Origin of the sequence: Blastopirellula sediminis (assembly GCF_020966755.1) — a bacterium.
Classification (GTDB): Bacteria; Planctomycetota; Planctomycetia; order Pirellulales; family Pirellulaceae; genus Blastopirellula; species Blastopirellula sediminis.
In genome coordinates, this window is the sequence record NZ_JAJKFT010000010.1 from 2995063 (window position 1) to 3051556 (window position 56494).

Sequence of the window (56494 nt, forward strand, 5' to 3'; positions counted from 1 at the left end):
TTGCGCGACAAGTGCGTTGCTGATCTCGCGAGCGCTGGGACGATCTTCGCCGGCCAGCGACGAAATTCCGTCGCCATAATCGGCCGGGGCGACGCGGAGGAAATCGACGCCGACGCTCCCGTACTCGGGGTTGTCGACATTGTTGCCGGTGCCGTCGATCGAGCGGACTTCGTCGGTGAGCGAAGTCGGAATCGGCGCCGGGGGAGGGAGCATGGAGTCCTCAATCGGCGCCAGCGAAAATGCATCGACAGCAAATAGTTCGCGCTGTTCCAAAGCTTCTACGTTCGATTGGCGCGTACCGCTAGACAGTTTGCTTCTCATGGGGTTTTCTCACTCTGTTCCGGTGTGACGCCTTGCCCTACGGTTTTGATAGTAGATGGCGAGTGCAAATCTGTCGCGGAATTTGCGCGGATAAATTCGATGAACTTTCGAATTTTTTCGGCGGGCAAGTTTTTTCGTAGGGTGGGTGGAGCAAGCGTGGAAACGCGCCGTTTGGTGGAGAGCGTGAGTCGCTTGCGCAACCCACGACTTTGTGGCGAACGCATTTCGTGGGTTGCGCAAGCAATCATGCGAGTGAGCGTTGGTAGACGCAATGCGCTTGCTGCACCCACGCTACGATTATCTTGCGATCGCATTCCCTCGGCTTGCGCCTCGGGTTAGTGTGGTGAGCCCTTAGATATCGAGCTCATCGACGGCGTCGATCAGATCGTCGAGTTCGTCGCGATCTTCCGCCGGCTTGTCGGCTTGGCGTTTGGGGACGCCGACGGTGGAGCCTACGGCGTCGCGGCCGGCCAGCAGAAGTTGTTCGTCGCGTTCGCGGATCGCGGTATCGACGGCGTTTGGATCTTCGGCCGGTTTGCCGAAGAGTTGCGAGAGATCGATCTTCAGGCCCCCTTCGGCGACCAGGTCGCTGCCGGCGATCGTCGGCGTTTTGTGCTGCGGGAAGATGATCGCGTTTTCGGGACAGACGCGACTGCACGCGGGGCAACCTTTGCGGCAGTTGTCAGGCTGTTCAACCAGGATCGTATCGACTCCGTCGACGCCGTAAACGCCGAACAAGCAGAAGTCGATGCACTCCATGCAATTGGTGCAGCGGCTGTAGTCGATTACCGGATACCAGCGGCGGCCGCTCGTCTCTTGAATGCGGATCGGCTCGCTCGGTTCGGTCGCCGGAGCGCCGACGTAGGTGTCGTTGGTCGGTTGATCGTGGCGCTGTTGTTGCTCGGGCGTCACACCGTTCGGTTTCGGCGGATCGAGCGTCAGCCCGCCGAGCTGAACCACTTGCGGCGTTTGTTCGGCGGCGATCCGCTCGATCTCGGCGACGTAGTCGTCGACCTTGTCGGAGACGCGGAGGTCCAAGCAATAGATGTAGCGATTGGAAGCGGGGCGGGAGTCGGCGACCCGCTGCTTTTCGTCGGCGGCGTCCTCCTCTTCCAACTCGTCGAGTTCATCCTCGTCCGCTTCGTAGGTCAGCAGCGACGTGCCGATCTTGCCATGGATCCCATTGCGATCGAGGGTCCAACGAGCCGCGCGTTCGAACATCCACGACAGGATCACCATGTTGCCGGTGATCCCTTCCAGACAAAGCATGCCGGGACCGTCCGACTTCAAGTCGTACAGGTGCGGAATGATGGTCACTTCAACGCCAGGCTGAAACAGCAAACGGGCGACGATATCCTCTTCGAGGCTCCGTTTGGCCGGATTCTGGCTTTGTCCTTGGCTGAGGACGACGGTCAGTTTTTTCGCCATGGGGTTACTCGTTGAGTTGGCCTTTGATCGTGCGCTGGGTCACTTCCCACACCGATTCAAGGTGGGTCAGGTATTGGTCCGGCGACATTAACTCGTCGCCGGGGCCGTCGATTTCGTACAGCCACCCGGCGCCATACATATCCAGGTTAATCTGCGACGGGTCGCTTAACAGCGCCGGATTGAACGTGGTCAGTTGTCCGGCCAGCGGAGCGTACAGGTCGCTTTCCGCTTTGCTGCTTTCGATGAAGCCGATTTCCTGGCTTTGTTTCACCGCAACCGGAGCGTCGACGTTCCACTCTAAGAAGTATACGTCTTGCAGCAGCCGGACCGCATAGGCGGTAAAGCCGAAGCGGTATCCTTGGGCGGTGGGCAGGGCCCACGTGTGGTTTTTGGCGTACTGGCGATCGGTCGGAAACTTGGCCTCGAACTTCCCCATCATGAAGACAAGAGAGTCGTCGCTCATGTATAGCGAACTCCCTGGTGCTTCTCTTCAAAGAACGGGGGCAACAGCCCGTCAGCGCGAAGCAGACCGTCGCGGGTCAGTTCGATCCGACCGCCGTCGACGGTCGCCAGTCCGGTTTCGACATACTCGTCCCAGATCGGCTGCCACTTATCGAGGATGTTGACGCCGAACTTGTTCTGGAAGTAGTCGACGTCCAAATAGCCGCGCTTCAGCAGCAGGATCGTTTCACGAATCAGCAGCTGTTCCGGCGTCGGACGATAGGCCCGCTTCAGCGGCAGCTGCTTCTTTTCGAGCAAGTCGCCGGTGTAGTCGGCCCATTCGGTTTTGTTCTGGTAATGAACGCCTGAGATGTGACCGAAGCTGGCGACCCCAGTCGCGAGCAAGTCGGCGCCGCCGAACAAGTTGTCGCGGTAGCTGAAGCTGACCTTGGTCGGGTCTTTGATCATCGTGTAGGCGCTCGACTGCGAGTAGCCGGCTTTCGCCAACTCGTCGAAGGCGTAGCTGACCCAGGCTCGCTTTTGCGGCCAGTCGGCGACCGGCGTTTCGATCTTGTTCCCCAGGATGTCTTGCGAGTAGACGGTGTTGAACGGCAGTTCCATCTGGTAGATGGTGACGCTTTCGGGCGACAGTTCGAGCGTCTTGGCGACGCTATTGCGCCACGTGTCCCACGTCTCGCCGACCATCCCCGCGATCAGGTCGATGTTGACGTTGGGGAACTTGGCGGCCTCGATCCATTCCCACGCGGTGTAAACCTCTTTCGAGAGATGCGCGCGGCCGTTTTCTTCCAGGATCTTGTCCGAAAAGTTCTCGATGCCGAGGCTGAGCCGGGTGACCCCCATCTCGCGGAGCGCTTTAACCTTCGTCTCGCTCAGCGTGCCAGGTTCGCACTCGAAGGTGACTTCTTCGGCCTGATCCCAGCTGATGCTTTGGCGCAGTCGGTCTTCGAGTCGTTTCAGTTGTTTCGGGCTGAGGAACGAAGGCGTGCCGCCGCCGAAGTAGACGAAGCGGAAGGGACGTCCCCCCATCGCCGGCAATTGGCTGACCAGCTGAATCTCTTCGACCAGGGCCGAAACGTAGGTTTCGACTTCCGAGGCGTTCTTATCGGTGTAGACGCGGAAATAGCAGAACTTGCACCGCTTGCGACAGAACGGAACGTGCAGATACAAACCGAGCGGCACCCCAGGACGAGGCTCGCTGGCCATCGCCTGTTGCAGATCGGGAATCGCATCCTCGCTCCACTGCGAAAAGGGAGGATAGTTCGAGATGAAGTAGCTGCCGACTTCGGTTTTGACTGAATCGGTGGCCATGAAACTCCTGCAGGTTAGTCGTGCAAATTTGCCGCGCTATTCTTTTGTTTTCGTGCCGAAGCAGTAAACGACTCCGTCGTCGCTGGCGATCAGCAACTTGTCGTCGCTGATGGCCGGGCCGCCGGTAAAGCCGCCGCCTGCCTCGTAGCTCCACGCTTCGGAGCCGTCGCTGATTTTCAATCCGTAGACTTTGCCGTCGGCCGAGCCGAAGTAAACCTTGTCGCCGGCGATGACCGGAGAGCTGTCGATCCGTCCCCGCGAAGGAAACGTCCAGAGCTGCTTGCCGTTGGTCATGTCGACCGCCGCGATTCGCTTGTTGCGACCGCCGATGATCACTTGCTTGTCAGTGACGGCGGCGCTGGCGCGAAACGCCTGGCGGCCACGTTCGTCTTCATAGGTCCAGCGAACCTGGGCTTGTTTCCAGTCGATCCCGTAAAGGGTTCCCCCTTCGGTCCCGAAGACGACCAGGTCGCCGTGAACCGCGGGAGTGCTGCCGGTTGGGGCGTCGATCGGAACGTCGGTCGCGCTGGTCCCTTTGTCGAGATCAACGATGTGCAGCTTGGCGTCGCAGCCGGCGACGAAGCCGCGGTTCTCGACGATGGTCGGCATGCAGCGAATCTGATCAGCGATCTCGTACTTCCAGACGAGTTGGCCGTCGGCCGCGGTCAGACAATAGAGCGATGCGTCTTGCGAACCGATCAGCAGTTTGTCTTGATAAAAGTTGACGCTGCCGTTGATCTCGGCGCCGGTTTCAAACTTCCAGAGGATGTCGCCGGTCTTGGCGTCAAGGCAATAGACCAGGCCATCCATGTCGCCGAGATAGACCTTGCCGTCGCGATAGGCGGGGCTGCCATAGAAGCCGGTGTCGATCGACTTCTTCCAGAGCTCTTTGCCATCGGCCAGCGAAAGGGCGTAAACCGCTCCGTCCAGGTCGCCGATGTAGACGACGCCGTCGACCACGGCCGGGGTCCCCTCGAAGGCCCCCTTTTCGACTTTGTACTTCCAGAGGAGCTCGAGCTTGTCCGGCAAAGCGTGGGCCGCGACTCCGCTGGCGACCGGATCTCCCCGAAAAAGGGGCCAATCGGCCTGGAGCGGCGCACAGCAAAACGCGATGATCAGCGCAGAGAGTATGCGAGGCATGGCGTTAGCGGCTCCAGCGGCGGGAAGTGGGACTAGCGGCGACTCCTTATTCTACCAGAAGCATGTCGTATTGGCACACGCTTGCTAGTTGGAGGCCTTTTGTAAGGATTAGGCTATCAACCGATCTTGCCGATTTTTGGTGAATTTCCCAACATTCAGGCAAATATGCCCTAATCGCGACGAACTACCCGACGGTGTGGCGTAAATTGACGTAATTCCGGCCGTTCCCCACCTGCCGCCTTTGATGCGGCGTGTCGAATGAAGCGTTTTCCCCTTCCCAACTCGTTCTGGATCATCGTCACCGTGGTGATAATCGGCGGCGGTCTGATCTATTTGCCGTCGGTCATCGCGTCGTACTATCGCGAAGCGGCCGAATTGGGGGGCGTGGCGAAGATCGCGTACCTGGTCAGCGTGATCGGGGGAGCGACCCTGATTGTCGGCGCCGGCAGCTGGGTTCTCTACCGGCTGGTCCGGGCCAAGCGGCTGAAGTCGCAGCGGAAAGAACGCCGCGCGAAAAATCCGAGCCAACTTTCGGCCGAACAGCGCCGCACCGAACTGAGCGAGAACCTGGCGTCTCTTGAAGATTTTCAAGCCGAATCGGGGGACGACGAACTGGCCGATCAGCTTGCTCCCCTGCGCGAGAAGATTGAGCTGAAGCTCGACAATCAGCGGCTCGAGATCGTCGCCTTCGGCACGATCAGCAGCGGCAAGTCGTCGTTGCTCAACGCACTGGCGGGGCGCAATGCGTTCGCCAGCGAAATTGCCGGCGGCACGACGGTCACCCGCAATGAGATTCCCTGGGTTGGCGACAACCGCGTGATTCTGGTCGACACGCCGGGGCTGGGGGAAGTCGACGGCGAAACACGTCAGTTGATCGCGGCCGATGCGGCCAAGACGGCCGACATCGTGCTGTTGGTGGTCGACGGTCCCTTGCGTGACTCCGAGTTTCGTCTGCTGGAGTTGCTCGGGCAGATGGAGAAGCGGGTGATCATCTGCTTCAACAAAGAAGATCTCTACAACGACGGCGATCGGGCGAAGCTCTTGCAGCAGATCTCGAAGCAAGCGGAAGAGTTCGTCCGCCGCGAAGATATTGTCTCGGTCCGGGCCCGCGCCACGCAGCGCAATCGCGTGCGGATCGCCGTCGACGGCAGCGAGATCACCGAAGAAGTGACAGTGCCGGTTTCGATCGAACCGCTCGCCAACCGCATGATGCAGGTGGTCAAAAAGGATGGGAGCGATTTGCTGCTCGCCAACTTGCTGCTGCAATCGCGCGGGCTGGTCGATCAGGCGCGGTTGAAAGTAGAGCAGGCGCTCGATCGTCGGGCGAACCAGATCGTCACCAAGTACATGTGGGGCGTCGGCGGAGCTTCAGCCGCTTTGAGCCCGCTGCCGTTTGTCGACATCGCGGCCGGAATTGCGATTTCCACCAAAATGGTGGTCGACCTGGCGAAGGTTTATAAACAAGACGTCGATATCGACGTGGCGGTGCAACTGCTCGGACAGTTGGGAAAGAACCTGCTCGGCATTTTGGGGGTGAATATCGCCGTGCCGGCGGTCGCGTCGCTGCTGAAGACGGTTCCTGGCGCTGGATATTTGGCCGGCGCCGCGCTCCATTTAGTGGTGATGGCTTTGATCACCCGCTGGATTGGCAACGTCTTTATGGAATACTTCAAGAACGAGATGCGCGAGCCGGAGGGAGGACTTGCCGGCTTGGCCCAACGCGAATGGAGCCGCGTGACGCAACTCAATTACCTGCGCCAATTGGTGCAACAGGCCCGCAATCAATATGTCGACTGACAGTTCCCCCGAAACGACCGAACCGCCGCAGCACGTCGATGACGAGCGCTATCTTGATGCGCTCACCTCGGTGCGGAAAACGCTCGATCGCTTTCGCGGCTGCAGCGATCAAGAGAAAGACTTGCTCCGTCGCGATTTGCGGCAGATGCAAGAGATGGAGTCGAAGCTGACGACCGGCCGAGTCGAGATCGTCGTCTTCGGCGAAATCAGCACCGGCAAGTCGGCGTTGATCAATGCGCTAGTCGGTCAGGCGGTGACCGAAGTCGACGTGCAGGGTGGTTGGACCCGCGAGATCTGGCATGTCGCGTGGGATGGGTGCGGCTATCGCATTCCGGGGCTTGGCAGCAGCGAAGTGGTGCTGATCGACACGCCGGGGATCAACGAAGTCGGTGGCGCCCATCGGGGCGAAATGGCGCAAGACGCCGCCCGGCGGAGCGACATGATCCTCTTCGTGACCGACTCGGACTTGAACGAAACCGAGTTCTCGGCGCTGGTCAGTCTCGCCGCGGTCAACAAACCGATCATCCTGGTGCTGAACAAAATCGATCTCTTTTCGCCGGACCAGCGAAAGCGTTTGCACGAAGTTCTCTCGCAACGTTTGGATGGAATCGTGCAATCGGAGAACATCGTCGAAACGTCGGCCGATCCGCGCGAAGTCGAATACATCGTCGAAAAGGCGGATGGCTCCAGCTCGAGCCAATGGCGGAAGCCGAACCCGAACATCGAAGCGCTGCAGCTGAAGATGCTGGAAGTGCTGGAGAAGGATGGGCTCGCCCTGCTCGCGCTCAACGCGGCGATGTACTCGGCCGACAAGTCGGACCGCATCGCGTCCCTCAAATTGAAGATTCGCAACGATCGGGCCAATCAACACATCTGGGGTTACGCCGTCGTTAAAGCGACGACCGTCGCGTTCAATCCGGCGCCCATCGCCGACGTGATCGGCGGCGGCGCCGTCGATGTGGCGATGGTGTGGCATCTGGCCCATATCTACGGCATCGAGATGACCTGGGCCAACGCCGAAAAGCTGGTCAAGTCGGTCGTGCAAGCGGCCGGCTGGGTGACGCTTGGCGAACTGACGACCCATGCGATCATGTGGAGTCTGAAAGCGGTAACCCTCGGCTGGGGTTCGGTGCTGACCGTCTTGCCGCAAGGCGCCGCGGCCGGTTATGGCTCGTACGTCGTCGGTCAGGCGGCGAAGTACTACTTCGAGCATGGCGCGTCGTGGGGAAGCGAAGGACCGAAGTCGGTCGTTCAAAAGATCCTCAACAAGACCGATCGCAACTCGGTGATTCAAGACTTGAAAGACGAGATTCTGAAAAAGCTGCGAATCAATCAGCACGCCGGCGTCAACGAATAGGCCGCCGTCTCGCAGCCCGATAATCTGATCAAGGGAGACTCGCGCAAGATGAAAGCGTCGTTTCGCCAACCGCTCCGTTTCGTCAACGCGATCAGTCTCGCGTTGCTATTTCTGCCCGCAGTCGCGTTCTCTCAGTCAGACGCTATGCTTTCGGGACCTTGGGTTCCGGCGAATCCGCATGACATCGATTTCGACAATCTTCCTCACGTTCCTTCGCAGCATGTGGTGATCAGCGACGTGCGGAAGGAAAAGGGAGTTCACCAACACAACTATCTGATCTGGCATGGCGATCGTTATTGGGCGATGTGGAGCGACGGGCCAGGCGTCGAAGATCAGGCCGGCCAGCGCGTCTCGTATGCGACCAGCGCCGATGGACTGAAGTGGTCGCAGCCGAAGTTTATGACGCCGGTTCCCCGCGACTCCGATCCCGATTCGCCCTATTACGGCACGCGCAGTCCGAAAGGTTTCCGTTGGATCGCCCGCGGATTCTGGGAGCGCGATGGAGAGCTGTTGGCCCTCGCTTCGCTGGATGAGTCGGCGCAGTTTTTCGGTCCGAGTCTGGAGCTACGCGCGTTTCGCTGGAACGAAGCGACCGATGCGTGGGATGACATTGGCGTCGTGCAAAAGAATGCGATCAACAATTTCCCGCCGAAGAAGATTGCGACCGGCCAGTGGATGATGTCGCGACGGACGCACGACTATAAGAAGACGGGCGTGCAGTTCATGTTCGGCGGAGTTGAAGGCTTGGATGATTGGGAATCGACGCCGGTGCTGGGATCGGCGGATGAACTGTCGGCGGAAGAGCCTTGCTGGTGGACGTTGCCCGATGGGCGGATCGCCGCCGTGTTTCGCGACAACCGCAAGAGCGGCTATCTCTATCGATCGCTTTCGGAGGATGACGGCCGTACTTGGAGTCGACCAACGCGAACCAACTTTCCGGACGCGCGCTCGAAGTTCAACTGCATTCAGCTGAAAGATGGGCGATACGTGCTCGTCTCCAATCCGCATCCGCAACGGCGCGATCCGCTGGCGATTTCGGTCAGTGACGATGGAGTCGTCTTTACGAAGATGGGGTACCTGATCGGCGGCCGCCATGTCGACTATCCGCACCTGATCGAACATGACGGAGCGATCTTGGTCGCCTTCGCCGGCGGAAAGCAGACGGTCGAAGTGTTGAAGATCAAGTTGGACGATCTGAACGCCTTGCAGATGCCGGATCAGCCGCTCGTCAAATAGGTAGGGACATAAAAAAAGCCGCCCGGGCGTCGCTGCTCGGGCGGCTTTCGTTTTTTCTATGGCCAGCGGTTACGCGCTGAGCGTCGGGTTCGACTTGCCATGCTGTTGTTCCAGTTGGAACTTGCTCAACGTCGAGCGGAGGCCGTCGGCACGCTGATGGAGCGATTGGCCGGCTTCCTTCGTCTTGTGAGCGTGGGTCGTCGACTCTTTGGCCGAGTTGTTGACGCTGGTGATGTTCCGCGAGATTTCCTGGCTGGCCTGGGCCGATTCCTGGATCCCGGTCGAAACGGTGCGAGCGGCGGTGGCGGCTTGGGAGATGTTCTTCGCCACTTCCTTGGTGGCGATCCCTTGCTCTTCGACGCTCGAAGCGATCGTTCGCGAAACTTCGTTCACGTCGTTGATTTCGGCGGTGATCTTACCGATCGACTCGACCGCTTCGTACGACGTCTGCTGAATCGCTTCGATGCGTTTGCGGATGTCGTCGGTGGCGCTCGCGGTTTGACGCGCGAGGTCCTTCACTTCGGTCGCGACCACCGCGAATCCCTTGCCAGCATCGCCGGCGCGGGCCGCTTCGATCGTCGCGTTGAGGGCGAGCAGGTTGGTCTGTTCGGCGATTTCCTGAATCACTTGCATCACGCTGCCGATTTCGGCCGCCGCGGCGCCCAGGGCTTCGATTCGCTCGTTGCTCGACGCCGATAGGTTGGCGACCGAGGAGACGGACGACGAGGCTTTTTCGGCGTTGCGGGCGATCTCGTTGATCGTGCTGGCCATTTCTTCCATGGCGGTCGCGACGCTGTTGATGTTGCCTGACATCTGCTCGGTCGCGGCAGCCATGCTGGTCATGTTGGTCGACATTTCGTCGGCGGCTGCGGCGACCGTAGCGGCTCGCTCAGTCGTCTCTTGGGCGCCGTGCGTGAGATGATCGGCGGCGCCGGTCAATTCGGTCGACGAACCTTGCAGCACGTCGGAGGTTGAGACGACTTCGCCCAGCAGCACGGCCAGGTTGTCGCGCATCTCATTCATCGCGTTGATCAAGTCGCCCACTTCGGCGGTCGCCCTGGTTTCGCAGCGATTGCGGAGGTCGCCGCTGGCGATGTTCTGGGCGAACTTCGCGGCGTCTTGAATCGGGACGGCGATCTTGCGCGACAGGAGGATGGCGACGACGGTCAGCACGCCGGCGGCCAACACGCCCAGACCGATCGCCCAGCCGACGACCGAGCCTTTGACGCCGCCGATGGTCGCGGCCATTTTGTCGCTCGCAGCGAGGACTTCGGCTTTGTCCATCTTGGCGTTCAGGCAGTAGGTCACGCCGTTCAGGTCGACCGGGCCGTAAGCGATGAAGGTTTCTTGGCCGCGATAGTCTGTGGTCGCGACCGTGCCCGATTCTCCCTTTTCAAACGCGGCGCGGGTGGCGGCGGTGTCGACCTTTCCCTTTTCGGGATTCTTCCACGAAGTGAGGAGGGCGTGGTTATCCGGGTCGAGATACGAATCGGAACGCATCAGGTAGTCGGGGCCGACGAGAATCGTTTCGCCGGTTTCGCCCAAGCCGTCGCGAACCGCCATGATTTCGAGCATCCGATCCACCGGCATCTGGAAGATCGCGACGCCGATCTTCTCGTCGCCGTCAAAGATCGGCGAAGCGATGAAGCTGGCCGGATCTTCGTACGACGGAGCGTAGCGAGCGAAGTCGACTAGCGCCACGGCGTCCTTGTTGGACGAGGCGTTCGCTTTGCGGAACGCTTCGCCGATGTTGCTGTCGGCGTAGGGGCCGCTTACGAGCGAGGTCGAATAGTCGAGCTCTTTAAAGACGGTGTAGACGATGTCGCCGGTTTTGGCGTCGACCAGAAAGATGTCGTAGTAGCCGAACTTGTCGAGATAGTCGCGAATGATCGGGTGAACCTTTTCATGCGTCTGCGTGTAGTCGGACTTGTCGGGGGAGGCGTCGAGCAGTTGCTTCGAGCCGAGCGGGTTCGGATTCTTCGCAATGTAAGCGTGTTGCAGGGCGATCGAATCGTCGTCCAACTGTTGGAAGTAGGCGTCGGCGGTCGCCGCTTTGCCCGGATTCTTCTTGGCGTACTGGTCGGCGAAGGGACCGGTGTAGTAGCTCTTCAGCTCTTTGCGCATCGTTTCGAGCTGGTCCGACGAGAGCTCGGCGCTGTTGCGGTAATCGTGAAACTCTTCGCGCAGGTCGCGCATCGCTTCGACGATCATGCCGTTGTTGGAGAACGTCTGAATCTGGCTGTTGATCGTGCCGAAGTAGTTCGACAGTTGCTTCTTCTTCAATTCGCGCTGCGCGACTAACGCGTCGAGCGAACTGTTCTTTAGCGCTTCGGACGACTGGTCTTGAACGACGCCGAATCCGGAGCTGACGGACATGTAACATACCGCCGCGATTGCGGTCAGGGGCAACAGGCCGCAGGCCAAAAAGGCCAGCGTCAGCTGCGAGCGAAGGTTCAGGGGGCTTTTCTGCATGATTGGGGTCCAGGGTGAAAAATCGAAAACGGGCAGCGCCAATCGTCTCGCCTCCGAGGTGGGGGCTGCGGAGAGAGTTCCGTTTGCGAGAAACGAGATCTTGCGAGGTGGGGCCGATTGGTGGACTGGAAATGTGCAGAAACATAGATCACCCCATTGGAGTGTCGGGGAAATTACGCAATTGTTTTTGCGAAAAATCTTTGAGTGCGCAAATACCTGACAAGCGAACGCAATTTCAGCGTCAAAGGTTGTCGAGGCGCCCCCATGGAAGATGGATCGCAGCGCGCGGAGAAGGGGGGCGTAGGCGCCCGTGGGGTGTATGTTTCCCCACGGGGGTGGTTAGAGAATGTTCGCTTAAACGAGGGTAATCGTCTCGCCGGGCTTGATCACATGCGGCGTGGCGCTCGTTTCGCTCTTCACCTTTTCGGCCCAAGCGGCGGCGTCTTGTGCGATCGGGGGCCAGGTGTTGTAGTGGGCCGGCGCGACTTGCTGGGGGGCGATCAGCTTAACCGCTTCGACCGCGTCGTCGATTCCCATCGTGTAGAGGTCGCCGATCGGGATGATCGCCAGCAAGATTCCCTTGTCGCCGATCCGCTTCATGTCGCTGAACAGATCGGTATCGCACGCGAAGTAGATCAACCCTTCGGGGACTTCGAGGACGAATCCAACCGGCGAACCGCCGTACGATCCGTCGGGGAGGGACGAGCTATGAATCGCCGGGGTCATGCGAACCAGTCCGGCAGCCGACTGAAACGTGCCGCCGACGTTCATCCCGACGACGTTTTCGACTCCTTGGCCGCCGAGCCAGACCGCCATTTCATAAATCGCGACGACCTGCGCGCCGGTTCGTGCGGCGATCTCGACGACGTCGAACTTGCCGTCGCTGCGGAGACCGACATGGTCGAAGTGACCATGCGAAAGGAGGATCAGGTCGGCGTCGACGTCGGCCGATTTGACGACGGCCGCGGGATTCTCGTCAAAGAAAGGATCGAGCAGGATCTTGCGGCTGCCGGTATCGATCAGCCAAGTGCCATGTCCGTGCCAAGTGAGTTGCGTCGCCATGGGTCGTTCCTCTCGTGCGAAATATCCGTTTCGCACGAGTTTACCACGCAGCCGCCGGGATCAAAACTCGGGCGGCTGGGGATTTGACTGACCGCGTGCCATGCTCTTATCGCGTCTTCGCGAGAAGAGCGTGTTCAAAGCGTTAGGCCGCCAAACACTAACCCGAGGCGCGAGCCGAGGGAAAGCATTCGCAAGTCACATAGGGAGTATGGAACAATCGCAAAAGGGTTCCATTATGAAGACGGCGTCATTCGCAAGCGCAACCCATCGGTTGCGCTTGCTGACGCATTCCCTCGGCTCGCGCCTCGGGTTAGTGTCGCTTCGTTCTCCAAGCGTTGCGACTATCGCAGCCAGGTCGGCAGTTCGCCGGCGGCCGGCAACTCGACGACGCGCGCCGACGTGATGGCCGGGCTTTGCAACACTTCGTCAACGGCCGCTTGCGGCGGAACGCCGTCCAGGTTCAAGACGCCGACCGCGTTGCCGCCGGCGCTGGAACGTCCGACCGCCATCTGGGCGATGTTGACGCTGTGGTTGCCGAAGATCGTACCGACGCGACCGATGATGCCCGGGACGTCGTTATGAGCGAACAGGAACAAAGTGCCGTCGAGGTAAGCTTCGAGACGCTGACCGTCGAGCAGAATCAAGCGGGGCATATCGTTGCCGAAGAGCGTACCGCCAACTTGCGACGTACGGCCATCTTCTTCCAGGGTCGCGGTGATCGAGCTGGAGAAGCTCCCCATTTCGGTGCTGCTTTCGCTCGAGATGGTGACGCCTCGTTCGGCGAGCAGCATCTGGGCGTTAACGATGTTGGCGCCCCCTTCATCCATCGCTTGTTCCAGCAGGCCGGCGCAGAACGACGCGGTCAGCAGCTTGGCGTCTTTGCCGGCGACTTCGCCGCGATAGTTCAGCTTGCACGACTTCAGCTTGCCGCCGTGCAGTTGCCCGGCGAGCAGACCGATGCGGTAGGCGACGTCGAGATAACCGCGCATCGATTCGAGCGTCTTCGGGTCGATCGGAGCGACGTTGACCGCGTGACGGATCTCGCCCGACTTCAGGAAGTTGGTGACCAACTGGACCGCTTCGACGGCGACCTGGGTTTGGGCTTCTTCGGTGCTCGCGCCAAGGTGGGGCGTGCAGACGACGTTTTCCATGCCGAACAGCGCGCTGTCGGTGCAGGGCTCTTCGGCGTAGACGTCCAGCGCGACGCCGCCGAGCTTGCCGCTCTTCATCCCTTCGACCAGGGCCGCTTCTTCATAGATGCCGCCGCGAGCGCAGTTGATCAACCGGGCGCCCGGCTTGATGATCTCGAGCGCTTCGAGGTTGATCAAACCTTTGGTTTCGGGCGTGAGCGGCGTGTGGACGGTCAGGTAGTCGACCAGCGGCAACATTTCTTTGACCGACGAGTAGAGCTCGATGCCAAGTTCGGCGGCTCGTTCCGAGCTGATGAACGGATCGAAGCCGATCACCCGCATTTCAAAGGCGAGCGCCCGCTTGGCGAACTCTTGACCGATGCGGCCGAGGCCGACGATGCCGACCGTTTTGTCGGCCAACTGGGTCCCCATGTACTTTTTGCGATCCCAGCGACCTTCGACCAGGCTTTGATTGGCCGACGCGACGTTGCGCGACAGAGCCATCATCAAGCAGAAGGCGTGCTCGGCGGTGCTGACCGTGTTGCCGGTCGGCGTGTTCATGACGACGATGCCCAGACGCGTCGCGGCGTCTTTGTCGATGTTGTCAGTGCCGACGCCGGCGCGGGCGATGCAGCGCAGGCGCGTGTTGCCTTCCAGCGACTCCGCCGTGATTTTCACCCCGCTGCGACAGATGGCGCCGTCAAATTCGGCCAGCGACTTGCGGAGTTCTTCTCCGGCCAGCTTAAGGCGAATTTCGTATTCGAAGCCTTCCGCTGCGTCGAGCAGCGCCAAGCCTTCGGGCGACAATTCATCGAGAACCAGGATTTTGGGCATGAGCGAAGCCTTCGGTAGCTGAGGGGTGCAAAATCTTTGGGTAGGTGGGGCCGAATCGATTACTTGTTGTCTGCGGCGAACTGCTGCATGAAGTCGGCCAAGGCGCGAACGCCGGCGATCGGCATCGCGTTGTAGACCGAGGCGCGAACGCCGCCGACGCTACGGTGACCCTTCAAGTTGGTCAGGTTCAGTTCTTCGGCGGACTTGAAGAATTTCTTCTCGACGTCCGCGTTCGGCAGGCGGAAGGTGACGTTCATGATCGAACGGCTATCCGTTTCGGCGTGGCCGACGTAGAAGTCGGCGTTGCTGTCGATCACGTCGTACAGCAGAGACGACTTTTCGCGGTTCAGCTTTTCCATCGCCGCCAGGCCGCCGATTTCTTCTTGCAGCCATTTGGCGACCAGACCCATCACGTAGATTGCGAAGGTCGGCGGAGTGTTCCACATCGAGTCGGCTTCGGCATGGTTGCGATAAAGCAAGTAGCCGGGAAGCTCGGCGTCGCCGCGAGCCAACAGGTCTTTGCGAATGATGACCATCGTCACGCCGGCCGGGCCAGCGTTCTTCTGGGCGCACGCGTAGATGACGCCGTATTGGTCAACCGGCAGCGGGCGGCAGAAGATGTCCGACGAGCAGTCGACGACGACCGGAACGTCGCCGCTTTCGATCTCGTGCAGGAACTGAACCCCTTCGATCGTTTCGTTCGAGGTGAGGTGAACGTACGAGGCGCTCGGGTCGAGCTTCAGTTCGCTCTGCTTCGGCAAGCGATTGTATTTGCAGTCGGCGCCATCCCAGGCGATTTGAACGTTGCCTTCTTTGACCGCTTCGGCCTTGGCGCTCTTGCCCCACGAGCCGGTCAGGATGTAGTCGGCCGACTTTTCTTCTTCCAGCAGATTCATCGGGATCATCGAGAACTGCAGACGCGAGCCCCCCTGAAGAAACAGGACGTCGTGCGTGTCTGGGATGCTCAGCAGGTTGACGATCCGCGCCTTGGCGTCATTGGCGATATCAATGAACTCGGGGCTGCGATGGCTGATTTCCAGGATCGAACTGCCGACGCCGGGAAGGGCGATCAGGTCGCGTTGGACTTGTTCCAGAACCGGCAGCGGCAACACGGCGGGACCGGCCGAGAAGTTGTAAACGCGTTGGACAGCGTCGGAGACCGAGGCGTTCATGCGAGCAATTCCCCTAGGGGCGAGCGGAAAGGAAAAAACAAACCCCGATTTTAAGCAGTTCAGCGCGAGTTGGGTACAGGGCGTCCACCGCCGCCGGTGGGGGCAAATGGGGCGAACTTGGAAAAAAACTTTATGCACCCGCCGTAAACCAACTTTTACCGCCGCAAATCAGACGTTCTCTAGAGCCAGTCGGGCGGTAAGATGTTCGCCTAGTTGGTAAGCTATCGAGTCTGCCGCATGGGGACGAAACCGAGAATTCAAGCAACTTTTCGATTGAACTACCGAAGGAGAAATGATGAGTCTGGCGGAAAAATCGGCGCTAGTGGTAGGCGGAGGGACCGGAATCGGCCTGGCGATCGCCCAGGCATTGGCCGAAGCTGGGGCGAAGGTCGCCATCGCCGGACGTCGATTTGACGTGCTTGAGCTCGCCTCGGAGACGACCAAGGCCGAGATTCATTGCCATAGCGTCGACGTTTCGGACCGGAAGAACGTGTTGGACCTGGTCGAGTGGGCCAATCAGACCCTCGGCAAGGTCGACATCCTGGTCAATGCCGCCGGTGTGAACATTAAGAACCGCTCGATGGAAGCGATGACGCCGGAAGATTGGGATCGGATGATTCAGATCAACACAACCGGCGCCTACAACTTGATGTATGCCGTTTTGCCGCAAATGCGCGAGCGGCAGGATGGCCTGATCATTAATATTTCTTCCATCGCCGGCAAGCGAGCGATTGCGCTCGGCGGGATCGCCTACGCCGCGTCGAAGTTTGCGATGACCGCACTCGGCACCGCCGCCGGCAACGAAGAGAACAAAAACGGCGTCCGCATCACCAACATCTATCCGGGCGAAGTCGATACGCCGCTACTGCTGCAACGCCCGAAACCGGTCACCGAAGAACATCGCGGCCGCATGCTGCAGCCCGAAGATTTTAAAGAGGTGGTGATGGCGATCTGCAACTTACCGCCGCGAGCCCATGTGCCGGAGTTGATTCTGAAGCCGACGCTACAAGAGTACGTGTAGCGACCGATTGCAGAAAAGACGATCGCAAACATCGACGGGGCGAGCGGACAAGCTTGCCCCGTTTTCTTTATCGCACGTTAGTGTTGGAACCGGGCAAAGATGCCAAGTAGAGAAATGACGCTAAAAAATGCCAGCCAGAGGGTCAGTCCGATCACGGCGTGAATCCGAGCGGAAGTGTAAATGGGCGCCGTTTTCAACGCATGGGCGCCGCAGATCAAGCTGACGACCATGAGGAAACCGCCGGGTAGCCAATGGGAACCTAGTCCAAGCAGAAAGACGATGAACCCGACCCAGGAAATGATTCCTTCGCCCAATAGGCTGTAGTTCACATCGCGAGGCGCTTTGATCGCTTCTTCCGGCGACTCCATGATGACTTCCTCTTCGTCCATCTACGTCGTCACTCCTAACTTCCGTTCCATCTCTTCCAGCGGCACGCCCTTGGTCTCGGGGACCATCGTGATCACCCAGATCAGTTGCAGAACCATCATTCCCGCGAAGAACAGGAAGATCGTAGCCATTCCCAGGGTGTCCGCGAAGTAGGGAAAGAAGAGCGTGATCAGCGCCGCGAAAATCCAGTGGGTAAAGCTGCCGAGCGACTGCCCCATGGCGCGGTAGAGGTTGGGAAAGACTTCGGAGATCAGCACCCAGATGACGGCGCCTTGCCCGACGGCGTGCGAAGCGATGAAGACGTAGACCCCGACCGTCATCAGCTCGAAGTGGCCGTTGTACGTCGCCCAACTGCAGCCGAGCAGCGACACGATGTAGCCGATCGAGCCGATAAAGAGCAAGGTCTTGCGGCCCAGGCGATCGATCAGCCAGAGGCCGGCGAAGGTGAAGATCAAGTTGACGACGCCGACGCCGACCGACGCCATCAGCGCCGCTTGTGCGGTCGCCTCGGTCGCCATCTCGGCGTCGCCCGATTGTAGCGCCGATTCGAAAATCCGTTTGGCGAAATAGAGAATCGCGTTGATCCCGGACATCTGATTGAAGAACGCCACCAAAAACGCCAGCAAAATCGGCTTCATCAGTCGCCGCGACCAGAATCCGGCGATCGACTTTTTCTCGGCGGTCGTCGCCGATTCGATCTCGCCGGCGAGCGTTTCGATTTCGGCCTCGTTCCGCTCTGGTGCGATCAGGCGGAGAACGCGCAGCCCCTCTTCGCGATCGTTCTTTTCGGCGATCAGCCAGCGCGGGCTTTCGGGCAAGGTAAAACACATCAGCGTGTAGAGGACCGCGGGGAAGGCTTCGACGCCGAGCATCCACCGCCACGCCGTATCGCCGATGCCGGAAAGGAGTGCGTTCGACGCGAAGGCGATCAGGATGCCGAAGACGATATTGAACTGGAACATCGCCGCCAACCGGCCACGACGTTCCGGCGGAGAGATTTCTGAAATGTAAAGGGGCGCGGCGACGGTCGAGATGCCGACCCCAAGTCCGCCGATGAACCGGGCGATCATGAACGAGTAGACGTCGGTCGCCAGGCCTGACCAGACGGCGCTAACGAAATAGAGAGCGCCAATCGAGATGAGCGTTTTGCGGCGGCCCCAAGCGTCGGTCGGCCAACCGCCGATCAGCGAACCAAGGACCGTTCCCCACAGGGCGGCGCTCATCGCCAGGCCGTGGGTCAGCTTGTCGAGATCCCACAGCTTTTCGATCGTTTGTTCGGCGCCAGAAATGACGACCGTGTCGAACCCAAACAAAAAGCCGGCCAAAGCCGACGTGAGCGACCAATAGAAGAGACGACTCGTCATGACATGCGGGGGCTAAGACTGACGCTGGTGATGGGGGCGAAGCGTCATCTTAGCACCAATTGTGCGCGAACGCGAAACAAACGCCGGCGCTAACGACTGGGGCCTTTGATCGGCCAGATCTTGACCGTGCCGTCCTCCGAAACGATGGCGAACTTGCCGGCCGTTTCGCTCAGCTCTACCTGAATCGCCGGCGGCGTCGATTCGAATCGATCGAGCACGCTCTTCGTTTCGGTGTCCCAGAGGACGGCGCCCGACTTGGTCGAAGCGCCGATCGCCAAACGTCCGCGATATCCTAATACGACGTTGTGGATCGCTTGGCCATCTTCTTTCAGGTTGATCGGATTAGCGCGGAAATCGGCTTGCCATTTCTCCCAAAAGCGAACGCCGCCGTCATCACTGCAAGTCGCCATGATTTGGGAGTCAGCGCTGAACGCGATGTCGCGAACGGCGGCGCCGGGATGCGGTTCAAACTCGGTCAGTTTGCGGACGCGATTGCCGATCGCTCCCATGATGCTGACTTTGCCGTCGCTGAATCCGAGAACGATGTTTTGACTCAGCGGATCGACCGCTAGGGCGGTTAGCTCGCCGCCGCCGTCGTGGCTGGCCACGACCGGCGACTTTTCGTAATAGGTGAGTTGCGAATTGCGGAAGATGGTCGTCATCACCGAACCGCGGGCGTCGGCGACGACGATAAACAGGTTGTTCTTGGGAACGGCGAGCTTTTGGGCGTCGACGTCCACCGCCCAGTTGCCGGCCATTTCCAATTTGCGCAGGTCCCAGCAGCTAAGCGGTCGATCTCCGGCGCCATAGCGAGGACGGAGCGTCACCAGCTTGTCGTCGTACGTGAAAAAGGCGCAGTCGAGATAATCGCCGCGCGACGTCGTAATCACCGCGGCGAGTTTTTTCACGCGGAGATCGTAGACGTAGATCTTGCCGCCGGTCGAGATCACCGCTCCCCATTTTCCATCGGGCGACATGGCGAAACGGATGAATCGCTGTTGCTTGTCGATCAGCGAATAGGTGTTGACCTCCACCGCAGGGGCGCCGGCGCGACTGGTCCAGCTCGTCGATCCGTTGACGATTGTCGTTGGAGCCGAAATTGACTCGACCGGCAGCTGCATCGTGGCCGGCTGGGCGGCGGGACGCGGCTTTTGCGGCGGAGGAGTCGGCCCCGGCGTTCCGGTGTACTTGGCGGCGTCGTCGATATCGAGCTTCGCTAGTTGATCGGCGATCTCGTTGATGGCGACCGCATGCAGTTGGTCGTCGGCCGGGGAGGGCTGGACGGTGATCGCAATCAGGGCGCCGCTCCGATCAAACCAGGGGCTGCCTGGCTGCGTCAGGTCAGACTCGACGCTTGACGTCAGTTGATCGTAGTTGCGCGGCGGTGCGCTGCTGCCGCTACGCATTCGCGGCTTCGTCGTTAAGCTGGTGACGACCACTTGCTGCGGCGAGAAAGGAAAGCCGCGAGCGTCGAAGAGAAGGAGGGGATCGCCCATTTTCGCCGACGTCCGCGAGCGGCCAATCGCCGAGTTGAGGCTGATCGCTTCGAGTTCGTGTCCATGCGTGTCGATCGTGATGGCGGCCAATTCGCTGGGATCGGCGTCGGGATCGGCGAAGTGACCGACGACGCGGGTCTTCTGCTTGTTGCAAAATTCCACTTCGCCGGCGACGGCGTCTTGGAGCAAGCCTGCGGCAGTGAGGACGACGCCGTTCGGAGCGACGACGACGCCGGCGCCTTGAACGACGGAACCATCTGTTTTCGTCATCGAGACCCGCAGGACCAATGGTTCGATCGTCGGCGCCAACTGGTCGATGTCGATCGGGTTGGAAACATGCGGCGTTTGTGCGACCGGCGACGGCGTATTGACCGGCGGACTGGTGACGGAGGGCGTCATCGTCGACGGCGAAGTGGTGCGCGAAGGCGTCGTCGGCGAACTGCTGCCGCTGAAAGCGGTGGTGCGGGGAGTTGGCGAGGGAGTTGCGGTGGCGACGCTGGCCGCCTGACGAGCGGCGACGGCGTAGGCGTCGGTCCAGCTCGCTTCAAAGTCCGTCCCGGCCTGGCCGCCATCTTCCGGCATGGTGACCGGAACGGCCGGTTTGACCGGCTTGGCTCTCCCGCAACCGACGAGGGCGACCAGCGCGATCAGGAGGAGCGGAAGACGTGCGTGCGGCATTGCTGACCAGATCCTCAAACGACGATTTCGACAAGATAGGATTACTATACCTGACCGCCTGCGGCCCGCCAAAGAGCGCCCGATTGCTCGTGAAAATCTGGCGATTCTCGGCGGCCGCGAATTTGGTAGATTGAAGGGTACCAGGGGCGGCGCAATGACGCGTTTCGCCGGGTGCTGGGACTGGGAAACGTCGTATAGGGAGACGGCAATCATGATTCACGTAATCGCGACGATCGAATTGGAACCTGGGCTGCGAAACCAGTTTTTGTCGGCGTTTCACGAGCTTGTTCCGCTGGTGCACGCGGAAAAGGGCTGCATCGAATATGGTCCGACCGTCGACGTCGAAACCGGACTCGGCCCCCAACTGCCGCTCCGCGAAGATGTGGTCACCGTCGTCGAAAAATGGGAGACGATCGAAGACCTCAAAGCCCACCTCGCCGCTCCTCACATGGACGACTATCGCCAAAAAGTGCACGAAATCGTCAAGGGGATGCAAATCCAGGTCCTGAAGCCGGCCTAACGATCTATGCGCGATCTGCAGCGTCACTTCCGTCAGGCGATCAGCGCCGGCCAACAGGTCGTCGTTTGTCGTCTGGTTGAGACGCGCGGCTCGACTCCGCAAAAGCCGGGCGCCGCGATGCTGATCTATCCTGACGGCGCGCAAGCCGGCACGTTGGGGGGCGGCTGCGTCGAAGCGGAAGTCCGTCGCGAGGCGTTGCGCATTTTGTCGCAGGGGACGCCAGAGCTGTTGACGTTCCAGCTTGATTCCGACTACGGTTGGGACGACGGGCTGATCTGCGGCGGGCGTATGAAGGTGTTGCTCGAACCTTTTGGGAACGACCTCGCGACGCGTGATTATTACCAGCGGCTGTTCGTCGTTGCGGAGGAGGGGGGAACGGAGGCGATTCGCATCGATGGCGAGTCGCACGAACTTCGCTTGTTCGACGCCGACGGGCAGCTGATCGCCTCTCTGCGCTGCGATTCCGATTCTGACTTGGCTGAGATTTCCGCCGGTATCGAACCGCTTGCCCAGCGGCCGCGACCGCGCGTTCAGAATGGAATTGCGTATCTTCCTTATGCGGCGCGATGTCGCTTGATCATCGTTGGCGGCGGACATGTCGGCAAAGCGGTTGCGGCCCTTGCGCAAGAGGCCGATTTCGACATTGTCGTTTGTGATGATCGAGAGGAATACGTTACGGAGGAGCGGTTTCTCACGGCGCAGCAGCGGATCGTCGGGAAGCTGGACGTCACGTTGCCGCAGATCGAGATTGGCGTTCGCGACTTTTGTCTGATCGTTACCCGCGGGCACAATCATGACGAAGAAGCCCTCTTTCGCTTGATTGATCGTGGCGCCGCGTACCTCGGCATGATCGGCAGCCGCCGCAAGATTCGTTTGATCTACGACGACTTGCGGGAACAAGGAATCTCAGACGAGTCGCTCGCCGCGGTTTTCGCTCCGGTCGGCGTTGATATCGGTTCGCAAACGGTGCCGGAGATCGCGATCAGCATCGTCGCCCAGTTGATCTCGGTGCGCAACTTGGGAGCGGCGCGGACGCGTGAGCTGGCCGAACTGAAGTTGTCGCATGGATCGGCGTAGTTTTCGCAGCTTTGCGATTATCCCGGCGGCGGGACGAAGCCGGCGGATGGGGAGCGACAAGCTGCTTTTGCCGTACGAAGGACGCCCGATCATTGATCGGGTGATCGACGCGTGGCGCGACGGCGGAGTCGATGAGATCGTCGTCGTGGTGCGAGCCGATCACACGCCGCTGCTGCAGCATCTGCAACAACATGACGTGCGGGTGGCGGCGAGCGAAGTTCCCCTACCGGAAATGATCGACTCGGTCCGCGCAGGTCTGCGGTATATTGCCCAGGAATTCTCCCCACAAGACGGTGATGCCTGGCTGCTGGCGCCGGCCGACTTGCCGACGCTCGACAGCCAGGCGATCGGCAAATTGCTTGACGCCTACGTTCCCGCAACGTGCCCGATCTTGGCGGCGACTTATGAAGATCGCCGGAGTCACCCGGTCCTTTTCCCGTGGCGGATGGTTGCGCAGGTCGAGAAATTGCCGCCGGCAGGGACGATTCGCGATTTGTTCACGGAAAATAGGTGGCGCGCCGTGCCGATGACGCTAGCCCGGCCGCGCGACGTCGACCTGCCGAGCGATTTACCCGGGAGCGAAAGAAAATCGGAAAAATAGGGCAATCACTTTCACCAAAGGTAGTTCGGCTCTAAACTTTAACGAGTTGCCGCGAAGACCTTATCGTCGCGTCCGGCGTCGTCCGGACCTCCGTCGCTCGTCCTGCGAAATCCGATATGCCGATTCCCATCTCGCGTACGTCCAACAAGCTCGCCTCTGACGCTCGCTGGCGCATGTCGTGGTTGACCACGATGGCAATTCTATTGGGGTTGGCGATTGTGGTGAGTCTCCCTGGTTGCAGCGGCTGCCTGCGCGATAAGACGAAAGAAGAGGAAGAGGCGGCCCGCAAGAAGAAGCAGGAAGAAGAGCAGAAGAAGGCCGACTTCGAAACGCCCCAGTTCCGCGCCTTGCCGTACGACGATCGCGGTCCCGGCAACTACATCAAGCCGGGACATTGGGTCAGCGGCAGCATTCGCCTGAAAGCGAATGCGTTCGACTATCGGGGCGAGCTCTACTCGAAAACGACCAACTCGACCGGCGGCTCGATTCCGTTGCCGGGGACCAACTATTTCTTTTCGGCCACGCGACCAATCGCGCTGGCGAAAGGGCAGGAGAGTTGGTCCGACGTTACCTATTACGTGCCGGAAGTGAACCAGGGGAGCGCCGCTTCCAACAGCCGTTGGCTGATGTGCCGTCTGCAGGATCGTGGCGGCGGTTCCGTCGTCCAGTCCGAGGTGCTGGCAACCCAGGCGATGCCGGCCTATCAGTTTTATATGGTGGTGTTGGCGGCCAATTCTGACGATTACCAGTTTCTCGGTTCGCTCGATACGGTCAAACCGTTGTCGGCGTCGTTGGATCAAAACGAAGGGGCGCCGCACTACCGCGTGGTGATTCCGAAGATCATCGACCGGACGCCGTTGCCGGAGAATCCGCTCACGTGGACCAGCATCGCGGTGATCGTCTGGGACGACATCGATCAGCAGGCGCTGACGACGTACCAACAAGAGGCGCTGCTCGACTGGTTGCACTGGGGAGGTCAGTTGATCATCAGCGGACCTGCTTCGCTCGATCGCTTGAAGCTCAGCTTTCTGGCCGACTATCTGCCGGCCCAGTCGGAAGGAGCGGAAGAGCTGGAGCAAGCGCGCTTTGAAGCATGGAACAAAAAGTTCGTGCCCAGCGAGCGAATCAACGACAAGCCGATGCGGTACGAACTGAAACTGACTGGCGCCCCGGCTCGCGGCGTGAAGTTGAAGTTGGCCGACGACGCCTATTACGTCCAAGATACCGGCGACCTGGTCGCCGAACGTCGCATCGGTCGTGGTCGGATCACGGTAACCGCGTTTCAGATGCGCGATCCGCGCATCACGAAACAATGGAAGAACTTTGACAACTTCTTCAACGGGGCGATCTTGCGTCGGCCGGCTCGTCGGTTTGACGTGACCGACATTGAGTTCGTCACGACCCGCTGGAACTCCAGCCGCTCGCGAAACGATCCGTTGGCCGTGTCGCAGCTCCGCTACTTCAGCCGCGACGTCGAACTCGCCTCGAATCGTTATGAACGTCTCGAAGCGGAGTATCTGGGGGAAAACGGCGATCAGAATGAAGAGGGGAACGTCGACGAAAGTCTGGGGATGGTCGCGCCGAGCAAGGCGGAACCGACTCAGTTTACGACGTTGCCTGAGGCCGGATTTGTCGCGAGCGACGCCGGAGTCGCCGCTTGGAATGACGACAGCGGCGCCGCCAGTGCGGCTCGTGAGTGTTTGGTGCAAGCTTCCGGCATCGACATTCCGGATGCGTCGTTCATCTTGCGGGTGACGGCGGTTTACTTGTTGTTCCTGGTGCCGATTAACTGGGCCTTTTTCTGGATGATCGGCCGGGTCGAATGGGCCTGGATCGCGGCGCCGGTTATCGCGATCATCGGCGCGTTTGCCGTGATCAAGCTGGCGCAGCTCGACATCGGTTTCGCGCGAAATCGGACCGAGATCGGCATCCTCGAAATTCAGCCTGACTATCATCGCGCTCACATGGCCCGCTACACGTCGTTGTACACGTCGCTGTCGACGCGGTATCACTCCGAGTTCGACCAAGGCTCGGCGCTTGCGTTGCCGCTCACCTATGGCGAAGGGAAGGGGGTTATTACCCGCTTCGGCGATTTGCCGACGGAGGTCCGTTTTGATCAAGAAGGGTTGTCGGCGTCCCTGACCGGTTTCAACGTGATGTCGAACTCGACTGGACGGATGCATAGCGAATACATGTTGCCGCTGGCGCAAGATCCAGTCTTCTCGTGGAAGCCCGGCGACGACGGCAATTCGGCCGAAGTGGTCTATCGGGGCGAGTTGTCGATCCGCGACGTCGCGGTGATGCGACGCATCGGCAGCGGTCCCAAGGGAGCGCTCGAAGTCGCTTGGATCGGCGACCTTGGTCCGAAGCAGTCGAAGACGATTCGATTTGAGCCGATGACCGATCCCTGGAGCGTTTGCGAAGAGTGGAACCAATCGAAAGTCTTTTCGCCCCATATCGGCAAAGACGCCGAGGTCAGCCTCCGCAAGCTGCTGAACGTGGCGAAGGACGTGCGGCATCTTCGCGCTGGGGACGTTCGCTTGATCGGCTGGACCGACGAGGACGTGCCAGGCGTCACGATCACGCCCGAAGCGCCGCAGAGCGACTTGCGGACGTTGGTTTTGGCCCATCTGCAATACGCTCCGCTCCCCGATCCGGAAAGCGACGTCAACACGCGCCGCATTCTGGGGGAAGAGCCGGAGAAGGTGCTGCAAGAGAGCGCCGACAGCATCGAATTGTTACCTGAAAACGGACCCAACTAGATCGACACCCTATGATCGAGCTGAAAGACTTCGGCAAAGACTACGGTACGTTTACCGCCGTCGAGTGCCTGAATCTGAAAATCGAAGCTGGCGAAATGTTCGGCTTTATCGGCCCCAATGGCGCCGGGAAAAGCACCAGCATTCGTTACCTGGCGACGCTGCTCAAAGCGACGCGCGGCGGCGGTACGGTCAACGGCTATTCGGTCGCCAAAGAGCCGATGAACGTCCGGCACAGCGTCGGCTACATGCCGGACAACTTCGGCGTCTACGACGGGATGAAGGTCTGGGAGTTCCTCGACTTCTTCGCGGTCGCCTACGGCATTCCCCGCACGCGCCGCAAAGCGGTCATCACCGACGTGCTGGAACTGCTCGACCTGACCTACAAACGCAACGACTTCGTCAACGGTCTGTCGCGCGGGATGAAGCAGCGGCTCTGCCTGGCGAAGACGCTGGTGCATGATCCCCCGGTTCTGATTCTCGATGAACCGGCGAGCGGTCTCGATCCTCGCGCTCGCTTGGAAGTGAAGGCGCTCTTAAAAGAACTGCGGAAGATGGGAAAGACGATTCTCATCTCCAGCCATATTCTGGTCGAACTGGCCGACTGCTGCACCTCGGTCGGCATCATCGAACGTGGTCAATTGCTGATGCACGGCCCGATCGAAGACGTTTATCGCCGCATTCGCAAGAACCGAATTCTGCAGATCAAGGTGATCGACAACTTCGACGCCGCCCTGTCGATCGTGCGGAGCGAACCCTCTTGCGTCGACGTCGATATCGAAGCCGATCGCAACATGATCACCTGCGAACTGCAAACCGACGACAACGGCGTCGCCGGCTTGCTGAACAAACTGCTCGCCAACCAGGTCAAAGTCCGCAGCTACGCGGAGAAAGACCCTACGTTGGAAGACGTCTTTATGATGGTGACCAAAGGTTTGGTGACGTAGTCTGACACTAGCCCGCAGCGCCAGCGAGGGAATGCGGCATCCATTCGTGACGAATTTCGGAGCACGAATTAAGATTTCGTCATTCGAGCTTCGACATTCGTCATTTACTTGCGACCGCATTCCCTCGCTGGCGCTGCGGGCTAGTGTTGGGAAGGATTCTTCGTTCTTAGCCGAACAACATCAGTCCCGTGCCGCTATCGTCGCGGCGTTCCCATTCGCGGCGGACTTCTCCCAGGCCGTAGGCGCACAGTTCAAACCGGTCGCTCAGTTCGTCCAGCAGTTCGGCGCCGGGCTTGTCGTAGCCCGACTGGATCTCGCTGGCGGCGTGATAGGCCCGTTTTCCTTCGGCCCAGTAGTTGACCAGGTGGTCCATCCGATCTTCGCGGCGCATTCGCTTTAGCGCTTCGGGATAGACGCCGGACCAGAAGAGGATGAAATCGCCGATGTGCTGATGGACGTCGCGCTTGGCGTCTCCCAGCCGAGCTTCGGCTTCCATCATCATCTGGGCGACCTCGGTCAGCGGTTTGCCGGTCAGGCCGCGAATCCGAAAGACGACTTCGTTATTGACGAAGCGAGTGAGAAGCTCGGTCAAATAGTCGATCAGTCTCGGGTTAGGAACCCCGAGCTTGGTATAGAACGTGTGCTCAGTCACTCCTGCAAAGAACTGACGTACGCTGATGCTGCGCTCGTTGTCGCTCATGGCTCTCGGCCTCCTAGTCGCTGTCGTTTTCGTTTGCCGCAGACAACCAATCGTGGCGCACGTAAACCGCAGAACGTCTGGGAAATGCCAGTACCTCAAGTATAGTTTCGAGTTTTTTTCTGGGTCAAGTTCAACGAAAAAATCCAATTTGCGGCAGGGTGTGACGCCAAATGCAGGCGGCGCCGTCACTCGATCAGCTGGAGATGGACTACGACTAGCGGGGGAGGGTAGGATAATGCCCACGATGACGCTGTGAAAACCTGACGATCACTTGCGAACGGACGTAACCCGATGTCTGACGCCGAAGAAGAATTGGTAGTCGCCGAGATGGCCCCGGCGGCGAGCCGAAAGCCGAGCCTGTTGACCGCCCTCTCGATCGGCGGCATCCTCATCGCCCTGATGAAGCTGAGCTCGCTCGCCGCATCGCTCCCTTGGCTGTTTAAGTCGGCGCCCGCCTCCGGCGCCGCTGGTCCTGGCGTGCCGGAGCAAATGGTCGAGTACCAGCGATTGATTGCCGAGATGCAAGCGCAATACGCTCCCTACCAAATGGTGATCGTGCCGATCTCGTTGATCGCGTCCGGCTTCCTCTTTTGGGCGTCGCTAAAGGCGCTGAAGCTCGCGCCGCGGGGGGACGTGTGGATTCGCCGCTCGGTACTGACGGCCGCGGCGACCGATGTGCTCGGAACCGTCATGGCCGTCCTGATTCAGATTGGGACGTACCACGTGCTGCAAACGGTCATGGAAGGTTTTGACGGGGACCCTGAAAACGTCACGGCGACGTACCTGAGAATTGCGATGCAAGTCGGCTTTTACATCGGCGTGGGAGCCGGCATCGGTTTCGTCGTGCTGCAATTCGGCTACTACTACTTCGCGTTTCGGTATTTCTCGAAGCCGGAAACGCGGGCGTTGTACGAGACGAACGTCAAATCTCCATTGTGAAAGCGATTCCAAGTATGAGTGAAGCGACGCATGTGATAGTTACCAGCCGACGCCGAGACGTTGCGCCGCCGAAAGCTCGCCAGTTGGCGATGATCGGCACGTTGCTGGCGGTCGCCGAAATTGTTCTCCTTGGCTTGGCGTTTGCCGTTCCTTCTGGCGATTGGCTGCACGATAACAAATATGACGTCAAAATACCGGACGCCCGGCTCACCCGCGAGGCGATCGCCAAGACGTTGTCCGCGTATCGAATGCAGATTAACGCCCACACCTGCGCTACCGTAATTCTGGCGATTGGGCTGTTTTTTGCCTGCTCCAGCGTTCGCCTAGGATCGCCTAGCGCTCCCCGGCAAATGGTATTGTTCTCTCTATTGATGCTGCTTTTGGGGATTGTCGGCGCTTCGTTTTCGACGTTCGCAACCGTGCAGTTGCAAGCCGCCCTGTATGAAACCTGGACTAGCGCCACGTCGACGGCGAATCGTCAATTCCAACAAGCAGTTATTGGCTATACATGGGGAGTGTTAGCGATCTTAATAGCGATCTACCTCGCAGAAGGCGCCTTTTACATTACTGCGGTTCGCTACTTCTCGCGTCCCGAGGTTCGCGCCAGCTTTGCATTAGAAGCCGACGCGAGCGAAGTTGACGAAGACGAAAACGAAGAAGACTAATCGAAAGGAGACCGCGTGTCGAACGTCGATCAAGCTCAAGACGTTGCTGCGGCGACTACGCCGCCAATGCCCAGCAGGGCGGTTTATTTGGCGCTTGGCCTCGTTGTTGTGGCGACGCTGACGGCGTCGTCGCACCTAAGGGCGATTCCGAAGCTGATTCAAACGTGCTGGCAGTTTCGCGTTTTTGGGCCGGGGATGCCGAATGAATTCTATAAGGCGGTACAGCCGTTTCATGACCTGCAACTTGTTTTCATTGGGTCGCAAGCGATCCGGATCCCGCTCGGCGTCATCGTCGCCGTAATTCTGATTTGGGGCGCGGCGAACCTTTTGCGATTGCGCCCACAGGGGGATCGTTTTCTTCGCTACGCTTTGGCGATCGCGGCAGCTTGGGCGGCCATCGCGACAGGGTTCGACATCTATTTTCAGTTTGCCGTCAGCCGATTACCCCTCTCGATGATGGAGAACGTACCGATTTCCCAGTCGTCCGGAGCGTCAGACTTTGAGATGGATCTCGTATTCTGGAATCTGTTTTTCGTTGGTCTGGCGTACAGTCTCGGTATCTTGCTGCTCCAATTCGGTTACTATGTCTATACTTACCGTTATTTCTCCAAGCCCGAGATTCGTGCGCTGTACTAGGCGCCGGCCCCTGCGAAGCCCCCACTGATGTCTGAGAAAAACCCCAAAGTCGCCGTCTACACCGGTTCGTTCGATCCGGTGACGCTTGGCCATTTGAATTTGATCGAGCGGAGCAGCCGCCTGGTCGATCGTTTGATCATCGGCATCGGCACCAACGATCAGAAGGTGGGACTCTTTACGCCTGACGAACGGGTTGAGCTCGTCCGCCGCGTCACCAAGCATGTGCCGAACGTCGAAGTGCTGCACTTTTCCGGTCTGGCGGTCGACTTCGTTCGCTCGGTCGGCGCCCGGGCGATGATCCGCGGCATTCGTCCTTTGACCGACATCGCCGGCGAATTCACGATGATGATGGCCAACCGCAAGCTCGATCCCGGCATCGAGACCGTCTTCCTGATGGCGGACGAAGAGTACGGCCACGTCTCCAGCTCGCTGCTGAAGCAGATCACGCCGCTGGCGGGCGACGAGCAGCTCGCGAAGTTCGTCCCGGCCGAGATCATTCCGGACGTTCGCAGCAAAATCCCGTCGGCCTAGTTGTTCATCGGCGGCATGTCGAGACGATCGGCCGTATCAATTCCGTTGCGGATATGTTCCAGCACGTACGGAATGAAGATGACGCCGGAGTAATGGTTGGCGGTCATGCGGACATGATGCTCCGGCTGTAGACGGGCCGCTGCGGCCAAGGCGACTCCATTTTTCAGCGGAACGACGTTGTCATACGTGCCGTTGTAAAGCCAGGTCCGCTCTGGGTTCAAACGATGGGCGATGCGGAGCGGTTCGATCTCGCCAACCAGTTGGGCAAGCTGCTCGCCGCGGATCCCGGCCGCTTCTAATCTCTCGCGAACTTTGGCCGCTTCTCGTTCGCCATTGTGGATGATGTCGTTTAGATCGCCGCCGGAGAGGAGGAGGAAGACGCTGTCGAAACCGGCGTCGAGAGCCGCCGCATCGCTGGCGACGAATCCGCCCAGGCTTGTTCCTTGGACGGCGATATGCTCGGCGTCGACCAGCGGCAGCGCCGCAACGGCGTCGCGAGCCCGGCGAACGTCGGCGACCGCTTGCTTCATCCGGATCAGAAACCCGGTCCCGTCATCTTTCACGCCGTTCTGTTTGCGCAGGCCATAGCCGGGGAGCTGGATCATGAAGGTGTGGAGCCCCTGATTGCGGAGCCCCTTGGCCATCAACTGCCCGACGGTCATCCCGCTCCCTGACTCGTGGACGACGATGACGGCCGGCGCTTTGATCGCACGACCATCTTCGCCCCGAGCGGCGTACCACTGCATCGCGACGCGATCGTTGACTTCGCTGCCGGTCTCGCGGGGAGAAGGAAACCGGACGAGGGCGTCTCCCTTGCCCGGCTGAGCCGCTTCGACGTCGACGGCGAATTTGACCCGCGGCCAGCAAAGACCTTCGAGACAAGCCCGCGCGTCGGCGTTTTCTTCGTTAATGTCGGCCAGCGTATCGGTCGCCGGAAACGACTGACCGATGGCGACCGACAGGTCGACGGCATAGGCGTCGGCCGAAACGATCGCCAGCGTGAGGAGGACAATTCCTACCGCGATTGTGCGAATCGGCATGACGAACTCTTGTGGCTGTAGGTTTAGCGAATCGGCGCCATGGGAGCCCGGCGACCAGGCATCCAAAGGCAAAGGCCGATGCCGCCAAAGTACAGGAACGACAAGGGAATCGCCAGCAAAAGCATGCTGAGCGGATCGGCCGGGGTCAACAACGCCGAGAGGACGCAGATCACCAAAATGGCGATGCGCCAATGCTCGGTATAAGACTTTACCTCGACAAGTCCGACTCGGTTTAGCAAAAGCATGACCAGCGGCAATTGGAAGCTAATCCCGAACCCGAGGGGGAGGAGCAACGCGAAGCTCATCCACTCGCTAATCCGCGGATCAGGGTCGATCCCCAGCGACAGGTTAAAGCTGAACAAAAATTCGAGCACCGGGGCGAAGACGTAGAAATAGGCGAGCGCGGCGCCGCCGAAAAAGAGCCCCAGGCTAAATGGCAGGTAGATCCAGACATATTTCTTTTCGTGCGGATAAAGGCCTGCCGCGACGAAGCTCCAGATATGCCAGAAGATGCCGGGGCTGGCGATGATCGCCCCGCAGACCAGGCCCGCTTTGAGCCAGATCATGAAAACTTCCTCGACTTTCAGCGCGGTCAGCGACGTTTCGGTCGGCTTCCAGGTGATCATCGGAACCGGTTTCATCTTCGGGACGATCGCCATCTCTTGGATCGTTTCCGTCACCTCCGGACTTTCCTCGGTCGTTTCGGTCGACTCGGAACCGGGATCTTTTTTCGGTTCTTCTTGGGGCTCTTCGTCGGTCGGAGTCTGCTCCGGCTCAGCGCTCGTTCCCCAGGGGACTCCCTTCAGCTCTGAAACGCGCTTCAGCTCGGTCGGTTCGATGTAGATGATTTCGGGGGACCAGGTATTTTCCTGGGCGATCTCTTTCAGTCTCGCTTCGTCTTCGGGAGAAATGACGTCGCTGCCGGTCTCCTTGCGCAGCTGGTTTTGCAGCCGCATCAGGGTCCGCTTTTGGTTGTATTGGACGAGCGCCTCTTTGACCGGCTTTTGGATCGCGTCCATCGCCCGATCGGCGACCAACAGGCCGATCGCGAGACCGACGGCCAGCCAGAGAATCGATTTGAACAATGCGGAACGGAGCTCTTCGAGGTGTTCCCCGAAGGTCATCGCCGACCCTTCGAACAGGTCATCATTGATCTTCTTCGCCATGGGTATTCTCCGGATACGAGATCCGTCATCGATTGCGCAAGGGGATCGTCAACAGAAGATCAACAACGATAGGACGTTATCGACCCAAGGTGCGATTCGGCGCCGTAAGATACCGCCGGATCGAATTCCGACGGCTTCAGGCCCTGACGGTTCAGGGGCGGGCGAGGAAGAACCACGGGTTTTATGCTACCATCGACCTGCGAAAATGACAACCAAGCGGCGCTGCGGCCCCAAAACCCTTCTGCTACAACCGCTACAAACGTCACCCCTACGGATGGATACGATGACGCTCGATTACCCGCTCCGGTTTGTACCGAAGTTCCGCCAGTACATCTGGGGAGGTCGGCGACTCGGAACGGAATTGGGCAAACCGATCGGCGAGGAAGGGGTTTTCGCCGAGAGTTGGGAGGTGGTCGACCATGGCGAAGACCAAAGCGTCGTCTCTCACGGGCCGCTGCAAGGAAAAACTTTGGGAGAGTTGGTCGCTTTATTTGGCGAGCAACTCTTCGGGCGGCGCCCAGTCCCGCCGCAGTTCCCGCTCCTCTTCAAATTCCTAGACGCCAACACCGACCTCTCGATCCAGGTCCACCCTGACGATCAGCAAGGGGCGCTGCTTGATCCTCCCGATCTTGGCAAGACCGAGGCCTGGGTCATCATGGACGCCGAGCCGGGCGCTCGGATGTTCGTTGGACTGAAAGAAGGCGTTGATCGGACGGCGCTGGCGAAAGCGACCGCCGAGAACCGCGTCATCGAACTGATGCACATCATCGAGCCGCAGCCCGGCGACTGCGTCTACATTCCGGCCCGGACGGTGCACGCCCTCGGCAAAGGCTTGCTGGTCGCCGAGATCCAGCAGTCGAGCAACACGACCTATCGGCTGTTCGACTGGAACCGCCGCGACGCCGCCGGCAATTCACGTCCGCTGCACATTGAACAATCGCTGGAAACGATCGACTTCGCCAAAGGCCCGGTCGCGCTGCAAACGCCGCAAGTCGTCGAACCGGGCGTCGAACGCCTGGTCGAGTGCGACAAGTTCGTGCTCGATCGACTCTTGATCGCCGAGCCCCACTCGGTCGGCGGCGACGAGCGGTTTCATATCCTTTCCGTTCTGTCCGGATCGGTCGCCGTCCAGCATCCGACGCATCCGCTGCAGCTGCGAAAGGGAGAGACGATTCTACTTCCGGCTGCGAGTGCGGCGGTAACGCTGGTACCTGATGGTCAGACGACCCTGTTGGATATGTACCTGCCGTAATTGAATCTGGGTGGCACTGCTGGCTTGTCCAGCAGTGTTCGGCCTCTAGGTTGATCACTTGCGGAACCGCTGATCCTATCGTGGCGTGATTCGTTCTCGGTATCTGGATTGAAATCGTTCGGCAGTTCCGCACTGCTGGACAAGCCAGCAGTGCCACCCGGCCGGATGAGCATGTCTTTGCCCTGTGGAGACTCATTGAAGACATGCTCTTCCCACGAAGACGTAGTAAGAGCATGGCGCCAAAGAAACGGCGCCCCTGTCGCCCGCTTTTGCTAGCACAGATTCCTCTTCCGCTGCTTACGGGAAGCTTCTACACTCCTCGCTGCAATTTCGCTTCGAGGAGCCCCAGGGCATGCTGACGTCACGACCCAAATCGATCGCCGCTTTGATCATCTTGGCGGTTTCGCAGTGCGCCGGCTGTTGGCATTTGAAGCACACGCCGCTGTTTGATCCCGGCACCATGCAGCAACAGCAGCAGCGAGCCATGGCCTACGACCCCTACACCAACAACGACCTCGGTCCTGAGGTCCTGGGTGGTCGCCCGCGCGACTTTGATCGCCCGCCGGCCGAAGCGGTCCAGAATGACCCGGCCAACTTCGGCGCCAACGCGGCGTTTCTTCCTTAGCGGGCGGTTTGGGGCGGGAACCGCTGGTCTGGCCCAGAAAAATCTTGGATTCGCGGATCACCGCGGCGCCTGTGCGTATGGGTCGGCAGCGGATAAACTGGGGGTTTTCCCCCTGTCGCTGCTAGACCGCCATGACCGATATCCCCGCGAAACCTGATAATCCGGCCCCGCTCCGGCTCCAGCGCCTGCACAAAGTCTTGGCGTTCGCCGGCATCGACAGCCGTCGAAAGTGCGAAGAGCTGATCCAGGAAGGGCGGGTCGAAGTCGACGGCAAGTTTGTGACCGAGCTCGGCATGAAGGTCGATCCCGAGCACCAGGAGATCCTGGTCGACGGGCAGCGGCTGAAGTTCGGCAAACGTATCTATTACATGCTGAACAAGCCGCCGGGGGTGCTGAGCACCAATTTCGACCCGGAAGGGCGAACCCGCGTGATCGACATGGTCCCGCAAGACGTCCGTCTGTTCACGATCGGGCGGCTCGACCGTGCCAGCGAAGGGCTGATCGTCGTCACCAATGACGGCGAACTGGCGAACCGCCTGGCTCACCCGCGCTACGAAATCGAAAAGACCTACCGCGTTGAAGTGGCGGGCCATCCCGAGCAAGACGCCTTGTCGCAGGTCCGTCGCGGCATTCACTTCGCCGAAGGTTTCGTCAAACCGGTCAGCGTCAGCCTCAAGCGCAAGAACAAACAAAGCACCTCGCTCGAGATCATCCTCGACGAAGGGAAGAACCGCGAAATCCGCCGCTTGATGGCGAAGATCGGCCACAAGGTTTTGCGACTGAAGCGCATCGCGATGGGCCCGCTCCGGTTGGGCGAAATGCCCGAAGGCGCCTTCCGCGAACTAAAGAGCGCTGAGGTGAAGGCGCTTCGCGACGCCGCGTTCGGCGGCCCCGGCAGCAAGCCGAAGAAGTCGCCTGCCCCGCGACCTGCTCGTGGCGGAGAACGAACGCAAAGCGGTCCGACCGGAAAGCCGCCGCGCAAATCGTCGGGGCCTGCGTCGAAAGAGCGTTCGTCGCGCCCCAAGCACTCGGAGGAGCGTTCGTCGCGCCCCAAGCACTCGGAGGAACGTTCGTCGCGCCCCAAGCAAACGGACGAACGACCGCGCAAGTACGGCAAGACGATCGGCGGCGACAGCCGCAGCGGTTCGTACGGCAAGTCGTCGGCGCCTCCGGAGAAGCGACGTTCGTTTGACAAGTCAGGCGGTCGTCCGGCGAAGAGCCGTGGTTTCTCCGAATCGTTCGGCTCGCATGATGACGACGACGATGACGAAGGCCGGCCGATCTCGGAAATGGGCTGGTTCTCGGAAGGTCGAGGTCCCGCGAAGAAGAAGGCGGCGCCCAAACGGGCCGGCGCTCCTCCCAAAAAGAAGTTCGCCAAAACGGGAACCGGCTTTAAGGGCGGTCCGAAAAAAGGCGGGCCGAAAAAGGGTGGTCCCAAGAAAGGGGCGCCCAAAAAGAAGAAGATGACGTACGGTCAGAGCTCGGCCGACGAGACGGCGAAGGGTGGTCGTAAGACGAAACGGGGGAGCGTTCGCACCAAGTACGTCAAAAACCCGGACGCGAAGAAACAGACATTCAATAAGAAGAAGACGAAGCGCCGCAAGTGAACGACAACTGCAACCCGCTCCACGCTCCGTACTATGCCGACCAAGCCGTCCAACTGACGGCCGAAGTGGTCGAGAACGTCCAATTGGCTCGCGATACTTTTCGCGTCCGGTTCGCCTGTCCTGATCTGGCGGCGCGGATCACGCCGGGACAGTTCGTCATGCTTCGTCTGGCCGACATGCAAGATCCGCTCTTGGGTCGACCGCTGGCGATGTACGACGTCTATCGAGACGGCAGCGGCGCGGCGATCGGCATCGACGTCGTTTACCTGGTCCACGGCAAGATGACCAGCAAGCTCGCCTCGTTCAAGCCGGGACAGCGGCTGGAAGCTTGGGGTCCGCTCGGCAATGGTTTCCCAGGTGAGCAGGTCGATCACTTGATCATGGTCGCCGGCGGCATCGGTCAAACCCCGTTCGTCGCGCTCGGCAAAGAATATCTCGGACGTCAGGCGTACGGCAATCCGGCGCGACAAGGCGCCGCGGCCGGCAAAGTGACGATGTGCTACGGCGCTCGTTCGGTTGAATATCTGGCCGGCGTCGAAGACTTCCGCGCTTGCGGCATCGACGTCAAAATCAGCACCGACGACGGTTCGGCCGGGCATCATGGCCTGGTGACCGACTTGCTGAATGAAACGCTCGACCAGTCGACCGCCGGCGTGCAGATCGCGTGCTGCGGACCAGAGCGCATGATGGAATCGGTCAGCAAGATCGCCGCCGAGCGGAACGTGCCGTGCTGGGTTTCGCTCGAGACGCCGATGGCTTGCGGCATCGGCATCTGTTTCACCTGCGTCGCCAAGGTTCGCCAGGACGACGGCAGTTGGGACTACAAACGGACCTGCGTCGAAGGTCCGATTTTCTCATCCGAAAAGATCGAGTGGTAACGACCGCGCGTTATTTCGCTTTGGTCGTTAACGCAAAGTCGATCTGATTCTTCTGATTCGCGGCGACGTTGGCGGATAACTTGCCCGCTCTCCCATACTGCCGCGGAACCATCACAGCCGGCCGGGCCTGACCGGGCGGCGGCTCGTTGGCGATGGTGACGGTATGCTCGCCGATCAGCGCTCCTTGGATGTCGGTGGTGTAGACCAGGTGATAGTAACCAGCGTCGTCGGTGCGGCCGAATGACGACTTGCCTGCGTGAGCCGGGGCGAAGGTGATCGTCGCCGAGTCGGCCGGTTTGCCGTCGACGGTGACGATGCCGGTCACTTCGGCGATGTTGCTAGGACCAGCCGGTTGGCAGCCGATCAGCGGAAACGCAGCGAGCAGTAGCGCGATGATTTGACGTTTCATCGATTGGGTCTCCTGAAAGATCGCCGTGGGCGATGTGCGTGTTTCGAGGAGGCGCACGGCGCGATCTTCGCAGCAGGGCGCCTGAGACTTTTCACGGGCGAACTTAGAATTGACCGACGACGAATCCGTCTTGTCGATTCGCCAGGTTCTCTAGCACGTTGTTGTCGACGTATTCGTCCGGCTTGTGGTCGACCGTCTCGGAGATGAAGTGAACCGAGCCGTCGCAAAAGACGAACTGCACGCCGCCGGGGTGATGGCTGTTAAAGCCCCCTTTGCACCAGAGCGAGTAGACGGCGTTGTTCAGCGGATAGCCGACGCTGCCCAAGGCCTGCGTCGACCACCATGGAAACGCGCCGTCGTTGGGAAAGCCGTATGGATTGACCCCGGCACATTTGCAAAGCCCTCCGGCGACTGAATCGTCATCATCCGGCGCGTCGATGCCGGCCGGTTCGCGAATCGCGGTCGCACGTTCGCCGGCGAGAAACGTGTTGGTCGTGCCATCAAGCACGTCACGCAAGCGAATCACTTCGTCCATCCCAAAGACGCCGTTGAACTGCGGCGTTAGGCCCGGCCAGTTGATCGGCGGCGCCCACCAGGCTCCATGCATCTTGATCGACGAAGCGCAGCCGGCGTAGTTCGCCTTTGCAGGGTTGGTCGAGTCGTTCGGCGACGTTGCGCCGCTGGTGGTGAAGAGGAGACCGTTGCCTCCTTGCGAGACGATCGGGTCGATGTAGGGCCCGCCGATGTCGGAAGGACAAACGAGCGTCGGAATCGGCGTTCGCATGATGTCGATCAGAAATCGCCCGCTGGGGCCGTTGATCGAACTGCCGACGGTAGCCGCTTCGTCGAGACGATTTTTCCCCGGCGCGATCGCGTCGTAAGCGGCTGATTGTTCGAGAAACGGAAAGAGGTGGAGCGTCCAGGACGACGCATTCAAGTCGCCGTTTCCGCCGGGGTTTTGATAGCCGAGTCCGCCCGGCGGAAAGCTGCCGAACGCGTCATGATAGTTGTGCGTGGCGATTCCAATTTGCTTCAGATTGTTGGTGCAGGTCATTCGTCGGGCCGCTTCTCGCGCTTGCTGCACCGCAGGCAACAGCAAGGCGATCAAGACGCCGATAATGGCGATCACCACCAGCAATTCGACCAAGGTAAAACCGCGCGATCCAGATCGAACATGCATGAAAGTACTCCAAGGAAAAAAAGATGAAAGCGATGGAGTGTCGTGTCATTGTATCCAATGTATCGTTGGGTCCCATGTGATATTGCGCAAGAGTGTTGGATATTTCACGCTCGGCTGGTGGGAATTGAGTTGCGTAGATCGCACAAAAAAAGACCGTCGCGCTGTTCAGCGTGACGGTCTTCGGTGGCTTGTTTGGGAGTCGGCGTTTATGACAACGCTGCGATCAATCGGTCGACGTCTTCCTGGTCGGTATACGCATGCGGGCTGATGCGAAGTCGACCGCTCCGCACGCTGAGCGCGACCTTGGCGTCGACGCAGCGCTTTCGCAATTGGTGTGGGTCTTGGCCGGGGAAGTCGAAGGAGATGATGCCGGAACGTTTTTCTCCTTCGCGATCGGAGAAGATCGACGCGCCGATCGACTGCAATCGTTCGACCGCGTAATCGCCGATCTCGAGGACCCGCTCGCCGATCGCACTCTGCTGCGGTCCGGCGCCATATTCCATGAGCAGGCCAAGGCTACTGCCCATCGCCATGTAGCCGACCATGTTCTTCGAGCCCCCTTCAAACCGACGGGCGCTGTCCGCGAAGTCGAGGGCGATCCGGTCGTAGTCGTACGGTTTGACCATGCTGCTGGGACCGACGAACAGCGGACGTAACTTGTCGAAATGCTCGCGCCGGATATAGAACATCCCGGCGCCTTCGGGCGACATCATCCACTTTTGGCTGGTCGAAGCGAAGAAGTCGACGCCGGTCGCTTTTACGTCGAAGGGAAAAACGCCCAGCCCTTGAATCACGTCGACGAAGAGCAGCGCGCCGCGCGAATGCGCGAGTTCCGTCAGCTTCGCGATATCGAGCCGATAACCGGTCGAATAGCTAACCCAGCTGACGGCGACGATCTTGGTCGTGCTGTCGATCGCGGCGGCGATTTGATCCAGCGTCGGTCCGGCGCCTTCGACTTGCACCTGACGAACTTCGACGCCGACGCTTTCCAGATGCATCCACGGATACAGATTGGCGGGGAACTCATTGCTGAGGACGACGATGCTGTCTCCCGGTTTCCAGGCATATCCGCCGGCGACCAGCGAGACGCCGTGGGTGGTGTTCGGGAGGAGTGCGATCTCTTCGATGTCGGCATTGACCAGCGCCGCAATCTGCCCGCGGGTCTTCTCAACGGTGGTCGCCCACTCGGGCCAATGGAGATTTCCACCGGCGGCGGCCTGGTCGACAAACCGCCGAATCAGGTCGGCAGTTCGGCGGGGAAGGGGGGAAACGGACGAGTGATCGAAGTAGGCCCACTCCGGTGCAATGGTCATCTCTTGACGAAATTGGTCCCAGGGGGTGGGCTGGCTCATGTCTACGGAGTTCCAAAAGCTTGCGAGAGAAATAGTTACGGCGTACTATAAGGACCTCTTCGCCGGTTGCAAAACCCCCGGCCGTCATCAATAATCCTCGTTTCTACTCTTCCAAGATGCCGGGACTTACCACGCAAGTTGTTGCGTGAGAGGACTTTTCTCGCTCACGGCGTGACATCTGGTGGAGGCGAGTTATACTACACCGTCTGGGAAATCTGGGAAATTTTCACCAGGTTTGTGCAGGGGCCAAACAGGAGTCGCCGCATGCCGAAAGCGCTAACAATCACGGGAATGGCTATTTCCATTCTCATATTCTTGGTGTTTGCGCTCGATTTGGCGATAGGAGTTCCCTTCCAAGGGGTTAGCGCCACGATGGACATCGCCTTCGTCGTGGGATCCGCCATTCTTGCCTTTCTCGCGTTTACGACCTTCCGCGAGCTGAAATAGCCCCTTTTCGCCGGGGCTAGGCCGCCTTGCTGACGGTGGCCGCCTTATCGACGGAGGTTTCCAGCTGGCTCGCACAGTTGGCCAGCGTTTCTACCGAACCTCCTCGGTCTCGAAATTTCGCCGCGAAATCGATCGCGCGAATCGCCTGATCTTTCGCCCATGGGCCGGCGTTGGCGACCGTTTCTCCGCAGATTCGCATCACTTGGGCCGTGGCCGGTTTCGCGAAGTCAAAGCGATGGGGGAGCCATTCGGTCAGCCGAGCCAGGAACGAAGGAGCCTGAATGCTCGGCTCAAACCAGGGCATTCCGTTCTGCAGCGTGGCGCCCTGAATCGAGCCGCCGTTGCCGCGGATCGCCAGAATCCCCGCATGACGCAACGCGGACGCGTGTGCCTGCTCGAGCGGGCCGTGGGCGAAAACCGAGCGAACTGAGTGCCCCGCCAGGCGACGTACTTCGTCGACCAGACCCTTTCCCCCCCACTGACGCCAATCGCTGGCAGGCTGCATCAGCAGCGCCGTTTCGTGCTGCGGATGGGAGGAGATCCATTGGGCGAGTTGCCCATAACCGGGGCGAGAGAGGCCAAATGTCGCGGGAAGCTGGTGTTTGTCGAGGTGATCGAGCAGCGTCCGAGCGGCGTCGTGAAGTTGGCGATGGTGGGCTAGTTGAAGCGAGGGAGCCGAGAGATGAAGGTCGATCGTTAGGACCAGACGGTTCGTGAGCATGCCCCCAAGTCGCATAGAATTCTCCCATCGCGGATGAGCTGACTGACCTTTTCCTGGATCGGTAGGGCCGGTTGTGCGGGTGAGGGTTTTGACCAAATCTCCTCTCAGGCAGGGGGGGCAGGCTGTTGGGATTGGGGAAACTTTGCGGCCCAAATCCCGGAAATGAACTATCAGGCCGCTTTCTGCGACGAAGGAAGAGATAGCCGTAAGCTGCGGAATGAACCACAATAAGGGCATAGGAAAGATCCGCCGCTTTCCCGAGGGACGCCGATGACCGACAAATTGAATCGCCGAGCCGCCTTACGATGCCTAGCCGCAGGTCTGCCGATGGCGGCCGGAGTGGCCGGCAGCTCTTCTCTGCTGGCAGCCGACACGGCGCTAAAGACCAGCTGGCTTACCTCCACTCGGAAAGGGCTCGACTGGGTCGCTCGCACGCAGACCCGGATGGGACATTGGGCCAGCCAGGCCTATCCGACGGCGATGGCTGCCCTAGCCGGAACGGCGCTGATCGCGTCCGGCTCGACCACAACGCAGGGACCCTACGCGAAGAACATCCGCCGCGTCACCGACTTCATCTACAGCAAACGCCGCGACAACGGCCTGATCGGCGATCCGCTGACCGACAACCGCTACACCTACGGGCACGGCTTCTCGATGCTCTTCCTGTCGCAGGTGCTCGGCGAAGAAGAAGACGAAGAACGAAGAGAAGAACTGATCAGCACGCTGACCAAAGCGGTGGAGTTCACCGTCTCGGCCCAGACCACCTCCGGCGGTTGGGGCTACGTCAGCGCGAAAGATGGGAACGACTTCGACGAAGGTTCGACCACCATCACCCAGGTGCAAGGTCTCCGGGGCTGTCGCAACGCCGGCATCGTAGTGCCGTCGGAAGTGGTCGAACGAGCGAAACAATACATCTACAGCTGCCAGAACCCGGACGGCGGCATTTCGTACAGCTCGAAGAATCGGGGAACCTCACGACCGGCGATCACCGCCGCGTCGATTTGTTGTTTGCAGAACGCCGGCGAATATGGCGGCGACGTGGTCGACAAAATGATCAACTACTGCAAAGACAATCTGCACCAGATTCAGACGCAGCAGCAAGCGTTCAGCCATTGGCACTACACGTACCTCTACTACGCCCAGGTCGTCTATCGCGAAGGTTTTCGCGATCGCGAGTTCTGGGAAGCGTTCCGCGATCGGCTCTACACCGAGATCGTCCGCAAGCAACGTAGCGACGGCGCGTGGGACGATACGACCGTCGGCCCGATCTACGTCACCTCATGCAACTTGATCATGATGCAGTTGGACTACGGCTTTTTGCCGATTTACCAGCGGTAGTGTTGGTTCTCATGGCGCTGGGCGGTAAGACCTTATGAGCCGGCGACGTGGCGCTGTAGCGCTTCGAGGACGCCGTCCATCGAGTAAACCGTCGCTTCCACGCTTGGCTCGACGCCGACTTCCCGTAGCGCATCGGACGTAATCGGGCTGATGCTGACGAACTTCGTCTCTTTCGCGCGATCTCCCAATAAACGAACCGTCGCCCGCGCGATGGCGCTGCTGGTGACCAGCACGTAGTCGATTGGCCGTTCTTCCCAGGCTTCGACGACGTCGGCCGAAAGCTGCGTGCAGTCGTCGCTTTGGTAGACGACGATCTCCGTTACATCTCCGCCGGCGTCAGCGAGACCTTTTGGCAAGACGTCGCGACCACGACTGGCCCGCGGCAGCAGAAAACGTTGACCTTCCGCTTCGTCCTTGAGCGAGGCGACCAGCGACTCGGCTCGGTACTCGGCCGGGATCACATCCGCGTTGAGGTGATATTCGGCCAGCGTGTCGGCCGTGCCGGAACCGATGGCCGCGATTCGCATATGCCCGATGGCTCGCAGGTCGTCGCCGAGGGCAAACAAACGTTCGAAGAAGTAACGAACGCCGTTGGCGCTCGAGAAGACGAGCCAGTCATAGTCGTGCAAGCTGCGGATCGCGTCATCGACGCGCGACCAATCGTGCGGCGGCGAGATTTGAATCGCCGGTTGCAGATAAACGTCGGCGCCTAGTTCGGCCATCGTATGGGCCAGTCCGTCCGCTTGATGTTCGGGACGCGTGATCAAAACGCGCTGTCCGAACAAAGGACGCTTCTGGAACCAATTGTCGGCCGACGCTTCTCGCGCGACTTCGCCGACCACCACGATCACCGGCGGTCGGATCTTGGAACCGGAATGGAGATGCTCGCCGATCTCGCCGAGCGTGCACTGATACGTTTCCTGATCGGGCCAACTGCAGCGCCGGATGATCGCACACGGAGTGTCCGGCGACTTGCCCCCGGCGATCAGCCCTGCTGACCAAGCCGGCGCGGAGGTTACGCCCATGTACATCACCAGCGTGCCCGGAAACTTCGCCAGCGCCGCATAATCGATTGCATCGTCCGACTTGCCCGGCTTTTCGCGTCCGGTGACGAGCGCTACGGCTGAAGCAAAACGTGAGTCGGTAACTGGAACGCCGGCACAAGCGCCGGCGGCCAATGCGGTGGTGACGCCGGGGACGATTTCAAACGGAATGCCATGTCGCTTGAGAGCTTCAATCTCGTCGGCCGCACGGGCGAAGACGGTCGGGTCGCCGCTTTTCAGGCGAACGACATGCAGTCCCTCTTGCGCCGCTTCGACCATCGCCTGGTTGATTTCCTGCTGCGTCCAAAGCTTGCCGTGGCCATGCCGACCGAGGCAATGGAGCTGGGCGTCGCTGCGGACATGGCGCAAGAGCGATGGATTGGCGAGATAGTCGTAGAGCACCACGTCGGCGGCGGCCAATAATTCAACTCCCCGAAGGGTAATTAAACCGGCGTCGCCAGGACCAGCGCCAACGAGCGAGGCTTTACCAAGGGAGTGAGTGGCTATTTCCGGCATTCCAATTTCCGGGGGTTTAGGGGATGCGATGCTCTTCCGATTGGACCCCCTTGAAGCGAGTTTCACAAGACGCCAACTTCTTGTTTGCCAATAACTTGGCACGATTGCCTTGGGGCAGCTAGAATAAGGGTTCGTCGCGGTAAAGGTGGCGGTAGACCAGTTTTTCTTCTGATGATGGACAATTAGCGACGTGGACGGGCAGAACGCGACAACCGATTCAGCAGGCTACGAGATTACGCCGGCCAAGCGCAAACGCTTGCAGTCGGTCTTCGATCATGCGACCGGCATGATGAAGCAGCAGAAGTACGACTTTGACTACGCTCACAGTCTGCTGGGCGAGTGCGTCAAATCGGACCCGGCGAACTTGATCTACGCCGAAAAGATGATGGAGAACCTGGAACGGAAGTTCAAAGGGAAAAAGCCATCAGGGCTCTTTGGTGCGTTCGCGGGACGCGGGATCAAAAAGGCGCTGGCCGCCAAGAATTGGACCGACGTGCTGGGCCAAGGGGTCGACATGCTGAAGTCGAATCCGTGGGACGCGTCGGCGCTGGTTCCGATGGTCGACGCGTGTGCCGAACTGCGTTGCCATGAAGTCGGTTTGCTCTTCATGAAATATGCGACCGACGGTTCGCCGAACGATATCGAGGTTCGCCGGCATTGTGCCCGCTACCTGGGGAAAGTCGGCCAATTTGACCAGGCGATCGCGGTTTGGCACTTCGTCAACGAAAAGACCCGCGGCGACGACGAAGCGAACAAAATGATTTCGCAGCTGACGCTCGACAAAGAGCGGATGCGGCAAGGTTTGGCGACGATCACCAACAAGATCGACATCCGCCCCGGCGAAAAGCCGCGTCCCCGCCCGAAGACGACGCAGGAAGAAGAAAAGACCGAAAAGCCGAAGGTCGCGATCGAGCTGAACGAGAAGCAGATTCTCGATCGGGTGATCCTCGACTATCCGGAGAAGATCGAAAACTACCTGAAGCTGGCCGACTTGTGGCAGGCCGAAGACAAGTATCTCGAAGCCGAACTGGTGATGAAGAAGGCCCAGGCCCAAATCGGCCAGTCGCTGGAAATCATCCAAAAGTTCGAGGATATCCGGATCAACCGGGCTCGCTATCGCTACGAAGTCGCCGAGAAGCAGTTTGAGGGTGAGAAATCTGCTGAAAACCGCAAATTGGCCGACGACCTGAAGGATGAGCTCAACCGGACCGAGCTGGAGATCTACCAGCGGCGGGCCGAACGCCACCCCGACGACAAGAAACACTTGTATGAGTACGGTTTGCGGCTCAAACGGGCGGGGAACCTGGACGAGGCGATCGAAGTCTTCGATCAGGTGATCGAAGGGGACGAGAAAATGCTGGCGATCGCCAATCTGGGGAAGGGGGAATGTCTCCAGGCCAAGAAGAAGTACCACACCGCCATGGAGTGCTTCGAAGAAGCCCTAACTTACGCTGACACCTTGAGTTCCGAACGCCACAAGCAGCTCCTTTACCGGGCCGGAGTCCTGGCGATGGGGCTGGGAGAGCTGGTTAACGCCAAGGCTTATTTCAAGCGGCTAAAAAATATGGATCCGGGGTACCGAGATCTCGATTCGAGGCTAGACAAGCTCCGGAAAATGTTGCAAGATAAGTAGCTTCGCATTGAGAACAAACTGTTCGCGGTAAGAATGCGGCCCCGTTCTAGTAGGAAATTGAGGGCCGCCCGCAAGGGAAATTAGGATCCATGCCCAATACCAAGAGCGCCAAAAAACGCCTCCGTCAAAACGAAGTTCGTCGTGCCCGCAATCGCGCCGTCAAGTCGGCGCTGCGTCACCAAGTCCGTAAGGTCCGCGCTGCGGTCGCCGCCGGCGACGTCGGCGTGATGGACGCCGAACTGAAGGCCGCTGTGAAGCGTCTGGACAAGACGGCCGCTGCTGGCGTTATCCATGCCAACACCGCCGCTCGCTTGAAGTCGCGTTTGAACGCGCACGTCAAGAACGCGAAAGCCGCCAAGGCCTAATTGTCTGGCCCAATCGGGTGCAGCGTAACAGCCAGCGCATCTAGCGCGGCCTGCTCGCCCGGCGTCTGAAAACAAATCAAACCGACCGTCTTCGTACGGTCGGTTTTGTTTTTGCGCGCCGCGGCTGGGCGAACCTGCTAATGGCGGCCGCAGACGCTTCTTTTCCAGTCAGCGGGCCCGTTCGAAAGAACAAACAACCGAGCGAGACTGTTTCTTCTGAGTCACGCTCGTGTTACAAACGGGGTAGCATCCTCTGTTTTCCCCGTTGAGGCCCCGTTATGACGCTTTCGGCGCTATTTGATCTTTCGGGCCGGACCGCTCTGGTCACCGGCGGCAGCAAAGGAATCGGCAAAGCGATCGCCCGCGGATTGGCCGAAGCGGGCGCTGACGTTTGCATTACCGCTCGCCACCCTGAAGAATTGATGCAGGCCGCCGCCGAGATTGGCAGCGGGCTTGATGCGCGAGTCGCCTGGCGGACGTGCGATATGGCCGACCGGGCCGAAGTCGATGCGATGGCCGATTGGGCGCTCGCCGAGTTTGGCCGCATCGATATCCTGTTCAACAACGCCGGCACGAACCAACCGCAACTGTTGGTTGAAACGACCGACGAAAGTTGGGATCGCGTCCTGGAGATCAACTTCACCAGCTGCATGCGGCTGGCTCGTCGAATGGCCCCGGCGATGATCGAGAACGGCTGGGGACGAATCATTCATCTTTCGAGCGTCCTGGCGGTCGCCTCGAATCCGGGGCGGGGAAATTATTCAGGAACGAAAGGGGCGCTCGTTGCGATGTCGCGAGCCCATGCGCTCGAGCTTGGTCCGTATGGGATTACGGTCAATTGTTTGGCGCCGGGACCGATTGCGACCGATCTGCCGATGAGCCTGCTCAACGATGAGCAAAAGAAGCGGTTCTCGGATCGCACCGCGGTCAAGCGTTGGGGCGAGACGAAAGACCTGGTCGGACCGGCGCTGTTGTTGGCGTCCGACGCCGCCGCTTACATCACCGGTACAACCCTTCTAGTCGAAGGGGGACTGATCTGCCGTACATTTGATTAAGAAATGACGACTTTGAAGAGATGTTCGTGTTCTCTTCATACGCCCGTGATATAAACGGTCGTTTGGCTGCGATTGACAACAGGGCAGGTAGATATGGAATTGCATGTCGTTTCCCACGAAGGAGAGATCGTTCAGGTCTCCGTTTCCGGGCGCGTTAGCCAAGATGGTTCGATGCGCGAAACGGAACCCCTCTCCGCTTTGATCGGCATCGACGCTTATCGTCGCACGGTCCTGCTGAACATGCAGGAAGCCGACATCATCGATTCGAGCGGAGTCGGTTGGCTGTTGGCTTGCCATAAGAACTTTCAAGAGTCAGGCGGCAAGCTCGTGATCTACAACATGCCGCCGATCGTCGCTAACGTCTTCAAGCTGATGCGGCTCGATACGTTCTTCCAGATCGTGCCGAACGGCGACGCCGCCATGCGATTGGCGAAAGGATAACACCATGAACGACAGCCCCATTGCGCCGGACTTCGCCAAGATCGACCTTGCCAGCGTTGAGCCCGACGTCGCCGTTAAACTGTTGATTCACCAGGCCGCGCAGATGCAAGCGAGCGACTTGTTTGTGCTGGCCGGCGACGGCAGCGTTCAAGTTGCGGTGCGTCAATGGGGCCGCATGAAAGCGATTCGCGACGTCCCTGCCGATCAAGGCCGTTCGTGGATCAGCTACCTGAAGGCGATGAGCGGCATGGACATCGCCGAACGGCGTCGTCCGCAAGATGGTCGTTGGATCTTTGACGATCAAGGGCGGATGCTCGACCTGCGGTTGAGCCTGCTGCCGACCCTCTATGGCGAAGACCTGACGGTCCGCCTGCTCGATCGCAATTCCAACTTGCTTTCGATCGAACAGTTGGGGCTGAATCGGCATGATCGCCAGGGGATCATGTCGATGATCCAGGCGAATTCCGGCTTGATCCTGGTGACCGGACCGACCGGCACCGGTAAAACGACGACGCTGTACGCTTGCCTCCAGTTCCTGAACGACGGCAAACGCAAAATCAACACGCTGGAAGATCCGGTCGAGTTTTCGCTGGGCGGCATTCGCCAGTCGCAGATCGCGCCGAAGATCGGTCTCGACTTTTCAGAGTTGCTGCGGAGCGTCATTCGCCAACAGCCTGACGTGATCATGATCGGCGAAATCCGCGATGCGGAAACGGCCGCGACCGCCGTTCGCGCCGCCAACAGCGGGCACCTGGTCTTTGCAACGCTACATGCTCCGGTCGCCGCCGCGGCGGTACAAAGCATGTTGTCGCTCGACGTGAATCCGCACTTCCTGGCGAGCGGCCTCCGCGGCGTCTTGTCGCAGCGACTGGTTCGCGTGCTCGATCCGAAGACCCGCATCCCTTACGAACTGGGGCCAGGAGGCGCCGCGGCGACCTTTGGCGACATTCAAGAGATGCTCGATCCCGGCGACGGCGAGGTCTTCTACGGACCCGACCCCTCGGCGCCGAACGAAGGCTACATCGGGCGAACCGCCATCTTTGAGTTGATGGAAGTGACCGGCGAAACCCGCCGCGCGATTTCCAATCGCATGTCGGCTCAAGAGCTGGAGTCGATCGCCATTCGTCACGGCATGCTCGACTTCCGCCGCTCGGCCCTCATGAAGGTCGCCCAAGGGGTGACCAGCATGGAGGAAGTCTTTAAGAATGTGCCGACCGAGTATCTCGGCTTGGAAGACGCGTAAGGCAACGGGCCGCGAGATATTGTCGTCTTGTAGGTTGGGTGCAGCGAAGCGCAACCCAACAATGCGCTTGCAAGCGAAAGTTGGGTTGCGCTTCGCTGCACCCAACCTAAGTTGGATCTGCGTCTCTTCGCTAATTGCCCGAGACGAAATCGTCGGACCACATCCGCATCCGTAGTTCGGCGGCGCGGAAGTCGGCCGCTGCGTTCTGCACCTCTTGCGGCAAGCGATAGAGTTCATCGGCGGGCCAGCGGGTCAGGTCGCTTGGATCGAGCTTCGGTCCGTGACTGGTACGGCCATGCTTAACCAGGGAGACCAGTTGGTCGACCGGCGAGTGACGCGTCGCTTTCTCGATCGAATCGCGATACTGGAGCGTCGCCGCTCGCAGCATTCGTTCGCTCGCGACATAGTTCTCAGCCGCCCGCCGGGCGTCGGCGTCGATGTCCAGATAGAGCGCGACGCGAAACGTCTGACGAGCGAAGTTCCGGCGACTGTCGAGCGGCGACAGCGTCGACGACTCTTCACCAAGCGCGTCGCAGTAAACGCTGGCCAGGCCGCGCGTCCAATTGCGGGGAACGCGGAAGATGCAGGTATACTCCTTGGCGCCTTCCAGGGTCGTCTGCCGGGCCGGTTTCAGTTTGAAGTAAACGCCGGCGCCTCGATGAATCGTTCCGCTGGCGGCGATCAGCTCGACCGGCGAACGCAATTCGTACTTTGTGGTGATCGAATCTTTGCGGCTCGCTCCGCCGCTGAGGTTGCCGCTGACGATGCCGTCGTACTTACCGGTCAGATTGGCGCCGAGCGACGCGTCGTTCTCTTTCTTGCGTTCGATTTGCATGCCGCCGGTCAACGTGTTTTCAAGCGTCGTCCGCGGCGAGTAATCGACGGCGGTCATGCGCGGATCGCCGCTTTCGATTCGAATCACGAACTGCAGCAGATCGTTTTCAGCTTCGTAGGCGACCAGCGAAGAGACGACGAACTTCGCTTCGATCAGCTTTTCGTCGCCGACATAATCGTCTGGGGTGACGTCGCGACAAGCGATTCGATAGCCGACGTCAAAGTTGACAGGCCCTGCGATCGCTAGCGTAACCGACGACAGCGTCGCCAGCGTAACGAGTAATCCGAACGGGACCGAGCGGAAAGAAGATTTCGCCAACATTCTTGCCTCCTGCGGAAAGCGCTGTGCTACCGTGCGATTGGCGGGAATGCCTGGCTGCGATTCCTTGCAGCGGCGGCTGACCTTCAGCCGCAAGTTTTGCTTACCTCATCATTGAGATTCAAAGCATTGCCGAGTGATACCGCAACAATGATAAGCGGCGATCGTTACGCGGCAATGGACGATCGCAACGATCCCATAAATTGCCGCGAAAGAATCTACGTGCTAGCCGATGGAAATCTGGTCGAACGATTCGATGCCGGTGTGCCCGTTGGCGTTTTCGACCGGCGCGTTGCCCGGACGATAGCAAAGTCCGGTTCGCATGCCAGCTTCGCGAGCAGCGTCGAGTTCGCCGACGATATCGCTGAGAAACAAGATTTCGCTGGCGTCGCAGCCATAGTCGGCGGCAATGGCGCGATAGCTTTCGGCGACTTTCTTCGGGCCGGTCGTCGTGTCGTAGTGACCTTTGAACGACGAGAGCAAGTCGCCGTGGTTGGTGTGCCCAAAGAACATCTTCTGGGCGGCGACGCTGCCGGAAGAATAAATCCGGACATCCTTGCCGCCGGCGTTCCAGCGAGTCAGGGCGGCGGGGACGTCGTCAAAGACCGCCGCGACCAGTTCGCCCGAGTCGAAGCCTGACTTCCAGATCAAACCTTGCAGTTGCTTGAGCCCAGTCGCTTTGACGTCGTTATCCATCAGACGCGTCATCTCGGCGCTGACGCGCTCGAGCTTCGCCTCTTCGCCGGCATCCTCTCGCGTCCATTGCTCGAACGAGTCGGCCCCAGCGTCCTGCGCGATGTAGCGCAAGACTGGATCCAGCGTCGGCGTGCCCCATGCTGACTTGAGGTACGAGTCCAACTCACGACGAACAAACGGAAACATTACGTCGTAAACGAAGGCGACGCTGGCGGTCGTTCCTTCGATGTCGAGCAGCAAACCGCGGCCGTAAAATTCGATCACAGTTTCACCACCGGATCGACGTCGTCAGACTTCGGAATGTAATCCGGTCCCCAGCACAGGGGCGAGTAGTTTTCGTGGACGCCTGCAGCGATGTAGTGAGGCGTCCAGCCGCTCGGATCTTCAAACAAGCGGATGCAGCGGATCGTCTTTTCGTCGCACAGGGTGAACCAGTGCTTCATGTTGGCCGGGACGTTGATCAAGTCGCCCGATTCGACCAGGACCGAAAAGACCGGGCCTTCCGGCGGGTTGATGTGGAATACGCCTTTTCCTTTGACGGTAAAGCGAACTTCGTCTTCGCTGTGGGTGTGCTCTTTGTCGAACTTGGCGAGCAGCACGTCCAGGTTCGGCGTCTCCGGATTGACGTTGATCACGTCGGCGGTGACGTAGCCCCCTTGGACCTTCAGGCGTTCGATCTCCGGCGCGTAAGCGGTCAGAATCTCTTCACTGGTCGCTTCGGCGCCGATCCGGCCTTCGACTTCCCACTTTTCGTACCAGATGCCGTGCGGCTCCAGGTATTGGCGGATCTCTTGCGGGTCGGTAATGCGACGATTTTCGTCGTGGATGGTAATGCTCGCCATGGGGAGGTCTCTCCGAAATATCGCTGCCAGAAGTAAGCGGGTTATACGGCCGAAGCGGCGCTGCGCAGTTCGCCGCACAGCATCATGCGACGGACCAGGGTTTCAAACAGAAACTCGTAAATCTCGATGTGGCGTCGCGCCTCGGCGACGTCGGCGCCCCAGGTGTAGAGCCCGTGACGTCGAATCAAATAGCCATGAATCGGCGGCTGCGATTGATCGGCCAATCGCGCGGCGACCTGTTCGGCCAAAACGGGAATGTCTTGCGTGTTGTCGAAGACCGGAACCCATTCGGTATGTTCGTGCGTTTTGACGCCGGCCAGACCTTTGAGCATCTCGTACCCTTCGATCGAGAAGCCCCCTTCGTCGAAGAAGTGGTCCGACAGCAACGTGCCCCAGATCGAGTGGGTGTGCAAAATGGCGCCGACGCCCGGCTGCTGGGCGGCGACCACATGCAACAACGTCTCGGCCGACGATTTCGGCTGATCGGTCGTGGGGGCGCCGTCGACGTCGACCTGTTTCCCCTGGTCGTTGACCCGGACGAAATCGGCACGCGTCAATCGCCCTTTGTCCATGCCGCTGGCGGTCAGCACCAATTGCAGCGGGTTCTGCTGCAGCACAGCGCTGTAGTTGCTGCTGGTTCCAACCGACCAACCACGTTGAAAGAAGTAGGTGCCGGTTTCGCGAAGGGCGTCAATTTCCGCTTCTTGGCCAGCCAGAGCGGGGTGGGGCAGGCCAGGCGAAGCGCCCCCAATGGAGACGTTTTCCATAAATCTTCGTCACAAGTTCTGGAGTGCGTAAAACGCCAGTCTATCACGATTTATGGCGACGGCAACCGACCGCAAGCCCTAGCTGTGCATCCGGGGATTCTCATCCCCCACGGCGATGATCTCCGCTTCCGCTTTCGCGAGTTCGTCAAGCCGGTCCATCACTGTTTTGTCATCGGCGTAATGCTTGGCCAAGCGGACGTAAGCCGAGTGGTGACGCGCTTCCGACTCGAACAGCTGGTCGTAGAAGCTGGCCAGCGTTTTGTCTTCCAGCCGCTCCCGCAGCATGCCGAACCGTTCGCAGCTACGAGCTTCGATCAGCCCGGCGACCAGCAGACGATCGACCGCACGTTCCGGCTCGTTTTTCCGAATCAGCGCGTGGAGCTGTTCGCCGTAGTTGCTCGGTTTCAAGCGGCGAAACGGGATCCCCCGCTCATGGAGCAGCTCTAGCACCATGTGAAAGTGCTCCAGCTCTTCGTTGACGATTTCGGTCATCGCGCGGCAGAGATCTTCATCTTCGACATAAGCGAAGATCATGTTCATCGCGACGCCGGCCGCCTTTTTTTCACAGTGCGCGTGGTCGATCAGCAGCAGATCGAGATTGTCGCTGACCTGAGAGAACCAACGGTCGGAACTGGTCGATTGAAGATGAAGCACGGTACCGTTTACGTCGAAAAACTACGGGGCAAATCGCCAATGTAGGCGCCCGGCCCGATCGGCTCAAGGTGATGAGCGCACGAAAAACGCCTCGACCGGGACGGTCGAGGCGTCTCCCATGAATTTCGGAAGTGTGGGCTCTAGAAGCCGACGCCCACCGAAAAGTTGCGACCGTTCAAGTAGAACCCGCCGCCACCGCCGTAGTAGGTGCTGCGGTAGTAACTGCCGCCGTAGAACGGCGAGGGGGAATAAACGCGTGAGTAGACGCGTGGAGCCCCATACAAGTGGTGGACATGGTTGCCATGGTGGTAGTCAACGTGGCCGCGATGGTAATCATAGTGGCCAGGGACTCCGCCATGGTAAAAGTGCTGAACATGTCCATGCCCATGTCCATGACCGTGGGGGCCGCCAGCCATCGCCGACGAAGCGCCGAACGACAAGCCAACGGTCGCCATAACTGCCAGTGCGAGAAGGATGCGTCTCATTTTCTCATCTCCGACTTTGGGGGAAATCGGCGAGATCGGTCCGCGCTATCGCGCGGGACCGCTCGCTTCGGTTGTATGTCAATCAGCATCGTGTTCTGTCTTTTGCCGGCCGATGCTGTTGGCAGACATAATCGCAAGCGGCGTGCCAGTAATGCAGCGACTGCTTGCAAATCCCCAATTGGAAACAAGTTACGATAATCGCGATCGCGGCGAAGAAAAAAACTCGCCCGATCTGTTGTCGAGATGACAACGCGATTCTCAAAATGAGCCAGTAGCAAAGTCCGGTTTTGCTCGACTGCCGGCCAGCGAGACTCTTTGCGGTTCGCCAGCCCGAGGGGGCTTACCGCTTCCGCTTCTTCGACTTTCCTTTGCCGCCGTGCGATTTGCCGCCGTGCTTTTGTTTGGCAGGCTTTCCGCGTCCATGCGAGAAATCATCGCTGGCCGTACGCCCCGAAGTCGGTGGACGTCGATTTTGACTGCCGGCGTGCGATTCAAATTCGATCAACCGGAAATCGAGTTCCCGCTTCTCGAGATCAACGCGAGCGATCGCAACCTTCAGCACATCGCCCAGTCGGTATGCGTTTCCTCCGCGATTGCCGACTAGCGAATGGGTCGTCCGATCGTATCGGTAGTAGTCGTCCTGCAGCGAGTCGATATGGATCAACCCGTCGGCTGGCAACTGCAACCCTTGCACGAACAAGCCGAACGATTCGACGCCGGTGATGACCGCTTCCATCTCCATGCCGATCTTCTGGCTCAGATGGTTCAGCAGTTTGATCTTCACCAGGTCCCGTTCGGAGTTGGCGGCCCGTTGTTCCCGTTCCGAGCAATGCTCTCCCTCGGCCATCATCGCGTCGTAGTCCTGCACCGGACGCTTGCCGGCGTCCAGGTCGTTGTACATGCGATGGATCGTCAGGTCGGGATAGCGACGAATCGGCGACGTGAAGTGGCAGTAGCATTCGCTCGCCAACGCGTAGTGGCCGATCTCTTCGGGGCTATAGACCGCTTTCTTCATGCTCCGCAGAGTCGCGTAGTTGACCGCCGCTTGTTCCGGCAGGCCTTTTACCTTGTCCAGAACGCGGATGATCTCGAAGCGGCTATGCAGACTGTCGCACTCGATCCCGACGTCGCGAACGAATTCGGTGAGCGCTTCCAGTTTGTTCGGCTCCGGCGAATCATGCACGCGCCGCAGGAAGAAGAGCTCTTTGTCATGCAGCTTTTCGGCGACCGCTTCGTTGGCCGACAACATGAACTCTTCAATGATCTGATGGCTCTCGGTGTTCTTTTCGACGTGGGCGCCGGTCACCTGACCGTCTTTGTCGAGATCGAGCTTCAGCTCCGGCATGATCAGTTCGATCGAACCCCGTTGGAAACGACGTTCGCGGAGCATCATCGCCAACTCGTGCATATCGGCGAGCAGCTTGTGGACCTGCGGCGTGATCTTTTCTTTCCACGCGTCGCGATCTTCCAGGTACTCGTCCACTTCTTCATAGGTGAAGCGGCGTTTGCTTTTGATCGCACTTTTGAAGACCTCGGTATGGACCCGAGCGCCATCCGGCGTGAACTCGATCCGGGCCGTTTTGGCGTAGCGCACCTTGTCAGGCTGCAAGCTGGCCAGGTTGTTCGAGATGATCTCCGGCAGCATCGGAATCACTTTGTCCGGCAAGTAAATGCTGGTCGCGCGATTACGAGCTTCGACGTCGAGGGCCGAACCTTCCGGCACGAAATGCGAAACGTCGGCGATATGCACGCCGAGCAGCCAGTGTCCATTTTCCAGCCGCGTCAGACTGATCGCGTCGTCAAAGTCGCGAGCGTCGAACGGGTCGATCGTGATGATCGTCTCGTCGGTGATGTCGCGGCGACCTTCGCCGATCGACTCGTCAAAGTTGTCCGCCATTTCACGGGCGACTTCCAAAGCCGCTTCCGGAAATTCCTGCGGCAGGTCGTACTCGCGCATGACCGACAGCAGATCGACGCCGGGGGCTCCACGAGCTCCCAGCACTTCAACAATTACCCCTTCGCCGTCATGGAAGTGCGACGGGAAGCGGACGATTTCGATCACCACTTTGTCATCGACGCGGGCGCCTTTGACGCCGGGGTCGCCGACCAGGATCGGTTGGGTGAAGACGTTGCCGTCGACTTGGACCAGGGCGTAGCCATGCGACTCGCTGTAGGTGCCGACGAAGCGATGCGTTTCGCGTTCGACGATCTCGATCACTTCGCCGCAAATCTTCGATTCGCCGGTCGAGCCGCGCATCTTGAACAAGCGAATTCGGACCGTGTCGCCGGTTGCGGCGTCGGCGGTTCGTTTCGCGGGAACGTAAATGTCGGCGGTTTTCTCGGCCGACTTGGGCGTTCCGAGCGGTCGGACGAACCCGAACCCTTTGGCGGTGCGATGAAAATGTCCAACGATGGACTTAGACGTTTTGCCGCTGTCGGCGTTGGCTCGTTTGATCAGATGGCTTGCGCCGTAAACGATGTGCCCTTTTTTGAGAAGTCGCTTGATGGCACGCTTGAGCGTCTTGAGGTCTTCTTCCGCCACATTGAGCTGTTTGGCGATGACTTTCGGTTTTACCGGCTGGTAAGTCGACTTTTGAATGTGGGCTAGGAGCGTCTGCTCCAGCTGTTCCAGTTCCATGAAACTCCGTTCGTGAGAAATACTTGTGGTCTCAACCCGCGTTCAGGAAGCGACCGGGCTCGGCGATCTTGCCGAAGAATAGGCCCGCTGTCGGCTTCTAGGGGGGAAACCTGTTTAGAAAACAATGTATCAGATCTTAGGCCGTTCGCCTAAGCGCCGCGTCATAAAGGCGGAAAGATTTAACTTAACCCTATAGACGCAGCCCCCAGGACGAAGGTTCGCCGAAAAATCGGATTCGCCGGATGCTATCCCGACCCTAGCTGTTCGTTTCGGGGGGCGAAATATTGACAATTTGATAGCGAAACAGGTACCATAAATGGTGAAGAGATGGCCACTTAGCGCCATTTCTTCTCCCGCCTGCCCCCGATTGCTTGACCGTCGTCGCCAGCCGCTGGCGATGGCCGCTCAACTCCCGCCTAAAAGTTAGTTACTGAGATGCCCGCATTCGCTCCTACCTCCTGCGCTCTCACCAAACGCCTGATCATGGCGTCGGTTGGAATGTTTGCCGTTTTGTTGGCCGCCAGTATCTCGTTGGCCGCCAAGCCCGATGGCGCTGCGATCTATAAGAAGATGTGCGCCGAATGTCACGGCGATCAAGGCGAAGGGGTTTCTGGCGCCGCCGAGAACGCTCTCCGCGGAACCAAGTCAATCGCCGAGTTGGCGATGGCGATCGAAGATACGATGCCGGAAGAAGATCCGGAAGCCTGCGTTGGCGATGACGCCAAAGCGGTCGCCGCGTTCATTCATCAAAAGTTCTACGCTCCGCACGCGCGAGAAAGCTCGGAATCGCGGATCGAACTCGCCCACCTGACCGTCAGTCAGTACGACAACACGGTCGCCGACTTGATCGCCAGCTTCCGCTGGACCCCTGACCCGAAAGAGCAGCGTGGCCTGAAGACCGAGATCTT

The 56494-nt window shown here is 59.6% G+C and carries 52 protein-coding genes (2 of these 52 running past the window's edge); 25 read left to right on the top strand and 27 right to left on the bottom strand.

Annotated elements, in window-relative coordinates; genetic code table 11:
* From LOC68_RS23860 to LOC68_RS23880, 5 genes are all read right to left on the bottom strand, one after another.
* A protein-coding gene (locus LOC68_RS23860) for a peroxidase family protein (protein ID WP_230223413.1) crosses the window boundary here: on the bottom strand, nucleotides 1–213 show its 5' end (the start). 1797 nt of this gene lie to the left of the window's left edge; only the first 213 of its 2010 coding nucleotides appear in the window; it begins with the start codon at nucleotides 211–213; its stop codon lies off the left edge, out of view.
* Between the two features lie 459 nt (nucleotides 214–672).
* The gene (locus LOC68_RS23865) at nucleotides 673–1749 is read right to left on the bottom strand and encodes an ATP-binding protein (RefSeq protein ID WP_230223415.1); all 1077 of its coding nucleotides are present in this window, start codon (nucleotides 1747–1749) and stop codon (nucleotides 673–675) included.
* Nucleotides 1750–1753: 4 nt separating this feature from the next.
* Nucleotides 1754–2212 (bottom strand): glycine cleavage system protein H, encoded by a 459-nt coding sequence (locus LOC68_RS23870; protein ID WP_230223417.1) that lies wholly within the window; start codon nucleotides 2210–2212, stop codon nucleotides 1754–1756.
* Entirely contained in the window at nucleotides 2209–3519 is a 1311-nt protein-coding gene (locus tag LOC68_RS23875) for a coproporphyrinogen-III oxidase family protein (RefSeq protein ID WP_230223419.1), read from the bottom strand. Before LOC68_RS23875 ends, LOC68_RS23870 begins: the two co-directional genes overlap by 4 nt.
* 36 nt (nucleotides 3520–3555) lie before the next feature.
* The gene (locus LOC68_RS23880; protein ID WP_230223420.1) at nucleotides 3556–4659 is read right to left on the bottom strand and encodes an outer membrane protein assembly factor BamB family protein; all 1104 of its coding nucleotides are present in this window, start codon (nucleotides 4657–4659) and stop codon (nucleotides 3556–3558) included.
* 258 nt (nucleotides 4660–4917) lie between these two features.
* On the opposite strand from LOC68_RS23880, the gene LOC68_RS23885 reads away from it, so the two are divergent.
* From LOC68_RS23885 to LOC68_RS23895, 3 genes are read left to right on the top strand one after another with little or no spacing between them, the layout of a single operon-like run.
* Nucleotides 4918–6456, top strand: a complete 1539-nt coding sequence (locus tag LOC68_RS23885; RefSeq protein WP_230223422.1) for a YcjF family protein — start codon at nucleotides 4918–4920, stop codon at nucleotides 6454–6456.
* A complete protein-coding gene (locus LOC68_RS23890; RefSeq protein WP_230223424.1) occupies nucleotides 6446–7813 on the top strand; it encodes a GTP-binding protein in 1368 nt (455 codons plus the stop codon). Before LOC68_RS23885 ends, LOC68_RS23890 begins: the two co-directional genes overlap by 11 nt.
* Nucleotides 7814–7861: 48 nt before the next feature.
* Complete coding sequence (locus LOC68_RS23895) at nucleotides 7862–9049, top strand: exo-alpha-sialidase (protein ID WP_230223426.1); 1188 nt, start codon at nucleotides 7862–7864, stop codon at nucleotides 9047–9049.
* Nucleotides 9050–9118: 69 nt separating this feature from the next.
* Here LOC68_RS23895 and LOC68_RS23900 read toward each other — a convergent pair whose 3' ends face one another.
* The 4 genes from LOC68_RS23900 to serC all read right to left on the bottom strand — a co-directional run bounded on the left by LOC68_RS23900 (nucleotide 9119) and on the right by serC (nucleotide 15719).
* Entirely contained in the window at nucleotides 9119–11521 is a 2403-nt protein-coding gene (locus tag LOC68_RS23900; protein ID WP_230223428.1) for a methyl-accepting chemotaxis protein, read from the bottom strand.
* A 354-nt stretch (nucleotides 11522–11875) separates the two neighbouring features.
* On the bottom strand, nucleotides 11876–12583 hold the full coding sequence (locus LOC68_RS23905) for a metal-dependent hydrolase (RefSeq protein WP_230223429.1): 708 nt from the start codon (nucleotides 12581–12583) through the stop codon (nucleotides 11876–11878).
* A 341-nt stretch (nucleotides 12584–12924) separates the two neighbouring features.
* Complete coding sequence (serA, locus tag LOC68_RS23910; RefSeq protein ID WP_230223431.1) at nucleotides 12925–14547, bottom strand: phosphoglycerate dehydrogenase; 1623 nt, start codon at nucleotides 14545–14547, stop codon at nucleotides 12925–12927.
* A 59-nt stretch (nucleotides 14548–14606) separates the two neighbouring features.
* Complete coding sequence (gene serC / locus LOC68_RS23915; protein ID WP_230223434.1) at nucleotides 14607–15719, bottom strand: 3-phosphoserine/phosphohydroxythreonine transaminase; 1113 nt, start codon at nucleotides 15717–15719, stop codon at nucleotides 14607–14609.
* 295 nt (nucleotides 15720–16014) lie between these two features.
* On the opposite strand from serC, the gene LOC68_RS23920 reads away from it, so the two are divergent.
* Nucleotides 16015–16740, top strand: a complete 726-nt coding sequence (locus LOC68_RS23920; RefSeq protein WP_230223436.1) for an SDR family oxidoreductase — start codon at nucleotides 16015–16017, stop codon at nucleotides 16738–16740.
* Nucleotides 16741–16817: 77 nt separating this feature from the next.
* Here LOC68_RS23920 and LOC68_RS23925 read toward each other — a convergent pair whose 3' ends face one another.
* The 3 genes from LOC68_RS23925 to LOC68_RS23935 all read right to left on the bottom strand — a co-directional run bounded on the left by LOC68_RS23925 (nucleotide 16818) and on the right by LOC68_RS23935 (nucleotide 20665).
* A complete protein-coding gene (locus tag LOC68_RS23925) occupies nucleotides 16818–17129 on the bottom strand; it encodes a hypothetical protein (RefSeq protein ID WP_230223438.1) in 312 nt (103 codons plus the stop codon).
* The gene (locus LOC68_RS23930) at nucleotides 17130–18491 is read right to left on the bottom strand and encodes a sugar porter family MFS transporter (protein ID WP_230223440.1); all 1362 of its coding nucleotides are present in this window, start codon (nucleotides 18489–18491) and stop codon (nucleotides 17130–17132) included.
* Nucleotides 18492–18580: 89 nt separating this feature from the next.
* Nucleotides 18581–20665, bottom strand: coding sequence for a WD40 repeat domain-containing protein (locus LOC68_RS23935; RefSeq protein ID WP_230223442.1), 2085 nt, complete (start codon nucleotides 20663–20665; stop codon nucleotides 18581–18583).
* 211 nt (nucleotides 20666–20876) lie between these two features.
* On the opposite strand from LOC68_RS23935, the gene LOC68_RS23940 reads away from it, so the two are divergent.
* The 5 genes from LOC68_RS23940 to LOC68_RS23960 all read left to right on the top strand — a co-directional run bounded on the left by LOC68_RS23940 (nucleotide 20877) and on the right by LOC68_RS23960 (nucleotide 26569).
* On the top strand, nucleotides 20877–21185 hold the full coding sequence (locus tag LOC68_RS23940; RefSeq protein ID WP_230223443.1) for a putative quinol monooxygenase: 309 nt from the start codon (nucleotides 20877–20879) through the stop codon (nucleotides 21183–21185).
* Between the two features lie 6 nt (nucleotides 21186–21191).
* The gene (locus tag LOC68_RS23945; RefSeq protein ID WP_230223445.1) at nucleotides 21192–22262 is read left to right on the top strand and encodes an XdhC family protein; all 1071 of its coding nucleotides are present in this window, start codon (nucleotides 21192–21194) and stop codon (nucleotides 22260–22262) included.
* Complete coding sequence (locus tag LOC68_RS23950) at nucleotides 22249–22863, top strand: nucleotidyltransferase family protein (RefSeq protein WP_230223447.1); 615 nt, start codon at nucleotides 22249–22251, stop codon at nucleotides 22861–22863. The genes LOC68_RS23945 and LOC68_RS23950 overlap by 14 nt, the downstream gene beginning before the upstream one ends.
* Nucleotides 22864–22979: 116 nt before the next feature.
* Nucleotides 22980–25625 (top strand): hypothetical protein, encoded by a 2646-nt coding sequence (locus LOC68_RS23955; protein ID WP_230223449.1) that lies wholly within the window; start codon nucleotides 22980–22982, stop codon nucleotides 25623–25625.
* An 11-nt stretch (nucleotides 25626–25636) separates the two neighbouring features.
* Entirely contained in the window at nucleotides 25637–26569 is a 933-nt protein-coding gene (locus tag LOC68_RS23960) for an ABC transporter ATP-binding protein (RefSeq protein ID WP_230223451.1), read from the top strand.
* A 166-nt stretch (nucleotides 26570–26735) separates the two neighbouring features.
* Here LOC68_RS23960 and LOC68_RS23965 read toward each other — a convergent pair whose 3' ends face one another.
* On the bottom strand, nucleotides 26736–27269 hold the full coding sequence (locus tag LOC68_RS23965) for a hypothetical protein (protein ID WP_230223454.1): 534 nt from the start codon (nucleotides 27267–27269) through the stop codon (nucleotides 26736–26738).
* Between the two features lie 291 nt (nucleotides 27270–27560).
* Here LOC68_RS23965 and LOC68_RS23970 point away from each other — a divergent pair, with 291 nt between their 5' ends.
* The 4 genes from LOC68_RS23970 to coaD are packed head-to-tail and all read left to right on the top strand — an operon-like array spanning nucleotide 27561 to nucleotide 30040.
* Nucleotides 27561–28208: a hypothetical protein gene (locus LOC68_RS23970; RefSeq protein ID WP_230223456.1), complete on the top strand. Its 648-nt coding sequence runs from the start codon at nucleotides 27561–27563 to the stop codon at nucleotides 28206–28208.
* A 14-nt stretch (nucleotides 28209–28222) separates the two neighbouring features.
* The gene (locus LOC68_RS23975; protein ID WP_230223457.1) at nucleotides 28223–28873 is read left to right on the top strand and encodes a hypothetical protein; all 651 of its coding nucleotides are present in this window, start codon (nucleotides 28223–28225) and stop codon (nucleotides 28871–28873) included.
* Between the two features lie 15 nt (nucleotides 28874–28888).
* A complete protein-coding gene (locus tag LOC68_RS23980) occupies nucleotides 28889–29509 on the top strand; it encodes a hypothetical protein (protein ID WP_230223459.1) in 621 nt (206 codons plus the stop codon).
* Nucleotides 29510–29536: 27 nt separating this feature from the next.
* Nucleotides 29537–30040 carry a pantetheine-phosphate adenylyltransferase gene (gene coaD / locus LOC68_RS23985; protein ID WP_230223478.1) on the top strand — a complete coding sequence of 168 codons (504 nt, stop codon included), beginning with the start codon at nucleotides 29537–29539 and terminating at the stop codon, nucleotides 30038–30040.
* On the opposite strand, the gene LOC68_RS23990 is transcribed toward coaD, so the two are convergent.
* Both LOC68_RS23990 and tatC read right to left on the bottom strand, forming a co-directional pair.
* Nucleotides 30037–31080, bottom strand: coding sequence for an alpha/beta hydrolase family protein (locus tag LOC68_RS23990; protein ID WP_230223480.1), 1044 nt, complete (start codon nucleotides 31078–31080; stop codon nucleotides 30037–30039). The genes coaD and LOC68_RS23990 overlap by 4 nt on opposite strands.
* Nucleotides 31081–31103: 23 nt before the next feature.
* Complete coding sequence (gene tatC / locus LOC68_RS23995) at nucleotides 31104–32246, bottom strand: twin-arginine translocase subunit TatC (protein WP_230223482.1); 1143 nt, start codon at nucleotides 32244–32246, stop codon at nucleotides 31104–31106.
* A 283-nt stretch (nucleotides 32247–32529) separates the two neighbouring features.
* Here tatC and LOC68_RS24000 point away from each other — a divergent pair, with 283 nt between their 5' ends.
* From LOC68_RS24000 to LOC68_RS24015, 4 genes are all read left to right on the top strand, one after another.
* On the top strand, nucleotides 32530–33498 hold the full coding sequence (locus tag LOC68_RS24000; protein WP_230223490.1) for a type I phosphomannose isomerase catalytic subunit: 969 nt from the start codon (nucleotides 32530–32532) through the stop codon (nucleotides 33496–33498).
* A 352-nt stretch (nucleotides 33499–33850) separates the two neighbouring features.
* A complete protein-coding gene (locus tag LOC68_RS24005) occupies nucleotides 33851–34123 on the top strand; it encodes a hypothetical protein (protein WP_230223492.1) in 273 nt (90 codons plus the stop codon).
* 131 nt (nucleotides 34124–34254) lie between these two features.
* Complete coding sequence (locus tag LOC68_RS24010; RefSeq protein ID WP_230223494.1) at nucleotides 34255–35730, top strand: pseudouridine synthase; 1476 nt, start codon at nucleotides 34255–34257, stop codon at nucleotides 35728–35730.
* Nucleotides 35727–36608: a dihydroorotate dehydrogenase electron transfer subunit gene (locus LOC68_RS24015; RefSeq protein ID WP_230223496.1), complete on the top strand. Its 882-nt coding sequence runs from the start codon at nucleotides 35727–35729 to the stop codon at nucleotides 36606–36608. Before LOC68_RS24010 ends, LOC68_RS24015 begins: the two co-directional genes overlap by 4 nt.
* Nucleotides 36609–36618: 10 nt before the next feature.
* On the opposite strand, the gene LOC68_RS24020 is transcribed toward LOC68_RS24015, so the two are convergent.
* From LOC68_RS24020 to LOC68_RS24030, 3 genes are all read right to left on the bottom strand, one after another.
* Nucleotides 36619–37017, bottom strand: coding sequence for a hypothetical protein (locus LOC68_RS24020; protein ID WP_230223498.1), 399 nt, complete (start codon nucleotides 37015–37017; stop codon nucleotides 36619–36621).
* Nucleotides 37018–37120: 103 nt separating this feature from the next.
* Nucleotides 37121–38197: a DUF1559 domain-containing protein gene (locus tag LOC68_RS24025; RefSeq protein WP_230223499.1), complete on the bottom strand. Its 1077-nt coding sequence runs from the start codon at nucleotides 38195–38197 to the stop codon at nucleotides 37121–37123.
* Between the two features lie 206 nt (nucleotides 38198–38403).
* The gene (locus LOC68_RS24030) at nucleotides 38404–39549 is read right to left on the bottom strand and encodes an aminotransferase class V-fold PLP-dependent enzyme (RefSeq protein ID WP_230223501.1); all 1146 of its coding nucleotides are present in this window, start codon (nucleotides 39547–39549) and stop codon (nucleotides 38404–38406) included.
* A 264-nt stretch (nucleotides 39550–39813) separates the two neighbouring features.
* Here LOC68_RS24030 and LOC68_RS24035 point away from each other — a divergent pair, with 264 nt between their 5' ends.
* Nucleotides 39814–39996 carry a hypothetical protein gene (locus tag LOC68_RS24035; RefSeq protein ID WP_230223503.1) on the top strand — a complete coding sequence of 61 codons (183 nt, stop codon included), beginning with the start codon at nucleotides 39814–39816 and terminating at the stop codon, nucleotides 39994–39996.
* 16 nt (nucleotides 39997–40012) lie between these two features.
* Here the strand turns inward: LOC68_RS24035 and LOC68_RS24040 are convergent, their stop codons facing one another.
* Nucleotides 40013–40717 (bottom strand): hypothetical protein, encoded by a 705-nt coding sequence (locus tag LOC68_RS24040; protein ID WP_230223511.1) that lies wholly within the window; start codon nucleotides 40715–40717, stop codon nucleotides 40013–40015.
* A 270-nt stretch (nucleotides 40718–40987) separates the two neighbouring features.
* Between LOC68_RS24040 and LOC68_RS24045 the strand changes: the two genes are divergently transcribed.
* A complete protein-coding gene (locus LOC68_RS24045) occupies nucleotides 40988–42055 on the top strand; it encodes a prenyltransferase/squalene oxidase repeat-containing protein (protein ID WP_230223513.1) in 1068 nt (355 codons plus the stop codon).
* Nucleotides 42056–42087: 32 nt separating this feature from the next.
* On the opposite strand, the gene cobA is transcribed toward LOC68_RS24045, so the two are convergent.
* A complete protein-coding gene (gene cobA, locus LOC68_RS24050; protein WP_230223515.1) occupies nucleotides 42088–43614 on the bottom strand; it encodes a uroporphyrinogen-III C-methyltransferase in 1527 nt (508 codons plus the stop codon).
* Nucleotides 43615–43804: 190 nt separating this feature from the next.
* Between cobA and LOC68_RS24055 the strand changes: the two genes are divergently transcribed.
* From LOC68_RS24055 to LOC68_RS24075, 5 genes are all read left to right on the top strand, one after another.
* Nucleotides 43805–45247 (top strand): hypothetical protein, encoded by a 1443-nt coding sequence (locus LOC68_RS24055; RefSeq protein WP_230223517.1) that lies wholly within the window; start codon nucleotides 43805–43807, stop codon nucleotides 45245–45247.
* Between the two features lie 89 nt (nucleotides 45248–45336).
* Nucleotides 45337–45612, top strand: coding sequence for a 30S ribosomal protein S20 (gene rpsT / locus LOC68_RS24060; RefSeq protein ID WP_230223524.1), 276 nt, complete (start codon nucleotides 45337–45339; stop codon nucleotides 45610–45612).
* A gap of 278 nt (nucleotides 45613–45890) precedes the next feature.
* Complete coding sequence (locus LOC68_RS24065) at nucleotides 45891–46667, top strand: SDR family NAD(P)-dependent oxidoreductase (protein WP_230223526.1); 777 nt, start codon at nucleotides 45891–45893, stop codon at nucleotides 46665–46667.
* A 93-nt stretch (nucleotides 46668–46760) separates the two neighbouring features.
* A complete protein-coding gene (locus tag LOC68_RS24070; protein ID WP_230223528.1) occupies nucleotides 46761–47108 on the top strand; it encodes an STAS domain-containing protein in 348 nt (115 codons plus the stop codon).
* Between the two features lie 4 nt (nucleotides 47109–47112).
* Nucleotides 47113–48351, top strand: coding sequence for a GspE/PulE family protein (locus tag LOC68_RS24075; protein WP_230223530.1), 1239 nt, complete (start codon nucleotides 47113–47115; stop codon nucleotides 48349–48351).
* 130 nt (nucleotides 48352–48481) lie between these two features.
* On the opposite strand, the gene LOC68_RS24080 is transcribed toward LOC68_RS24075, so the two are convergent.
* The 7 genes from LOC68_RS24080 to rnr form a co-directional block, all read right to left on the bottom strand.
* Nucleotides 48482–49507 carry a hypothetical protein gene (locus tag LOC68_RS24080; protein WP_230223532.1) on the bottom strand — a complete coding sequence of 342 codons (1026 nt, stop codon included), beginning with the start codon at nucleotides 49505–49507 and terminating at the stop codon, nucleotides 48482–48484.
* 222 nt (nucleotides 49508–49729) lie between these two features.
* Nucleotides 49730–50464, bottom strand: coding sequence for an acireductone synthase (gene mtnC / locus LOC68_RS24085; protein WP_230223534.1), 735 nt, complete (start codon nucleotides 50462–50464; stop codon nucleotides 49730–49732).
* On the bottom strand, nucleotides 50461–51042 hold the full coding sequence (locus tag LOC68_RS24090; protein WP_230223536.1) for a 1,2-dihydroxy-3-keto-5-methylthiopentene dioxygenase: 582 nt from the start codon (nucleotides 51040–51042) through the stop codon (nucleotides 50461–50463). The genes mtnC and LOC68_RS24090 overlap by 4 nt, the downstream gene beginning before the upstream one ends.
* Nucleotides 51043–51083: 41 nt before the next feature.
* Entirely contained in the window at nucleotides 51084–51809 is a 726-nt protein-coding gene (gene mtnB, locus LOC68_RS24095) for a methylthioribulose 1-phosphate dehydratase (protein WP_230223538.1), read from the bottom strand.
* Between the two features lie 78 nt (nucleotides 51810–51887).
* Entirely contained in the window at nucleotides 51888–52463 is a 576-nt protein-coding gene (gene miaE, locus LOC68_RS24100) for a tRNA-(ms[2]io[6]A)-hydroxylase (RefSeq protein ID WP_230223540.1), read from the bottom strand.
* Nucleotides 52464–52603: 140 nt separating this feature from the next.
* Nucleotides 52604–52948 (bottom strand): hypothetical protein, encoded by a 345-nt coding sequence (locus LOC68_RS24105; RefSeq protein ID WP_230223542.1) that lies wholly within the window; start codon nucleotides 52946–52948, stop codon nucleotides 52604–52606.
* A 340-nt stretch (nucleotides 52949–53288) separates the two neighbouring features.
* Nucleotides 53289–55586: a ribonuclease R gene (gene rnr, locus LOC68_RS24110; RefSeq protein WP_230223544.1), complete on the bottom strand. Its 2298-nt coding sequence runs from the start codon at nucleotides 55584–55586 to the stop codon at nucleotides 53289–53291.
* 498 nt (nucleotides 55587–56084) lie between these two features.
* Here rnr and LOC68_RS24115 point away from each other — a divergent pair, with 498 nt between their 5' ends.
* Nucleotides 56085–56494, top strand: partial view of a DUF1592 domain-containing protein gene (locus LOC68_RS24115; RefSeq protein ID WP_230223552.1) — the start only. 1900 nt of this gene lie beyond the right edge of the window; the window shows 410 of its 2310 coding nt (coding positions 1–410); it begins with the start codon at nucleotides 56085–56087; its stop codon lies beyond the right edge, outside the window.

What these genes read in the sequence shown, in the direction of transcription:
- LOC68_RS23865 (WP_230223415.1), bottom strand. Translation starts at nt 1,749, where the DNA reads ATGGCGAAAAAACTGACCGTCGTCCTCAGCCAAGGACAAAGCCAGAAT.
- LOC68_RS23870 (WP_230223417.1), bottom strand. Translation starts at nt 2,212, where the DNA reads ATGAGCGACGACTCTCTTGTCTTCATGATGGGGAAGTTCGAGGCCAAG.
- LOC68_RS23875 (WP_230223419.1), bottom strand. Translation starts at nt 3,519, where the DNA reads ATGGCCACCGATTCAGTCAAAACCGAAGTCGGCAGCTACTTCATCTCG.
- LOC68_RS23880 (WP_230223420.1), bottom strand. Translation starts at nt 4,659, where the DNA reads ATGCCTCGCATACTCTCTGCGCTGATCATCGCGTTTTGCTGTGCGCCG.
- LOC68_RS23885 (WP_230223422.1), top strand. Translation starts at nt 4,918, where the DNA reads ATGAAGCGTTTTCCCCTTCCCAACTCGTTCTGGATCATCGTCACCGTG.
- LOC68_RS23890 (WP_230223424.1), top strand. Translation starts at nt 6,446, where the DNA reads ATGTCGACTGACAGTTCCCCCGAAACGACCGAACCGCCGCAGCACGTC.
- LOC68_RS23895 (WP_230223426.1), top strand. Translation starts at nt 7,862, where the DNA reads ATGAAAGCGTCGTTTCGCCAACCGCTCCGTTTCGTCAACGCGATCAGT.
- LOC68_RS23900 (WP_230223428.1), bottom strand. Translation starts at nt 11,521, where the DNA reads ATGCAGAAAAGCCCCCTGAACCTTCGCTCGCAGCTGACGCTGGCCTTT.
- LOC68_RS23905 (WP_230223429.1), bottom strand. Translation starts at nt 12,583, where the DNA reads ATGGCGACGCAACTCACTTGGCACGGACATGGCACTTGGCTGATCGAT.
- serA (WP_230223431.1), bottom strand. Translation starts at nt 14,547, where the DNA reads ATGCCCAAAATCCTGGTTCTCGATGAATTGTCGCCCGAAGGCTTGGCG.
- serC (WP_230223434.1), bottom strand. Translation starts at nt 15,719, where the DNA reads ATGAACGCCTCGGTCTCCGACGCTGTCCAACGCGTTTACAACTTCTCG.
- LOC68_RS23920 (WP_230223436.1), top strand. Translation starts at nt 16,015, where the DNA reads ATGAGTCTGGCGGAAAAATCGGCGCTAGTGGTAGGCGGAGGGACCGGA.
- LOC68_RS23925 (WP_230223438.1), bottom strand. Translation starts at nt 17,129, where the DNA reads ATGGACGAAGAGGAAGTCATCATGGAGTCGCCGGAAGAAGCGATCAAA.
- LOC68_RS23930 (WP_230223440.1), bottom strand. Translation starts at nt 18,491, where the DNA reads ATGACGAGTCGTCTCTTCTATTGGTCGCTCACGTCGGCTTTGGCCGGC.
- LOC68_RS23935 (WP_230223442.1), bottom strand. Translation starts at nt 20,665, where the DNA reads ATGCCGCACGCACGTCTTCCGCTCCTCCTGATCGCGCTGGTCGCCCTC.
- LOC68_RS23940 (WP_230223443.1), top strand. Translation starts at nt 20,877, where the DNA reads ATGATTCACGTAATCGCGACGATCGAATTGGAACCTGGGCTGCGAAAC.
- LOC68_RS23945 (WP_230223445.1), top strand. Translation starts at nt 21,192, where the DNA reads ATGCGCGATCTGCAGCGTCACTTCCGTCAGGCGATCAGCGCCGGCCAA.
- LOC68_RS23950 (WP_230223447.1), top strand. Translation starts at nt 22,249, where the DNA reads ATGGATCGGCGTAGTTTTCGCAGCTTTGCGATTATCCCGGCGGCGGGA.
- LOC68_RS23955 (WP_230223449.1), top strand. Translation starts at nt 22,980, where the DNA reads ATGCCGATTCCCATCTCGCGTACGTCCAACAAGCTCGCCTCTGACGCT.
- LOC68_RS23960 (WP_230223451.1), top strand. Translation starts at nt 25,637, where the DNA reads ATGATCGAGCTGAAAGACTTCGGCAAAGACTACGGTACGTTTACCGCC.
- LOC68_RS23965 (WP_230223454.1), bottom strand. Translation starts at nt 27,269, where the DNA reads ATGAGCGACAACGAGCGCAGCATCAGCGTACGTCAGTTCTTTGCAGGA.
- LOC68_RS23970 (WP_230223456.1), top strand. Translation starts at nt 27,561, where the DNA reads ATGTCTGACGCCGAAGAAGAATTGGTAGTCGCCGAGATGGCCCCGGCG.
- LOC68_RS23975 (WP_230223457.1), top strand. Translation starts at nt 28,223, where the DNA reads ATGAGTGAAGCGACGCATGTGATAGTTACCAGCCGACGCCGAGACGTT.
- coaD (WP_230223478.1), top strand. Translation starts at nt 29,537, where the DNA reads ATGTCTGAGAAAAACCCCAAAGTCGCCGTCTACACCGGTTCGTTCGAT.
- LOC68_RS23990 (WP_230223480.1), bottom strand. Translation starts at nt 31,080, where the DNA reads ATGCCGATTCGCACAATCGCGGTAGGAATTGTCCTCCTCACGCTGGCG.
- tatC (WP_230223482.1), bottom strand. Translation starts at nt 32,246, where the DNA reads ATGGCGAAGAAGATCAATGATGACCTGTTCGAAGGGTCGGCGATGACC.
- LOC68_RS24000 (WP_230223490.1), top strand. Translation starts at nt 32,530, where the DNA reads ATGACGCTCGATTACCCGCTCCGGTTTGTACCGAAGTTCCGCCAGTAC.
- LOC68_RS24005 (WP_230223492.1), top strand. Translation starts at nt 33,851, where the DNA reads ATGCTGACGTCACGACCCAAATCGATCGCCGCTTTGATCATCTTGGCG.
- LOC68_RS24010 (WP_230223494.1), top strand. Translation starts at nt 34,255, where the DNA reads ATGACCGATATCCCCGCGAAACCTGATAATCCGGCCCCGCTCCGGCTC.
- LOC68_RS24020 (WP_230223498.1), bottom strand. Translation starts at nt 37,017, where the DNA reads ATGAAACGTCAAATCATCGCGCTACTGCTCGCTGCGTTTCCGCTGATC.
- LOC68_RS24025 (WP_230223499.1), bottom strand. Translation starts at nt 38,197, where the DNA reads ATGCATGTTCGATCTGGATCGCGCGGTTTTACCTTGGTCGAATTGCTG.
- LOC68_RS24030 (WP_230223501.1), bottom strand. Translation starts at nt 39,549, where the DNA reads ATGAGCCAGCCCACCCCCTGGGACCAATTTCGTCAAGAGATGACCATT.
- LOC68_RS24035 (WP_230223503.1), top strand. Translation starts at nt 39,814, where the DNA reads ATGCCGAAAGCGCTAACAATCACGGGAATGGCTATTTCCATTCTCATA.
- LOC68_RS24040 (WP_230223511.1), bottom strand. Translation starts at nt 40,717, where the DNA reads ATGCTCACGAACCGTCTGGTCCTAACGATCGACCTTCATCTCTCGGCT.
- LOC68_RS24045 (WP_230223513.1), top strand. Translation starts at nt 40,988, where the DNA reads ATGACCGACAAATTGAATCGCCGAGCCGCCTTACGATGCCTAGCCGCA.
- cobA (WP_230223515.1), bottom strand. Translation starts at nt 43,614, where the DNA reads ATGCCGGAAATAGCCACTCACTCCCTTGGTAAAGCCTCGCTCGTTGGC.
- rpsT (WP_230223524.1), top strand. Translation starts at nt 45,337, where the DNA reads ATGCCCAATACCAAGAGCGCCAAAAAACGCCTCCGTCAAAACGAAGTT.
- LOC68_RS24065 (WP_230223526.1), top strand. Translation starts at nt 45,891, where the DNA reads ATGACGCTTTCGGCGCTATTTGATCTTTCGGGCCGGACCGCTCTGGTC.
- LOC68_RS24070 (WP_230223528.1), top strand. Translation starts at nt 46,761, where the DNA reads ATGGAATTGCATGTCGTTTCCCACGAAGGAGAGATCGTTCAGGTCTCC.
- LOC68_RS24075 (WP_230223530.1), top strand. Translation starts at nt 47,113, where the DNA reads ATGAACGACAGCCCCATTGCGCCGGACTTCGCCAAGATCGACCTTGCC.
- LOC68_RS24080 (WP_230223532.1), bottom strand. Translation starts at nt 49,507, where the DNA reads ATGTTGGCGAAATCTTCTTTCCGCTCGGTCCCGTTCGGATTACTCGTT.
- LOC68_RS24090 (WP_230223536.1), bottom strand. Translation starts at nt 51,042, where the DNA reads ATGGCGAGCATTACCATCCACGACGAAAATCGTCGCATTACCGACCCG.
- mtnB (WP_230223538.1), bottom strand. Translation starts at nt 51,809, where the DNA reads ATGGAAAACGTCTCCATTGGGGGCGCTTCGCCTGGCCTGCCCCACCCC.
- LOC68_RS24105 (WP_230223542.1), bottom strand. Translation starts at nt 52,948, where the DNA reads ATGAGACGCATCCTTCTCGCACTGGCAGTTATGGCGACCGTTGGCTTG.
- rnr (WP_230223544.1), bottom strand. Translation starts at nt 55,586, where the DNA reads ATGGAACTGGAACAGCTGGAGCAGACGCTCCTAGCCCACATTCAAAAG.